Raw genomic sequence first — 55,911 nt, forward strand, 5'->3', positions numbered from 1 at the left:
GTGAGTAGCACCGCCATGGGGTCAGGTAGCCAAGCTCAAGGGACAAGGAGCACCGCCATTGGCAACAACAGTATTGCGACCCCCGATGACAGCATTGCCCTTGGGTCATCTGCCACCGTCGCTGCTGGAGCTGCAAACGGCATTGCCATTGGTCGGAACACGCAGGCGAATGGTGTGAATAGCACCGCCATGGGGTCAGGTAGCCAAGCCCAAGGGGCAAGGAGCACCGCCATTGGCAACAACAGTATTGCGACCCCCGATGACAGCATTGCCCTTGGGTCATCTGCCACCGTCACTGCTGGAGCTGCAAACGGCATTGCCATTGGTCGGAACACACAGGCGAATGGTGTGAGTAGCACCGCCATGGGATCAGGTAGCCAAGCCCAAGGGGCAAGGAGCACCGCCATTGGCAACAACAGTATTGCGACCCCCGATGACAGCATTGCCCTTGGGTCATCTGCCACCGTCGCTGCTGGAGCTGCAAACGGCATTGCCATTGGTCGGAACACGCAGGCGAATGGTGTGAATAGCACCGCCATGGGATCAGGTAGCCAAGCCCAAGGGGCAAGGAGCACCGCCATTGGCAACAACAGTATTGCGACCCCCGATGACAGCATTGCCCTTGGGTCATCTGCCACCGTCACTGCTGGAGCTGCAAACGGCATTGCCATTGGTCGGAACACACAGGCGAATGGTGTGAATAGCACCGCCATGGGATCAGGTAGCCAAGCCCAAGGGGCAAGGAGCACCGCCATTGGCAACAACAGTATTGCGACCCCCGATGACAGCATTGCCCTTGGGTCATCTGCCACCGTCGCTGCTGGAGCTGCAAACGGCATTGCTATTGGTCGGAACACACAGGCGAATGGTGTGAGTAGCACCGCCATGGGGTCAGGTAGCCAAGCTCAAGGGGCAAGGAGCACCGCCATTGGCAACAACAGTATTGCGACCCCCGATGACAGCATTGCCCTTGGGTCATCTGCCACCGTCGCTGCTGGAGCTGCAAACGGCATTGCCATTGGTCGGAACACGCAGGCGAATGGTGTGAATAGCACCGCCATGGGGTCAGGTAGCCAAGCCCAAGGGGCAAGGAGCACCGCCATTGGCAACAACAGTATTGCGACCCCCGATGACAGCATTGCCCTTGGGTCATCTGCCACCGTCGCTGCTGGAGCTGCAAACGGCATTGCTATTGGTCGGAACACACAGGCGAATGGTGTGAGTAGCACCGCCATGGGATCAGGTAGCCAAGCCCAAGGGGCAAGGAGCACCGCCATTGGCAACAACAGTATTGCGACCCCCGATGACAGCATTGCCCTTGGGTCATCTGCCACCGTCACTGCTGGAGCTGCAAACGGCATTGCTATTGGTCGGAACACGCAGGCGAATGGTGTGAATAGCACCGCCATGGGATCAGGTAGCCAAGCCCAAGGGGCAAGGAGCACCGCCATTGGCAACAACAGTATTGCGACCCCCGATGACAGCATTGCCCTTGGGTCATCTGCCACCGTCACTGCTGGAGCTGCAAACGGCATTGCCATTGGTCGGAACACGCAGGCGAATGGTGTGAATAGCACCGCCATGGGGTCAGGTAGCCAAGCCCAAGGGGCAAGGAGCACCGCCATTGGCAACAACAGTATTGCGACTCCCGATGACAGCATTGCCCTTGGGTCATCTGCCACCGTCGCTGCTGGAGCTGCAAACGGCATTGCCATTGGTCGGAACACGCAGGCGAATGGTGTGAATAGCACCGCCATGGGATCAGGTAGCCAAGCCCAAGGGGCAAGGAGCACCGCCATTGGCAACAACAGTATTGCGACCCCCGATGACAGCATTGCCCTTGGGTCATCTGCCGCCGTCACGGCTGGAGCTGCAAACGGCATTGCCATTGGTCGGAACACGCAGGCGAATGGTGTGAATAGCACCGCCATGGGGTCAGGTAGCCAAGCCCAAGGGGCAAGGAGCACCGCCATTGGCAACAACAGTATTGCGACCCCCGATGACAGCATTGCCCTTGGGTCATCTGCCACCGTCACTGCTGGAGCTGCAAACGGCATTGCCATTGGTCGGAACACGCAGGCGAATGGTGTGAGTAGCACCGCCATGGGGTCAGGTAGCCAAGCCCAAGGGGCAAGGAGCACCGCCATTGGCAACAACAGTATTGCGACCCCCGATGACAGCATTGCCCTTGGGTCATCTGCCACCGTCGCTGCTGGAGCTGCAAACGGCATTGCCATTGGTCGGAACACGCAGGCGAATGGTGTGAGTAGCACCGCCATGGGGTCAGGTAGCCAAGCCCAAGGGGCAAGGAGCACCGCCATTGGCAACAACAGTATTGCGACCCCCGATGACAGCATTGCCCTTGGGTCATCTGCCACCGTCGCTGCTGGAGCTGCAAACGGCATTGCTATTGGTCGGAACACACAGGCGAATGGTGTGAGTAGCACCGCCATGGGGTCAGGTAGCCAAGCTCAAGGGACAAGGAGCACCGCCATTGGCAACAACAGTATTGCGACCCCCGATGACAGCATTGCCCTTGGGTCATCTGCCACCGTCGCTGCTGGAGCTGCAAACGGCATTGCCATTGGTCGGAACACGCAGGCGAATGGTGTGAATAGCACCGCCATGGGGTCAGGTAGCCAAGCCCAAGGGGCAAGGAGCACCGCCATTGGCAACAACAGTATTGCGACCCCCGATGACAGCATTGCCCTTGGGTCATCTGCCACCGTCACTGCTGGAGCTGCAAACGGCATTGCCATTGGTCAAGGGGCTGGAGTGACTGCTAGCAATAGTGTTGCAATTGGTGCCAATTCACTAGCAAATCAGCCAAATACCGTATCTGTAGGAGCACCAGGACAAGAGCGCAAAGTTGTTAACGTTGCTGATGGAATTATTTCTCCAACGAGTACGGATGCAATCAATGGTAGTCAGCTTTCTGCACTTATTAATCAATTGTTTGCGACAGGAATTTGCTCTATTACGGGTTCGACTGTGACTTGCGGTAACATTGCCCTTGGTAATGCTGCAAACCCAGAAGTGTTGAATTCTGCAACAAAACTTAACATCCTAAGTGACAAGTAGCTCTGGCTGCCAATCAAAGCTCCAATGCACTATCGAGCAGCGGCGACTCAGTTCCAGTTGCAAATATCGCAATTTGTCTAATAGCTTCCTGCCAAAGTATTCAGGTATCTCCATTAGCTCTAAAATTAAGTACCCAATCAAAACCATATAAATCTGATTTATCACCCCATTCAAACTCTTCGTAATCAGCTTGTCTAATGATAAATGCATCTTTAGAAACTTCCATAAGTTCTCAATCCCCCACCGATGCCGATACAGCTCACTCACTTCCTCATCACTTAGATGCATTAGATTCGTCGCAATACGAAACTCTGTTCCATGCTCATCAAAAAATTGAACCACTCGGTATCTCTCATGATTGAGCTTCATTCTCATGTTATTCTTGATACGCACAACAAATAAACACTTCCTCTCACTCAGCCGCTCTAAAAATCTCCAACTCGCAAACCCTCTATCCATGATGGCAACGGCATTCTCAGGGATCATTTCTAAAATCTCGTCTTGAAAGCTTAGGTCATGTCTCTCCCCAAAAGAGACTACTGCCTTACCCAGGATGTTCTCTGTTAAATCAAATCCTGTAATTAACTTCACTTGATGGTATTTGTAGAACCAAAAGAGCTTACTCGTCAGGGTAATGACGGTTGAATCAATAGGAAACAGCATCAGACTTGAACAACGATGTCTCTTGCGAGCTTGAGACATGAGATGAGTGTAAATCCTCTCAAATAAGGTGGTTGTTCGAGTTTTGTTCGCCTTGGAAAACGTGGACATATCCACTGTAATCCCCGAATGATTCAAGCGATAAAATAAGGCTCTCATGCTGGTTAATCCTTGGTCGAGAATGTAGGTCAACCAGATTTTGAAGAACAATTGAGAGTTGAGGACGGGGTAGTCGCAAGGGCTGAGCTGCTTGAGAATAGACTTGACAAGAACTGAAAAAGATGCCATAGTAAGCTGATTAATTTTTCTTCTTTTGAGGGAAGAATACGACATTTCTTCCCTTTTTTCTAGCCTCTTAAACTATCTTTCAACACTTCTGGCTGCAAACCCTGTTGGTTCCAACGCGATCGCCCTTGGTAATAATTCTAGTACTAATGGTAATAATGCAATTGCCCTTGGTAATGCTGCAAGCGCCAGTAACGCCAATGCGATCGCCATCGGTTCAAGCGCAAGTGCAATACATCCCAACAGTGTGGCAATTGGCGCTGGCTCTGTAACAACTGCTCCCAACACTGTTTCTGTGGGCGCCCCCGGAGCAGAACGGCGGATTACAAATGTAGCTGCCCCAATCAATCCAACAGATGCAGTGAACAAAGCCTATGTTGATGGTATGGGAGCCATTGCTCTTGGAGCAGCAAATGCTTACACTGATGCTCAAATCAATCAACTACGGGGAGAAGCTTTTGCTGGAATTGCCTCAGCTGCTGCCTTAATGCCAATCGTGCCTGCTCGCTCTGGTCAAACAACTTTCAATGTTGGGTTTGCTACCTATGGCGGGTACAGTGCAGCAGGAGTTGCAATGGCGCATCAAGTTGGGCCTGTCATTATTGATGCAGGAGCTAGTTTTTCTAGCGCAGGTTACCCCCTAGCACGGATTGGTATCGGTGCTCGCTTCTAGGCGCCTAGGTTGCTAGTGACGTTAAAGGTCTTTAGCGGCTAGATTAGCAATTAATGCCATAGGAGTCCCCACGATGGATACAGCCCAGCTTAAAGCTCTAGTGGAAAAAGCCCTAGAAGATAAAATTCTCACTCTCGAGGAACATGGCCAAATTATTGACGCAGTGCTTTCCGATGGCCAAATTTCTGAAGAAGAAGAAAAAATTCTCCAAGAGATTCTAGAGCGAGTTGCCTCTGGAGAAATTGATTCTCAGTATTAGAGAATGTGTACCCGTCCTTGGCGTAGCACTTGCCAACTCCCTGCTTGCCATTGGACTACGGTTGAGGGTTGCGGTGGGCTAGGGGGTAACTGCCACGGGTGGAGCGTCAGCACTTGGGGAAACTCGCGGGCGATCGCCCCCAATTCAATTAGCGGCGGCTGACCCGAACGGTTAATACTGGTGGTGGCCAACGGTCCTGTTTGCTCGAGAAGAGCTTGCGCAGGCAGCCAGTCAGGAACCCGTAGGCCAATCGTGCCTGTGCCGAGGGGATTCAAGCCGGGGGGCAATTCGGCAGCAGGTAAAACAAAGGTGACAGCGCCCGGCCAATACTGAGCCGCCATTGCAGACCACTGCTCCCATTCAGCGGCACTACCGCGCACAAACGGCCAGAGTTGCTCAGGATGAGCACCCATGAGGATCAACGGTTTATCGGGTTGGCGCTCCTTGGCAGTGTAGATCAATTCCCCGCGATCGCAACGACTGGCCAAGGCGGGAACCGTATCGGTGGGAAAACTAATCAACCAATTGCCCGTGCGCACTGCAGCCACTAAAGCGGCCATACTCACCTGTGCCATACTCCCCCTCTACCAACCCATGGCTGCACCTTCCCCGCGAGGATCGGCGGCTCCTTCCAATTGTCCATGATCCAAAACGCGAATGAGGCTGGCATTTCCCCAAGGGCGGGTTTGTTCTACCCGATAGCCCCACTGCTGCCATGTGTTGATCCAAGAACTGGGAACCGTTGGTTCGACAAAGAGGATATCCGGTGCCCACTGCTGATGAATGCGGGGACGGGCAACGGCGGTGGCGGCATCCTGCCCTAAATCAACGACGTTCAAAAATAGTTGCAGTACGGTGGTAATAATTCGACTGCCGCCGGGGGAGCCTAAAACCATACTGAGGCGATTATCCTTTAGGACAATGGTCGGACTCATGCTGGAAAGGGGACGCTTGCCGGGTTCAATGCCATTGGCTAAGGGGGCGTTGTCCGCTGGAATACCGACGACACCAAAGAGGTTGGGTTGATTGGGGGCAATGGCAAAATCATCCATCTCATTGTTCAGGAGAATCCCTGTTTGCGGCACAACCACACCCGCACCAAAGGGGCCATTGATCGTAAATGTCAGGCTAACAGCATTTCCTTGGGCATCCACCACATTCAGGTGACTGGTATTGTCAGCCTCGGCAAGCTGGATCGGGGTTGCAGCACTCACAGCGCTTTGGGGACGCGCACGCCGGGGGAGAATTTCCCTTACCCGCTGTTGGGCATAACGACGACTGGTGAGTGCAGCCACAGGCACAGGTACAAAGTCACTATCCCCTAGGTAACGGGCGCGATCGGCATAGGCAATTTGCATCACGCTGGCTAGATAGTGACCGCGATCCATCGGCGTAGGCGCAGGGGGGAGCAGTTGCCAGAGATTGAGCATTTGCACAAGGGCCACGCCACCAGACGACGGAGGCGGCATTGAACAAACCTGAAACACACGGTAGGTGCCACAGATTGGCTCCCGCCAAAGGGGAGTATAGCTTTGTAAATCCTCTTGGGTGATTTTGCCCCCTTGCTGCGCCATAAAGTCGGCGATCGCTCTGGCAATCCAACCCTCATAAAAACTTCTGGGATCACGGGCGATCGCCCCTAGGGTTTTTGCCAACGCCGGCTGTTGAATCACCGTGCCTAAGGGGGGAACTTGACCATCCCTGAGGAAAATGCGTGCGGCGGTAGCATCCTGCTGAAGAACGGATTGGCGCATTGTTGCCCACTGCTGATAACGGCGGGTAACGGCAAATCCCTGCTGAGCCGCCTGAATCGCGCGTGTCACCACCTGAGACCAAGGGAGTTGACCATAGCGTTTGTGCAAAGCAGCTAAGCCAGCAACGGTGCCGGGGGTGCCTGCGGCCAAAACGCCATCCAAACTGGCGCGGGGAATCACCTCCCCCTTCTCATTGAGATACATCGTTGGTGTCGCTTGTAGGGGTGCCCGCTCCCGAAAATCAAGGGCACGCATGGTTTGGGATGGGGCGTGATACACAAGGGCAAAGCCCCCGCCCCCAATCCCAGCGGCATAGGGTTCGACCACCGAGATCATGAATGCGGTTGCCACGGCTGCATCCACAGCATTCCCCCCTCCCTTGAGGATGTCTCTTCCGACTTGTGCTGCTGCGGGTTGAGCTGCCGTTACCATCCCCCGCTGGCCAATGGTTTGTCCTTGGGTGGGTAGGGTGGGAAAAAGCGTCACCGTGAGGACAACGCCGAGGAGGCGCGATCTCCGCCGTTGATCAACTTTCCCTAGAGTAAACCCTTGCCCCATGATTGATTTGGCTCAAAACTGCTGCGGAACGCCAACCTGTAAAATACACCAAGAGAGCTTTATTGCAAATTTCTAAAACGCCAAGAGCCAGCTTTTACCATGCCAAATTCACTCTTAGAAACTAGTTGGTGGGTGCCCTGTTACGGCTTAGTGGGTGCAGCCCTAACGTTGCCTTGGGCCACCGGTTATGTGCGGCGCACGGGGCCTCGACCCGCAGCCTATTTCAACCTCTTGATGACAGTTGTTGCTTTTGTTCATGGCTTTTTTCTATTGCAACAAACTCGCAGTGGCGCCACCGCAACGATTGTTTGGCATTGGCTGCAAGCACCGGGACTTGATCTCTCGTTTTCACTGTTGATCAATAGTGTCACCACGGGTGCCATGGAGTTGGTGACTGGTCTGAGTATCTTGGCGCAGATTTTTGCCCTTGGTTATCTCGAAAAGGACTGGGGCATGGCGCGATTCTTTGCCTTGATGGGCTTTTTTGAGGCGGCTCTCAGTGGCATTGCCATTAGTAACTCCCTGCTCCTAAGCTATGGGCTATTGGAGATGCTCACCCTCTCCACCTATTTGCTGATTGGCTTTTGGTATGCTCAGCCCCTAGTGGTCAAAGCGGCACGGGATGCCTTTCTCACCAAACGGGTAGGTGACATTTTACTCCTGATGGGTGTGGTGGCGGTGGGTAGCCTTGCTGGCAGCTACGATTTTCCAGATCTGTATGCCTGGGCTGAGGAAGCCCACTTACCCCAAGGGTGGGGCTTTTTGCTAGGACTGGCCTTAATTGCAGGACCGACTGGGAAATGTGCCCAAGTGCCTTTGCACCTCTGGCTCGATGAAGCCATGGAAGGCCCCAACCCCGCTTCGATTATGCGCAACTCGGTGGTGGTGGCTGCGGGTGCCTATATCCTCATCAAGCTACAGCCGATTCTGGTGGCCTGCCCGGGAGCCAACATTGCCTTGATCCTGATTGGAGCAGTCACAGCCATCAGTGAATCCCTTGTATCTATTGCTCAAATTGACATTAAGCGGGCATTGTCCCACTCGACCAGTGTTTATCTAGGGCTGGTGTTTATTGGCGTCGGCACGAACTGGACGGATTTTGCCCTGTTTGTATTACTGACCCACGCGATCGCCAAGGCACTGCTGTTCATGAGTATTGGCAGTGTGATTATGACTACCAACTGTCAAGATTTGACGGAATTGGGGGGGTTAGGTGGACGGATGCCGGCCACAAGTTCAGCCTTTGTCATCGGTGGTCTATCCCTGATTGGCTGTCTTCCCCTAGGTGCCTTTTGGTCGTTTTATCGCGGCATTGACTACTACTGGCAAGCGATGCCTTGGCTGGTGGGTCTGATTTTGGTGGTCAATGTCCTGACAGCGGTTAACCTGACCCGTGTCTTTCGCTTGGTCTTCCTAGGCTCTGCCCAACCCAAGACCCGTCGTGCCCCTGAAGTGCCTTGGCCGCTAGCAGTACCGATGGTGACCTTGAGTATTTTGAATGTGCTGGTGCCCTTTATCTTGCAGCGGGTGCAGTTGTTACCAGAGACCATCGATTGGACAATTGTGGCGCTCCTTGTGGTGTCGGGAGTGGTGGGCATTCTCCTTGGTGGCTTTGTCACCCTCAAGCGCCAGTGGACTCGTCCGATCAAGGTGCCCTTGCGCTTTGTCCAAGATTTCTTAGCCTACGATCTCTACATTGAGGAACTGTATCGCTATACCGTAGTCTGGGCGGTGCGATCGCTCTCGCAGTTGAGCGCTTGGGTGGATCGCCACATTGTGGATCGGATTGTAAATACAACGGGTGTGGCGTCCCTTGTGGGGGGTGAATTGCTCAAGTATAGTGCCAGCGGTCAGTCCCAAGCCTATTTGCTGCTGGTGTTTATTGGTGTGGCGATTCTTGGGGGGGCGATCGCATGGCTACTACTGTAATGCCGCTGTTGAGTTTTCTCCTCTGGGTGCCCTTGCTGGGTGCCCTTGCCCTCAGCCTGTTGCCCGCTGAGAGTTTGGGGCGCACCTACCGCAGTTTAGCCGCTGTGGTGATGGCGATCGCCCTTGTGGTCAGTCTTGCGATCGCCCGTCTATTTGACCCCGGCAATGCAGCACCGCAATTAACCGAGGTGATTCCTTGGCTAGAGCCATTGGGCTTGAGCTATCGCCTGAGTGTGGATGGCCTATCGCTGCCGCTATTGGTCTTAAATAACTTCCTGACGCTGATTGCCCTGTTGGCCACTTCTGTCAATCTGCCCCGTCCTCGGTTGTATTACCCGCTGGTACTGCTGTTGAATGCGGGTGTCAGTGGCGCCTTTTTGGCCGATAATTTGCTGCTCTTTTTCCTCTTCTATGAGTTGGAGCTGATTCCCCTCTATCTTTTGATTGCTATTTGGGGTGGGGCACGGCGCAGTTATGCGGCCACCAAGTTTTTAATTTACACGGCCATTTCCGGTGTGCTGCTCCTCGCTGGCTTCCTAGGCCTAGTGTGGTTTGCCCATGCTCCCTCCTTTGACTTTGACCCCCAGTTATCCACCCTCTTGCCCCTGAGTTCACAACTTGTTTTGCTAGGGCTGATTTTGGTGGGGTTTGGCATCAAAATTCCCCTCGTGCCCTTCCATACTTGGCTACCCGATGCCCACGTCGAAGCCTCAACGCCGATTTCTGTGCTGCTAGCGGGGGTACTCCTGAAACTGGGTACCTATGGGCTAGTACGCTTTGGGGTGCAGTTATTCCCGCAGGCATGGCAAGTTTTGGCACCGGGGCTAGCCACTTGGGCGGTGGTCAGTGTGCTCTATGGTTCCCTGATGGCGATCGCCCAAACTGATATGAAAAAAATGGTGGCCTACAGTTCCATTGGGCACATGGGGTTTGTTCTCTTGGCCACCGCCACTGCTACCCCCTTGAGCATTCTGGCCGCCATTGCCCAAATGATGAGCCACGGGTTAATTTCCGCCCTCCTCTTTTTGCTAGTGGGGGTTGTCTATGAAAAAACCGGCAGTCGCAACATTGAGGTGCTAAGGGGCTTGCTGAACCCTGAGCGGGGGTTGCCCCTGATTGGCAGTCTGATGATTGTCGGTGTCATGGCCAGCGGTGGGATTCCCGGCATGGTCGGCTTTGTGGCGGAGTTCCTGATCTTTCGCAGTAGTTTCCTCACATTCCCAGTGCAAACACTTCTGTGTATGGTGGGGACGGGCTTAACGGCAGTGTATTTTCTCTTGCTGGTGAACCGCGTCTTTTTTGGTCGTCTGCCCAATGAATTGACGGATCTGCCGCCCGTTGCTTGGGGCGATCGCCTGCCGAGCCTGCTCTTGGCCACGCTAATCTTAATCTTAGGGATTGTTCCCAACTGGCTGATCCATTGGAGTGAAACCACTGTTAGCCTTCTTACCACTGCTGTTGCTACGCTGCCCGTACCATGACCCTGATTACTGCTGCTCCAACCTCCCTGCATCAAGAACTGCGTACCGCCATCCTAGAGCGGTTGCTCCACGGTCAAGCCCTGTTACCGGATACACCAACCCATGTGATGGAAGTGGTGGGCATCCTCAAAAGCTATGGGGTGGTGCTCAAGGCCTATGCGGAAAATCTCTGCGATATTAGTGAGCGGCAGTTTCTTGTTCTCTTTCCCTTTTTCAAATACTTCAACGGCGAGATTACCATTCCCAAGCTGCTGCGCCACTGGTGGCACGACCGCATTAACTACGAATATGCCGAATACTGTATGCGAGCCATGATGTGGCATGGGGGTGGTGGTCTTGATGCCTTCCTTGATTCGGCAGAATTTCGCCAACTGGCGGGCAAGGCGATCGCCGCCAAGCTACGGGGCAATCCCTTCATGCAACTTCTGAACTATCTGTTTCCAGAGTTCTTGCTCGAAACGGTGCGGATGCTCTGCTACTACAGTGGCTTGGGGCAGTTTTGGACGGTGATGTATCCCATCTTTCTCACCTTGAGCGATCGCTACGATGCGGGTGAAATTCATAGCATTCCCGATGTTGTGGATCACATTCGGGCGGGTTTGATTGCCGCTGCCGATCGCCCGATTACCTATAGCGTCACAATTGACGGCCAAACCTACGATATTCTCCCTCCTAGCGCGGGTCTCACCTTTTTAGCGGACACAGCCATTCCCTATGTTGAAGCTGTGTTTGTGCGGGGTACACCCTTCTTTGGCCTCATTTCCTTTAATGCCCAAGCCCAGCAAATTTCCCGCGATCAAGCGGAGTTTGGCTATGGTGCTCTCTTTGCCGATCCCATTCCCACGGGTGCTGCCGGCATTCCTCCCACGCTGCTCATGCAGGATATGCGCCACTATCTCCCTCCCTATCTTTTAGAGTTCTATCGTCGCCAAGGCCGAGGTGAAGACGATCTGCGCGTGAAAATTTGCCAAACCTTCCAAAAATCAATGTTTTGCGTCACCACAGCGGCAATCACCGCCCTTGCCCCCTATCCTTGGACGACCACTGCCCCCCAAGAGCAAGCCGCCAATCAGGCATTCTACGAAACGTGGCTGGATCGCCTCGAAACCTCCCGCCTCTGGAACGTGCAACTGAGCTAGGGCAAACCCATACCAGAGCAGATTGCCCAGCAGATGATTGAGCGGGATAGGACGATGCCTGCCTCGCTTGCCTCTTTGCTACTCCCTGAGTATGCGTTTGCCCTGTTTCCTCAGCGCGATCGTTTGGAAGGAATCGAAGAGACGGTGTACCCTAAAAAAAGACTCAAAAATACCGATCTTGTCCCCATTACACAGTGTGCGCAGGTATGGACATCCGCGATTTTTTTGCCCAAAGTGCTGGCCGCTGGTTTTCCCAACGTACCAGTCATCACTTGGCCTTTAAGCAAACTGAGTCAGGCAAGTCTCAGTTAACCATTGAATTACTGTCTGTGGATGATCCTGCGGTTATTGCCCTGTGTCAGCAATACGACGTAGATCCCGCTTGGGCAGTCTGCGGTGCCCGCGTTAGCTGGGACGGGACGATGGAATGGGACAGCGAGAAGCACGAAGGCTCAACGGTACTAGTGCCGATCATAGATCAGGGATCGCGGATGGAAGGCAAGCTCCTGCGGGAGATGGGCTATGCTGAAAAAGCACCGGTTGCCGGTCGCTTCAGTATGGGGAGTGATGGTGCCCTGACCTTGATTACCGAATACGAAACCATGTACTCCGAAGAGCGCCTTTGGTTTGCCAGCCCCAATCTACGCCTGCGCACCAGTATTCTCAAGCGCTTTGGTGGCTTTAGTATGGCCTCCTTCTGCTCAGAAATTCGCTTAGGAGTGACGCAACCCGCCAATTCCTGATGGTCTTTCTCCATGTTGCCATTAACGTCACGGATCTAGAGCGAGCTGCGGCCTTCTATGAAGGGTTGCTCGGCCTTACCCCTGTTGACCGTCCCCTGAAATTTCCCGGCCGCTGGTATCAAATCGGCACGGTGCAAATTCATCTTATCCCAGCGGAGCAGGTGGTCGATCCCTGTCAAGATCAGCGGTGGGGACGTAATCCCCACTTTGCCCTTGGCGTAACTGATTTAGCTAGTGTCGAGCAACGCCTAGCCGCAGCCCAAATTCCCTTGCAGCGCAGTGCCTCAGGACGAGCCGCAATCTTTGTCGCGGATCCCGATGGCAACCTGATTGAACTCAGTCAAGTGTCCTAGAGCACCAGCTTGGCCGTTCCCAAAAACTGAATGCCTGTTGGCTCAATGGCAAAACGATAGGGCAAAATTTCTACTCCTTGGTTGTAGGCGGCGCGTAAGAGCTGTCCATAGGTGGGATCGGCACTGTCCCCCGGCGCAAAGCGATCGCAATCGCCGCGATTGATGAAATAGAGCATACACACACGAGTGTCTGGCTGGGTTTGCCGCAGCCATTGCAGTTCCCGCAGATGCTTTTGGCCTCGCGTGGTCACCGTATCAGGAAACAGAGCTAAGCCCCCTTGCGCCCAAGTGGTATTTTTCACCTCAACATAGGCAGGGGGCTGTTGGGGATGATCTGTCAAGTAAAAGTCAATGCGGCTGCGCTCTTGACCATAGGCCACCTCTCGCTGCTGAGTGCCGTACCCAGTCAGTTCCGGTAGGATGCCTGCTGCCAATGCCGAAGCAATCACCCGATTCGGCAGACTCGTATTTACCCCTACCCACGTGCCATCAACAAAAATCATCTCCCACGTATAGGCCAGCTTGCGTTTAGGGTCAGCATGGTAGGAGACTTGGACAGGGGCACCCACTTGGCAAATTCCTGTCATGGGTCCCGTATTCGGGCAGTGAGCCGTGATGCGATCGCCAGAGACCAACTCAATATCTGCAAAAAATCGCTGATAGCGGCGACAGAGAATTCCCTGCTGCAGGGGTGGATAGCGCCAACAGAATGGTGCGGTCACAGGCAACGTATAGAAAGCGCAGTGCCCTATTCTACCTCTAAAAGTAAAATGCCAGCTCCCCTTAGTAGTAGAGAAAGGAAGCCAGCATTCTACAGAATATTAAAGGAGATTTAAGGTTAAGGTCTATATGGGCTGACCTCAATTGAATACCCCTATCATGGCATCACTTCTTGGCAGGGGCGGCTTCCCTAATCTTTTCTTTATATTTATGTTGCAAAGGTCTGATCTTTCGTTACATGTCTTAGAGTTTCGCAGTATTGTCCTGAAAACTCCCCCGTCTTCGTCACAAGAAACGCCCCTAAATCCCGTAGTATTAAGATGTATGTCGCAAATCTTAAAAATTTCTGAGGTATGACCGCCGAAACCCCTGATGTTGCGCCCTTAGATCGGTTTGAGTGCCGTGCCTGCGGCTACATCTACGAACCCGCAAAGGGAGACGAAAATCGCTCGATTCCGCCGGGAACTGCTTTTGCTGATCTTCCCCTGAACTGGCGGTGTCCGGTGTGCAGTGCCCCCAAAAAGCAATTTAGCAACATTGGACCGGTGGGATCTCCCTCCGGCTTTAAGGAAAATCTCAACTATGGTTTCGGTGTGAATCGCCTCACCCCCGGCCAAAAGAACATCCTCATTTTTGGTGGTCTTGCCCTTGCCGTTCTTTTTCTACTGAGTTTCTATAATGTTCGCTAAACAAATTGATAGTTTTCGGCAAAAAATGAAAGGATTCAAGTTCCTCCACTGGCTACTGGTTATGGCTATCCTCTGGGTGGGCATTAGCTTCTCTGCCCTCGCCATTCCAGCGCTAGATTACAACCCTTGGGAAGCCATCCAACTGCCAACAACCTCAACGATTCTCGACATCAGCTTTATTGATCGCAATCATGGTTGGTTGGTGGGTGCCAACGCTACGTTGATGGAAACTCGCGATGGTGGTCAAACGTGGGAGCCACGTACGCTGGTTTTAGATAATCCTGACTATCGCTTTAACAGCATTAGCTTCCAGGGCAATGAGGGTTGGATTGTTGGTGAGCCGCCAATTCTACTTCACACGACCGATGGTGGCCAATCTTGGAACCAAATTCCCCTCGATCCCAAACTACCGGGTGCGCCTCGCTTTGTGAAAGCACTTGGCAGCGGCTCTGCGGAAATGATGACCGATGTGGGAGCCATTTATCGTACCCAAGATGGTGGCAGAAACTGGCAGGCGTTAGTTCAAGAAGCCATTGGGGTCATGCGCAACCTTAACCGTTCCGCCTATGGGGAGTATGTGGCTGTCTCCTCGCGGGGAAGCTTTTATTCCACGTGGCAGCCGGGACAAACTGCTTGGCAACCCCACAACCGCACGACCTCGCGCCGTGTCCACAATATGGGGTTTACTCCTGATGGTCGCCTCTGGATGATTGTCAATGGCGGCAAAATCGCCTTCTCTGATCCAGAGAACTCTGAGAACTGGGGAGAACTGCGCAGTCCTTTACGCCGCAATAGTGTTGGCTTCCTCGATCTGGCCTATCGAACCCCCAATGAAGTGTGGCTGGCAGGAGGTGCTGGCGTACTGCTGTGTAGCCAAGATGGCGGGCAAACGTGGCAGCAGGATGTGGACGTGAAAAACGTTCCCTCGAACTTTTATAAAATTCTCTTCTTTAGCCCCGATCAAGGGTTCATCATTGGTCAGAAGGGAATCTTGCTGCGGTATGTTACTGATTTAACTGCCGCTACCTAAAGTCAAGAAAAGGTATATTGAAACCTGATTCGGGGGCGATCGCTAGATCCGGCGATAAATGTCCCCTTTGTTTCCTTTTCATTTTCTGCCCAGCATCTGGTAGGATTGCGCCATGACTTCCAGTAGCACGGTATTTTCGCTCCATGAGGGCAGTAACTTTCTGCGCAACATCTGGTACTACGGCCTACCATCCGCTGACCTCAAACCGGGTCAGTGTCAAGCGAAGGTTCTCCTAGGGGAACCCATCCTATTTTGTCGTACCACCGCGGGCAAGCCCTTTGCTCTGCGCAATCTCTGCCCCCACCGTGGCATTCCCCTGCATTACGGTCGTTTTGATGGGGAAGAGGTAGAGTGTCCCTACCATGGTTGGCGCTTCAATGCCCATGGCCACTGTACCCTGATTCCCTCCCTCACCAGTGATAGTGATGTGGATTTGAAGCACTTTGGCGTGTTCAGCTATCCTGTGCGCGAGGTGCAGGGCAATCTCTGGATTTTTTTCCCGGCCAACGAGCGTGACACGAGTGAACCGACCATAGAGGTGCCGCTAGTTCCCGGATTCAGTGCTGACACACAACCGCAAGCAGTGCAAAGGTTCATCTTTCCGGGACATCTAGATCAGGTGTTTATTAACTTTATGGATCCCTCCCATGCGCCCTTTGTCCATGGGGCGTGGTGGTGGCGCAAGCGGGGCAAGCTCTTTGAGAAGGCAAAAACCTTTGATCCGTCGCCCTATGGCTTTACAATGCGGCGGCATCCCCTACTGCGCAAGTCGTGGGCACACCATATTCTAGGCGGCCATCCAGAGGTGGAAATTATCTATCGGCTGCCGGGAATTCGCATCGAAACCAACTATAGCGATCGCCACACCTTTTGCTTTCTGATTACCCTCACCCCGATTAATGATCGGGAAACCGAACTCACCGCCACCTATTACTGGACGTTTCCGTGGCTAGCGCCCCTCAAGCCGTTTCTCGCTCCCCTCGCTCGCGAGTTTCTCAACCAAGATTTACGCATTATTGCCAAGCAAAGCGAAGGCCTAAAGTACAAGCCACCCTTGACGCTCATTAAAGAGGCAGATAACCAAGCCAAATGGTACTACCAGCTCAAGCGCGAGTATGAGAAAGCCACCCAAGAGGGACGAGCATTTGTCAACCCCCTGAAAACCCAAGTCCTGCGCTGGCGCTAAAGGCAGCAGCCCCTCTGGTACGATCAGAGGGTTAGATCTTTCACACCCTCTGTACCTATGCTCCTAGACCTATCGGGAAAACGCGCCCTTGTCACAGGTATTGCTAATAACCGCTCGATTGCTTGGGGGATTGCCCAACAGCTCCATGCAGCGGGTGCCGAACTAGCAGTGACGTACCTTCCCGACGAGCGGGGGAAGCTGAAGCAAAAGGTCGAGGAACTCACTGCACCCCTGACCCCCAAACTTCTCTTGCCCCTTGAGGTGCAGCAACCTCAACTAATTGACGAGGCCTTTGCGGCGATTCAATCCACATGGGGTGGCCTAGATATTTTGATTCACTGCTTGGCCTTTGCCCAAAAAGAAGATCTCAGTGGTGACTTTTCAGCCGTTTCCCTTGAAGGATTTAATCTCGCTCTCGACATCAGTGCCTACTCCCTCATTTCCCTTAGCCGTGCCGCTAAACCATTGATGACCAACGGCGGGTCAATCATTACCCTCACCTATTTGGGGGGTGTGCGGGTTGTGCCGAACTACAATGTCATGGGCATTGCCAAGGCAGCCCTAGAAATGAATGTGCGCTACCTAGCGGCAGAACTAGGGCCTCAGAATATTCGTGTCAATGGTATCTCCGCAGGTCCGATTCGTACGTTGGCCTCTTCGGCGGTGGGGGGGATTCTCGATATGATTCACCATGTGGAAGCCACAGCCCCCCTACGGCGTACTGTCACGCAAACGGAGGTGGGCACTGCAGCAGCCTTTCTGGCCAGTGATCTTGCCAGTGGGATTACGGGGCAAATTCTTTATGTTGACTCCGGCTACTGCATCATGGGGATGTAAAAGGCATGCGCTAGAGTAGAGTTAGCGAGTTATTGACGAGGCAAAGCATGGGTTTACTTGATCGTGTGGGCATGGTGATTCGCTCTAACCTCAATGCCCTAGTCAGTGCTGCCGAAGATCCAGAAAAAATTCTTGAGCAAACGATTATTGATATGAATGCCGACTTGGTGAAGTTACGCCAAGCGGTTGCTCAGGCCATTGCCGCCCAAAAACGACTCGAACAACAGTACACCCAAAATCTTAAGGATGCCCAGCAGTGGGAAGAGCGGGCACGGCTTGCCCTCAATAAGGGGGATGAAGCGCTTGCTCTCGAAGCCCTAAATCGCAAGAAAACAGCAGCAGATACCGCCGCTGCCCTTAAAGCCCAAGTGGATCAAATGGCGGTGCAGGTGAAAACCCTCAAGGACAACTTGACGGCTCTTGAAAGCAAAATTTCGGAGGCGAAAACGAAGAAGGAAATGCTCAAGGCACGTGCCCGGGCAGCCAAGGCCTCTGAGCAAATTCATCAGGCCGTCAGCAAGGTGGGCACCTCCAATGCGATGGCCGCATTTGAACGCATGGAAGATAAAGTTTTGCAAATGGAAGCCCGCTCACAAGCGATCGCTGAGCTGAGTGGCGATACGCTCGAAAGTAAATTCCAAGCGCTCCAAAGCAGTGCCAGCAAACAGGATGTGGAATTTGAACTGCTGGAAATGAAGCGGCAGATGGGTTTGTTGCCCGATGCCCCCTCTGCGGGGACGCTCCCCCAGAGTTCCCCTAGCACCAGTCAGTTGAATATCAACATCAACGTTTCTACGCCAGAAGTGCAGGACACGCCACGCACCAGTTCGTCGCCTCAGAGTAAATCTATTGATGACGATATGGCAGAACTCCGCCGCCTACTGGATAGTTAACCTGAATGGGTCGCCTGGGATTCGAACCCAAGACCAATCGGTTAAAAGCCGAGTGCTCTACCGCTGAGCTAGCGACCCGCGCTGTTTCGCAGCTTTTTCAGTATAGAGAAAACCCCCTGCAAAGACAAGGGGTTAGGGGGAAAGCCAGTGGGGAAATTCACAAAATTGTTTTAGGTTGAGGAGATGGATGCGTGGATCTGCCTCGGCTTGGGCGCGATCGCCCGCAGTGGTATAGCCCCATGTGGCCAAGAAGAGTTCTGTTGCCCCTAGCGCTGGTGTGGCTGCGACCTGTAAAAGCGCTCCAAGGCGATCTTCGACAAACCACAGAGGGGCGCCATAGGTGGACTGGAGGGCTTGAAGAATCACGGGCTTGGGCTGCTGCTGCTCTTTGCCATAAATGGCCTCAGGGGGAAAGGAAACGCCCGCTTGCTCCAGCAAATAGGTGACAAAACGCTGTTCCTTGGTGGTGACAATCGCTAGGGGTTGCCCCTGAGCCTGCCAGCGTTGCAGAGCAGCTATGACACCGTCATAAAAGTCATGGAGCGCTAACCAGCTTGGCCAATCGGTTTGAATCCAGCGATCGCGTAGGCTATCCACCCGCTGTCCCAAATCCGCAGCAGTGAGATGATATTTGGCAAGTAGGCGATCGCGCACCGTTGGCCAGTCTTGGAGAATCTCTGGAGTAGGGGTACCTTCAACAATTGCCCGCAGCAGCAGTGGCATCTCCCAACCCACCGTAATCACAGGCCGCAGTTGGCCAAATTGATGCTCGAGGGTTTCAAGGGAAAGCGCAATCGTCTGGTCAGGCCACACCTGCTGATAGACCCGCCAACTGGTTTGGAAATATTCCCGTAGGCCATTGCAGAGCACGCCATCAAAATCTAAGGCCAGAAGGCGAGGAAGAAGTTGTCCCATAATTCACAAAAAACGAACTGGGGCGGGAGGATTCGAACCCCCGAATGGCGGGACCAAAACCCGCTGCCTTACCGCTTGGCGACACCCCATTGCATCGCTTTGTTAGCATAGCAAGTTTGGCTTGCTTTGTTCAAGGGATAAGCGGATTTTTTTCCTGCCTAAATGCTGTAGTAGAGGGGAAAAGACTTTGCCTCCCTTGGCTTAATAAAGACCTGTTGTTGGGGTTCAAGGCGCAGTTCATCAAATCGCTCCCGCGATAGGTGAGCCATCAATTCCTGCCCATCATCGAGGCGCAGTTCCACCTGAATTTCCCAGCCGAGGTGAATAATACGGTGGATGCGAGCTGAGACCGTATTGCCATTAGGACTGGTTTCAATAATGATGTCGCGGGGGCGTAGAAAAATATCGCAGTGGGGGGCATTGTCTTCGGTTGGCTGAAAGACGCGGGAGCGCAAGACGTTCACAGGACCAATAAAGCTCATGACGAAGGGGCTGGCGGGATGGTCGTAAATTTCCGCGGGGGTACCCACCTGCTCCACTTGGCCTTTGTTCATGACGACAATTTGATCCGCCACTTCCATGGCTTCCTCTTGGTCGTGGGTCACGAAGACCGTTGTCACATGGACATCATCGTGGAGGTGGCGCAGCCATGCTCGCAGTTCCTTGCGCACCTTGGCATCGAGGGCACCAAAGGGTTCATCCAGTAACAGCACCTTCGGTTCGACGGCAAGGGCACGGGCAAGGGCTACTCGCTGACGTTGTCCCCCCGATAACTGGGAGGGATAGCGATCGCCCAAACCCGATAGCTGCACCAACTCTAGCAATTCCTCAACACGGGCTTTAATCTTGGCGCGGGGCACCTTGCGCAACTCTAGACCAAAGGCGATATTTTGGCGCACCGTCATGTGCTTAAAGAGGGCATAGTGCTGAAAGACAAAACCGATATTGCGCTCCTGCACACTTTGATACGTGGCATCCTTGCCCGTGAGCAGAATCCGGCCAGTATCGGGCATCTCTAGACCCGCAATCAGCCGCAGCAGTGTGGATTTACCAGACCCTGAAGGCCCCAACAGCGCCACCAAAGAGCCACTGGCAATATCCAAATCCACCTGCCTGACCGCTTGAAAGGAGCCAAAGGACTTAGAAACATTTTCAATGGTGATGCCCATAGCACTGCCAGCAATACTCTAGTTTCTCTATAAGATTACCGTAGTTTTGAGGGCTTGTGTTTTTGTCAATCCGGTCAATCCCCTCTCAACAATCCTTAGTCACAGTCAAACCCATGAATGACGCTACTCCTCGTCAAGATGATCGTCTAAGAGACTTGTCATAGCCCCTAGACGCTTGCTAGAATTATGAAGCACTTTCAGGCCGGGATAGCTCAGTTGGTAGAGCAGAGGACTGAAAATCCTCGTGTCGCCAGTTCAATTCTGGCTCCTGGCATCGGCCCCAAAGGGCGCCTTGTTTCGCTCCTACCGAGTGCCACAGAAATTATTGCTGCCCTAGGATTGACACCGTTTCTTGTGGGGCGCAGCCATGAATGCGACTATCCGCCAGAGGTCAAGGCATTACCTGTTTGTACACGGCCAAGGTTAGATGCACAGCAGTCGAGCTTAGCGATTGATCGGGCGGTTCAAGGCCTCCTGCGATCCGCATTGGGCATTTATGACTTGGAACTGGGCACTTTGCAAACACTAAAACCCACCCACATCATTACCCAAGATCAGTGCGATGTTTGTGCGGTAACCTTTGCAGAAGTCCAGCGGGCGATCGCCAGACTCTTTGAGCCACCACCGCAGTTAATTTCCCTCCAACCCCATTGCCTTGAGGATGTCTGGCAGGATATTCGGCGGGTGGGTCTTGCCCTCGGTGTCTCTCCCGACCCCCTACTGAATTCGCTACACACCAGAATTCATGCCTGTCAAGCATGGGTGAGCGATCGCCCGCGGCGGCAAGTCGTAACCATTGAATGGATTGACCCCCTCATGGCCAGTGGCAATTGGGTACCGGAATTGATTGCCCTCGCGGGGGGTGAAAATGTCCTCGGTACAGCAGGAAAACATTCCCCCTACATTGAGTGGTCAACACTGCTGGCGATCGACTCAGAGGTAATCATTGTCATGCCCTGCGGCTTTGACCAAAAACATTGGGATGCAAGCCCCGTCCTGCTACGCACGACCTAACGGTCTACAAGGACGGCTTTTTTTGATTTCTCATGTACTCAATCAGCACCTTGATAGGGGCACCGCCAACCGACACGGCAAAGTAACTGGGACTCCATAGGGCAGCTTTGCCGTGAGGCTTTTTGTATCCAGCCTGTCCATACCGTCTACTGGAAACCCCTTTTAGGGCATTCACGATTTTTGATATAGACAACTTTGGTGGATACTCAATCAAGGCGTGGATGTGATCAGACTCCCCGCTGATTTCCAAGATCTCGAAATTCATCTGCTTTGCAACGTGCCGGAAGACTTCTTCTATGAGCACAAGCTCTTCAGCAGAAAACACATGTTTTCCATCCTTGGTTACACAGACCAAGTGAGCCCTTAAGTCTGTAACGCTGTGCCTTTCCCGCCTAAAACTTATTGTCATAGATGCTAGGCCAAGTATAATATGAGCACAGACCAATTCTACCAACCCCAGTGAAAGTCCGATACCAGTACAGAATCTACCCAACTCTAGGGCAACAGGCCAAACTTGCCCGGCTGTTCGGTTGTTGTCGTGTCGTCTGGAATGATGCACTGGCGTTAATCAAATCAATCCCAAAGGGCGAGAAGTGGCCAAGCAATACTGAATTGCAGAAGCTCTGTATCACTCAGGCCAAGAAGCTGGAGGGGCGGAAATGGCTGTCAGAAGTTAGCAACATTCCCTTGCAGCAGTCGATCCGAGACCTAGCAGCCGCCTTGAAGAACTTCTTTGAGTCTCGGAAAGGGAGGCAGGTTGGATTCCCTCGCTTCAAGAAGAAAACCAACGAGCAGTCCGCGCGGTTCACGAGAGGCGGTTTTGCAATCAAGGGGAAGAAGGTTTACCTCGCCAAGATGGGTGAAGTCAAAATCAAGTGGTCTAGACCGCTGCCCGCTGAACCGAGTTCTGTGACAGTCATCAAAGACTGCGCTGGACGATATTTTCTCAGCTTTGTGGTTGAGGTTGAACCTGTTCACATCGAACCTAAGAACCAAGGGGTCGGCGTGGATTTGGGATTGGAAACGCTCGCCACATTGAGCACGGGTGAAAAGGTGAAAGCGCCCGACACCAGTGCGTTAGACCGCAAACTCCGTAAAGGGAAGCGCAAACTTGCCAGAGCAGTAAAAAGCTCAAAGCGGTACGAACGGTTGCGGATTGCGATTGCTCGTATTGAGTCCAAACAGCGTCATATACGCAAGGACTTCAACCAAAAGCTGGCAACTCGTTTAGTTCGAGACAACAGCGTGGTAGTGCTGGAAGACTTAAATGTCTCTGGCATGATGAAAAATCGGCGGCTGGCAAGAGCGATTCATCGAGCGGGCTGGCGGCAAATCAGAACGATGTGTGAGGCCAAGGGCAAGATGATTGCAGGGCGGGAAGTGAGAACCATCAACCGATGGGAGCCAACTTCTCAGGTCTGCTCTTGTTGTGGGTATCGATGGGGTAAGTTAGACCTCTCGATTCGGTCTGTAGTTTGCCTAAACTGTGGGGCTGAACACGATAGAGATGAGAATGCTAGCAAAAATATTGAGGCGGCAGGACTATGCCGACCTGAATGGGCGGACGCTAAGCAGTGTAAGACCTCCGTGGAGGCAGTTGCTTGTCCGCCTACCCGTCAGGAGTCAGCTTAATGCTGGCAGACTGGGAATCCTCGCGCCTTTAGGCCGAGGAGGATGTCAACTCGAACGCACCCGTCAAGAACTTAATCAAGCCGTGCAAACCTATCCCCAGTGGCAGCAACTGCGTGCCCTGCAAACAGGTCAACTGTATATTGTTGATGGCAATGCCTATTTCAACCGCCCCGGCCCGCGCTTAGTGGATTCCCTTGAAATTCTCGTCGAGATTCTCCACCCGCCCCAAGAACCGAAATTTCAAGGCGTGGGTTGGCAACCCTACCGCCCTTTTCACAAAGATCGCACACGCTCAAAGCCGTGAAAGCCAGTGCAGGAAAGGATTTGCTTTCCTCTACCTAATTTCAGAAAAGGGCCCGAAGCACTATCCCATCATCCAAACAATAAATCTGAAGAAAAGATAAAAATTACCCGTTGCAGATTTGGCTATTTCGCCTAAGATGGGGGAAACTCAAATGATCTCATTGATCCCCTGCCGTTGTCCCAAATACATCAATAGGCAAATTTCCTATGGCAATTGGTTATTTAGCGCTGGTTTTGCATGCTCACCTCCCCTTCGTCCGCCACCCTGAGAGCGACTACGTCCTAGAGGAAGAGTGGCTCTTTGAGGCCATTACTGAAACCTACGTGCCCCTGATCCGAATGTTTGAGGGGCTGAAGCGTGACGGCGTGGACTTCAAAATCACGATGAGTATGACGCCGCCGTTAATCTCAATGCTGCGAGATCCGCTACTTCAGGAACGCTACGATCAGCACTTGGCAAAACTGGAGGAACTGGCGGAGCTAGAGGTAGAGCGCAATACCTACAACGGCCACATCCGCTACCTTGCTGAGCACTATGCCCAAGAATTCAACAACGTGCGGCAAACGTGGGAAAACTACGATCGCGACCTCGTCAAGGCCTTCAAGCAGTTTCAAGACACCAATAACCTTGAAATCATTACCTGTGGTGCTACCCACGGCTACCTGCCCCTGATGAAAATGTATCCCCAAGCGGTGTGGGCACAACTGCAAGTGGCCTGTGAGCACTATGAGCAAACCTTTGGCCGGCCACCCAAGGGCATCTGGCTGCCAGAGTGCGCCTACTACGAAGGGCTGGAGCGAATGCTAGCCGATGCTGGGTTGCGCTATTTCATTACCGATGGCCACGGTATTCTCTATGCTCGTCCCCGGCCACGTTTTGGCACCTATGCGCCCATTTTTACCGAAACGGGGGTCGCTGCCTTTGGCCGTGATCACGAATCCTCGCAGCAGGTGTGGTCGTCGGAGGTGGGTTATCCGGGTGCCCCTGAATACCGCGAATTCTACAAAGACTTGGGTTGGGAAGCAGACTACGAATACATCAAGCCCTACATCATGCCCAATGGCCAACGCAAAAATACGGGGATTAAGTACCACAAAATTACCGGTCGTGGCCTTGGCTTAGGAGATAAGCAGCTCTATGACCCCTACTGGGCACGGGAAAAAGCCGCCGAACACGCGGCCAACTTCATGTTTAACCGCGAGAACCAAATTCGCTACCTCTACCACTTGATGCAGCGCCCGCCGATTGTGGTCTCTCCCTACGATGCCGAACTCTATGGTCACTGGTGGTACGAAGGGCCTTGGTTTTTGGACTTTCTTTTCCGCAAAGTTTGGTTTGACCAAGACACCTTTGCCATGACCCACTTGGCAGACTATCTACGTGCCCATCCCACCCAGCAGGTGTGCCGTCCCTCCCAGTCGAGTTGGGGCTACAAGGGCTTCCATGAATACTGGCTCAATGACACCAATGCTTGGATTTACCCCCACCTCCATAAGGCCGCTGAACGGATGATTGAACTGGCCAAGGGGGAGCCGTGGGATGAACTGAGTTGGCGTGCCCTCAACCAAGCGGCACGGGAATTGCTCTTGGCTCAATCCTCAGACTGGGCCTTTATCATGCGCACAGGAACCATGGTGCCCTATGCAGTTCGCCGCACCCGTAGCCACCTGATGCGCTTCCACAAGCTCTACGATGACATCAAGGCACAAAAAATTGATGCGGGTTGGTTAGAAAAGGTGGAAGCCATTGATAATATCTTTCCCCACATTAACTATCGGGTCTATCGCCCGTTGTAGTCAGGCCGGCGCCTAAAGCACGCCAAAGCCTTTGCGTTTCTTTTGTTTCTTGGGCTTTTTGGGAGCTTGAGCACGTCCCCCTCGACCCATTGGGTTCATGCTTGGCCTACCCATGCTCGGAAAGCCCCCTTGACCCATCTGCTGCATCAGCGATCGCATGCGCTGGAAATCACTCACGAGCTTTGTGACATCGGCCACCTGATAGCCCGAGCCTTTGGCGACCCGTTCACGCCGACTGGGGGAGCTAGCCAAAAGTTCAGGATTGTGGCGCTCTTCGCGGGTCATGGAGTTAATCATGGCCTCCGCCCGTTTGAGTTGCACTTCCCCCTGCTGGAGTTGCTCTGTTGAAATTTTATTCATGCCGGGGATGAGCTTCATAATTCCCGCAAGGGAACCCATATTTTTTAGTAGGCGCAGCTGCTTGAGGAAGTCATCAAAGTCAAACTGGGCTTCGAGGATTTTGCGGGACATTTTTTCGGCATCGGCTAGGTCCACTTCCTCTTGGGCTTTTTCCACTAGGGTAAGGACATCCCCCATCCCCAAGATGCGAGAGGCCAAGCGATCGGGATAAAAGGGCTGGAGAGCCTCAACTTTTTCACCCACACCAATAAACTTAATCGGCTGTCCTGAGACCTGACGCACCGAGAGAGCTGCACCGCCGCGTGTATCGCCATCCAGTTTGGTGAGAATGGCTCCCGTAATCCCCACCTGCTCATGGAAGGCACGGGTAAGATTGGCCGCCTCTTGCCCTGTCATTGCATCCACTACTAAGAGGGTTTCGTGGGGTTGTACCGCGTCCTTAATGGCCGCCAGTTCCGCCATCATGTCGGCATCAATTTGGAGGCGCCCCGCTGTGTCAATAATCACGGTATCGACACCGAGTTCCTTGGCCTTGGCCACCCCTTGGCGGGCAATTTCCACAGGGCTTACCTCGGTGCCCATTTCAAACACCGGCACGTCAATTTGTTTGCCAAGGGTTATTAACTGCTCAATGGCAGCGGGACGATAGACATCGGTGGCCACTAAGAGGCTGCTGCGGTGTTCTTTGCGCAGGTGCAAGGCAAGCTTTGCTGTGGCGGTGGTTTTCCCCGTTCCCTGTAAACCTGCCATGAGAATAATCGTGGGGGGTGGCTGCACGTGGGCAAGGGGGCTATGGGATTCCCCCATGACCTCCACAAGGGCATCGTAAACAATTTTGATAAATTGCTGGTCAGGACGAACCCCAGCAATCACCTCGGCACCGATCGCCCGCTGACGCACATTTTCAATAAAATCTTTGGCAACCTGTAGGTTGACGTCGGCCTCCAATAGGGCACGGCGCACTTCCCTGAGAGCCTCTTGGATATTGTTTTCCGTAATTTTGTCTTGACCCCGTAGGGTTTTCCACGCAGATTCAAGGCGTTCGGCAAGGGCGTCAAACATGGATACTACAGCTTAAGGGATGACAATGATTCTATGAACCTTAGAGTATCTATCCTAGCAAACTGTCTCCCTTCTACCGTCTTTGCTACCTCACTGCCGCGGTCTGAGGGAAAAGGGGGGAATGGGAAGATTGTTGTCGAGGAGTTCTAATTTGTAGCAAACTTAGCAGTGGTAGTCAACCGTATCCGCTAGGCTTTCACGATAAGATAGAAGCATTAGGGTTAGAGCCTTTTTTCTAAATTTTCTATAGGAAACTGAGGATTCAAGGCTCTGATCGGCGGGAGGTGTCCTATGCTTGTGATCCTCACCCAAAATCAGATTTTACCGTCACAATCTGTGTGTCAATCCTGCTTGTTTGCCGATCGCCAAGGTCAACCCCGCTGGCAAGAGGGTCAACTCCGTTGTGGAGCGCCGCTGTGGAGTAGTGCGGAAGCGGGATGCCAACACTTTCGCTGTCAAATGGGATTTCATTTAGTGGCGGTGTCCGATTTGCCCACTCCTTTGGAGCAAGATACCTAAGGGAGCGCAACTGATCGCCACAAGGAAATATCAATGCTGGAATTTGATAACTACGATCCAGGAGACTTTTACGACGAGTGGTTTTTGGCCAAGGGGCAGCCGCGACCCTTCATTCAACCGCTTTTACAGCGGGTGCGATCGCTTCCCCCCGGAGAGCTACAACAACGCCAAAAAACGGCTCAACAGGTGATGTTTAACATTGGTGCCACCTTTACGGTTTATGGCGCTGCGGAGGGCACCGAACGCATTATGCCCTTTGACATTTTACCGCGTGTTATTCCAGCCCAAGAGTGGCAAGGCCTTGAACGGGGTCTCAAACAACGGACGGCAGCGCTGAATACATTTATTGCCGATGTCTATGGCGATCAAAAAATCCTTAAAAATGGTGTCATTCCGCGAGAGTTGATTGAGTCGGCCAAGGGCTATCTGCGTCCCTGCCACGAGCTGAAACCACCGGGCGGTATCTGGTGCCACATCACGGGAACTGACCTCGTGCGCGATCGCGACGGCACATTCTATGTGCTAGAGGATAACCTGCGCTGTCCCTCAGGGGTCTCCTACGTGCTGGAAAACCGGCGTGTGATGAAAAGCACGTTTCCCCTAGTCTTCAAAGAACTGCAAATTCAACCCGTGGACGAGTACCCCAGCCATCTCCTCGAAACCCTGTTGAACCTTGCGCCCCTCGGCCTGCCAGATGCCACTGTGGTCGTGCTGACGCCGGGAATGTACAATTCGGCCTATTTTGAGCATTCCTTCTTGGCTCAACAAATGGGGGTGACGCTCGTGGAAGGGCGGGATCTCGTGGTTGCCGATGGTTACTTACAAATGCGCACCACCAAAGGCCTCAAGCGGGTGGATGTGGTCTATCGCCGCATTGATGATGACTTTATTGACCCCGCCGTATTTCGTCCTGATTCGCTGCTGGGGGTCAGAGGCTTGATGGAAGTGTATCGCCAAGGGCGGGTGGCGATCGCCAATGCCCTCGGCACGGGTGTGGCCGATGACAAGGTGATTTATGCCTATGTGCCGCAAATGATTCGCTACTATCTTGGCGAGGAACCCCTCCTTCCCAATGTGCCCACCTACCTCTGCTGGGAGCCGAAACAATTGGATCATGTGCTCAAGAACCTCGATTCCCTCGTGGTGAAATCCGCCAACGAGTCCGGCGGCTATGGCATGCTCATTGGCTGTCAAGCCACTGCTGAGCAGCGAGCAGAATTTGCAGAACGCATCAAAGCCAATCCCCGCAACTACATTGCCCAGCCCACCCTGTCCCTATCGCGGGTGCCCACCCTTCTCGGTGATGAAATTGTTGGCTGCCATGTGGACTTACGCCCCTATATTCTCTATGGCAAAGACATCTACGTGCACCCCGGTGGACTGACGCGAGTAGCGATGAAACGGGGTTCCTTGGTGGTCAATTCATCCCAAGGGGGCGGCAGTAAGGATACTTGGGTATTGAACGAATAGGGCTGCTTTTGCCTATCGTTAGCCTATGGCATTGCTCATAAACAGGGGAGTATCAACCCGTGCTCTAGTACACCATCAGGATGAAAAAGGCAGCACTGACGGTAGCGGTAAGGCACCACCTATGTTAAACAATTATTAGCCAACACTGATCGGTGAACCTAGCCTAAATTTGCTGAGGTACTGAAGGAACTTAAGCGCATGAATGAATTTGAGACATCCCCAACCACAGAAACCACCCATACAGAAAAGCCTATCTTTGAGCCGACCCCTGCGCCAGCGCCCCTTGCAGAATTAGAATCCCAGCCGGCATCCCCCAAGGTGGGTGGCCTCACAGATGAACAGTGGCAACAGGCTCGCGAAAAACTTTATTGGCTCCTCACGGTCTTCCCCGATCAGGTTAGTACGTTTCTTGGTGAGTATCAGCAGCCCCTCCGCACCCTTCTGATCATTCTGGCAACAGTTCCCTTTGTGGCACTTGCGGTGGCTATTTTAGAGGTCGTGAATGCCATTCCTCTCCTAGGCCCCACCTGCGAACTGGTCGGCTTTGGCTACACTTGTTGGTTTCTCTATCGCTATGTCCTCTTTGAATCCGGTCGCCGTGAATTTGGCCAGAAGGTGAACGAGTATAAATCCCGTATCCTTGGCAATGAAGGCGGCAGTTCTTCCTAAGGGAATTCATGCGGCTGCACTACCTCCAGCACGTGCCCTTTGAGACCCCCGCCCACATTGCGCAGTGGGCGATCGCCCGTGGTTTTGATTGGCAAGGCAGTCATCTTTATGCGGGCGAGTCGCTACCCGCATTGACGGAGGTGGATGCGCTGATCGTTATGGGCGGCCCCATGGGGGTACACGATGAGGCTGTTTATCCGTGGTTAGGGGCTGAAAAGGCCTTTTTGCGCCAAGCGATCGCCCGTGGCTTACCAGTTCTAGGCATTTGTCTGGGTGCTCAACTATTGGCGCAAGTCCTCGGGGCGGAGGTCACCACAGCACCCATGAAGGAAATTGGTTGGTTTCCCATTGAATTGACCGCTGCTGCCCAAGCCCATCCTTGGTTTCAAGATTGGCCACCTCAACTGACGGTACTCCATTGGCACGGCGAGATGTTTAGCTTACCCCCGCAGGCGCTCCATTTGGCCAAAAGTGCTGCCTGTCCACAGCAGGGTTTTCTGTGGCGCGATCGCGTTATGGGCCTTCAGTTTCACCTAGAAGTGACGCCGGCGAGCCTTGGGGAGTTGATTCAGCATTGCCAGCACGAACTGGTACTTGGCCCTTATATTCAATCGGCACCAGAGATTCAAGCTCAAGCGGCACAAACAGCACTCTTGACCCCCTATCTGGAACGTTTACTTGAGCGCTGGATTCAGTCGTGATCATTACCAGTCGACAGAATCCCTTGGTGCGCTCAATTCGCAAGCTGCACCACCGCAAATATCGCCAAGGGCACTTGCTATTAGAGGGAACTCATCTTCTCCAAGAGGCTGTGGCTGGGGGCTATCACCTCTCTGTGGTTTGCTATACCAGCGCTTGGCAAGCCAAGCAATCGCCAACCTTTTGGCAGCAGGTTGTTCACAGGAGCGATCGCACCGTTGAAGTCACTGAAGAGGTACTGACTGCCCTCTGTACAACAACCACTCCCGATGGTGTCGTTGCTGTTGCTGACTATACACCCCTTCCTACCTTGCCACTCCAGCGTTTAGGTCTGTGCTTAGTTACGCTTCAGGATCCGGGCAATTTGGGAACGATTATTCGCACCGCTGCTGCTGTGGGTGTTGAGGGGCTATTGCTGACCCCCGATTGCGTGGACATGACCCATCCCAAGGTATTGCGTGCCAGTGCGGGTCAGTGGTTTCGCCTACCGATGCAAACCATTACTAATGGCCTAGAAACCCTCAAAGCCTACCAAGCTCAAGGATGGCAAATTGTGGTGACACTACCGACTGCCCCCTGCGTTTATTGGCAGGCGGACTTTCGCCGACCCACCCTGTTGGTGATGGGCAATGAAGGCCAAGGACTCCCCCCGGCCTACCACGACAGCAGCTTTACTGCCCTCCGGATTCCTCAGGAGCCAAATGTCGAATCCCTGAATGTGGCGATCGCCACGGCAGTGCTCTTGTACGAAGTTTATCGCCAACGCTCGCTGGACTAAACCACAAAGAAGTTGAGAACGCCCACCACCAACACTAGGGCAATCCATACCCCGGAGCCAAGGAAAATTAACTGCTTTGAGCGATCCCAATCTTGGGGAGAGGCGTAGGCCACTGGCACACCCACCACCATCACAAAGGACAGAATGACAAGGGCAGCAAGAGCCAGTTGAAAGAGAATCGTCATTGTTGCTAACTCCCAAATTTTATCAGCGGCAATGGTAGCGAAGCAGCTACCTCTGAACTAGCATTATCGCCCATTTCTTGACCCTAAACTAGGCTCAGCAGCGAGTTCATATCGCAACTATTGCCAGCCCTGAGCCAGCCACGATCGCGGATCAACGCACTCGCCATTAACGTAGAGTCCCCAATGTAAATGCGGCCCTGTGGCAGCACCCGTATTGCCAACAGTACCAATGACTTGCCCCGCTTCAACCATTTGTCCCTCTTGAACGCGAATTTGATCGAGGTGAAGGTAAATCGTCAGCACCCCCTGCCCATGATCAATACCAATTGTGTTGCCATGGATCAGAAACCCTTGGGATTCTCGCCCCACTAAGGCCACTCGCCCCCGCTGCGCCGCTACTACGGGTGATCCCTTGGGGCCTGCATAGTCCAAACCGCGATGGAAGTAGTCCTTGGCAAAAACCCCGTTGTAATACCGCCGCACGCCGTAGGGTGTGGTCACAGGACCACTATTGGGGCGGCGAAAGGCACCTTGCCAGAGTCTTTCGGGGGTGACCAGTGCCTTAAAGGCATCCACGCGATCAAATTCTAAATCCGTTCCTGAGGAGTCTTTGCCCGGTGGGAGCCAAATACTTTGCACAGGAAAGGAGCGATCGCCCACCCACAGCAACATGTTGCGGGTTTCATTTCCTGCCCGAACCACCAATGAACGGCGGCCGGGTGTCTGTAGTGGTGTTGTTGCCACAAACGCACGCCATTGCTGGGGGCCAATGGAGAAAACCGGCAGGGCTTTGCCCGCAACCTCGACTGTGGGCTGTTCTGAAGCGTTGACCACAATGGCCAGCGTATCTCCCAAAACAGCGCGATCGGGACTGACGGTGACCATCAGCGGAATCGTCACTTGACTACTGGCGGGCAGAACGGTGGCAGTGATAATGGCGGGTACTAGCCACGGGAGAAGGCGATCGCGCATTGCTGCAAGAAATACTAAGCCTTTAGGTTGGACACGCAAAAATTCAATAGGGTTCCCAGCAGGAACGAACGAGAAAAAGCCGCCAGTAAGTTGACCGACGGCTAGATCATTAAAGCATCCTTGAGCGTGATTTAACGACGGCGGGGCACTTTGGCCAAGTAGTCAATATCAGCGGCACGCAGCTGCTGGGCATAGCGGGCTTTGGGCGCGATCGCTGCTGCCAAATCGCGGTATTTGCGGGGGTCGCCCTCCGGTAGCCGCCGCTCTTGGAACTTGCGATCGTAGAATTTGTCCAAAGTAAACCGCCAGTCAGTCTTGGTAGTACCGACTTTGTCGCGGTATTCAAAGCCATAGCGCGGGGTCACGAGGTTAAAGGGACGTCCCTCCATGCGTTTGCGCTGGTAGGGCACCGTAAAGTCACCAAAGGCATTGGTATATTCCTCGCTGTCGAGGAGGGCATCGACAAAGCCATAGCAGCCAAGGGTGCCGATTTTAATTGACCAAGCAATTTTTTCCTCTTCGTTGTAAGCACTGCGCCCCAAGAACCGCCGCAGGCAAACATCCACCAAGCGGTAGTTGTCGTTTACAGCCACCACCGTATTGTAGAAGCGCTCTGATTTGGCCAGACCACGAATGAAGTCCCGCACCGTAATCACTCGGTTCACTAATTGGGATTCCAAGGTGATTTGACGGTTAAAGGCCAAGGTGGCATGCTCACTAAACACCTGCCGATAGCAGGCCCAGATTACCTCGCGGATTTCGGAATAGGAGGCTGCATCCTCAAGGCGATAGATATAGGGGGTGTCTTCGTTTTGATCGGCAATGCCAAAACTAGCGACGCGGTGGTTTTGAGTCGTCGGCTTGTAGGCGAGTAGAGGTAAGTCCATGGATCTCTCCCAAGTCAAAGAGTGAAACAACAGCTAGCGCAGCGGAAAAGCCGCCGTCGGGTTGATCGACGCCGGTACATTCGGGCGATCGCGCCGCGTGGTATCGGGGATTTGCACATTGGCCGTGGAGACCGGCTTAAATTGCACAGGCGTCACCTTGACCGATCGTGCCATCTCCAAGAAATTGCGAATGTCGCCCCACTTGTAGCGACTGTTCTCTAACTTATCGCGCCAGTAGTCACCATAGCGAGGGGTAACCAGATTAAAGGGGCGATCTTTATAGCGACGACGCTGGTAGGGCACCGTATTATCACCAAAGTTTTGCGTATATTCGTCACTGTCCACAAGGGTATCCACAAATTTTTGCCAACCATCGGTGGCAATGCGAATGGACCACGCCAGTTCTTCATCCTTGTTGTAGGGGGCACGCCCAAGGAGCCGCTTCAGAGCAATTTCCACCAAGCGATAGTTGGAGTTCGTCTCCACCACCAAGCGACGGAATGTCTCGGATTTGGCCAAGCCACGAATAAAATCCCGTACCGAAATGGCACGATTGGCCAGTTGGGACTCTAGATGGGGCTGGCGGGTACTCTTGAGGACAACGTGCTCGCTAAACACTTGGCGATAGGCGACCCAAATCAGTTCATCAATATCCGACTGATCCACTGCATCCTCAAGGGAATAGCGCCAAGGGGTGTCTTCATTGGGCACTTCATAGCCCGGTACCCGCTGATTTTGGGAACTAGGGGCATAGCTCAGCAAGGGAATTGTCATGGCTTACACCTTTGGTTGAGAGGGCAAATAACGGTAGGGCAAGGCAACGGGCACCGGTTTGACTGGTGTTGGCGGTAGATCGCGCTCTTGGGCGGTGTCGGGAACCGTAACCAAACTGGAGGTAGCCCGTGCTACATGGCGTTGAGTATCGAGGGTGGGCACCACAATTGAACGCGCCATAGAGAGGAAGTTGGCTGGGATCGCACCGCGGACAATTTGTTTGTCCAGTGGCCCTGCGGTGTAGTAGCGCACTTGATAGTAAGAACGACCACTGAGGGACATTTCCTTGTTGCGCCAGTAGTCGCTGTAGCGGGGATTAACGAGGTTAAAAGGACGCGCCATGCGCCGCCGCCGTTGGTAGGGGACAATATCGGCACCAAAGTTTTGCTGGTACTCGTCGCTGTCCACTAAGGCATCAATAAATCCTTCTAGGCCACGGGTAGCTAGAATAATTGACCAAGCAATTTGCTCCTGCTGACCATAGGTGGGGCGACCAAGGAATCGCTTGAAGGAGACATCCACGAGGCGGTAATTGGAGTTAACGGCTGCCACTTGCTCGCGATAGACCTCGGACTTACCCAAGCCACGGATAAAATCCTGTACGGAAATGGCACGATTGCGCAGTTGGGATTCTAGGAAGGGCTGACGGTAGGAGGCCAAAATCAGGTGCTCACTGAAAATTTGGCGATAGGCTGCCCAAATCAGGGCATCCACGTCTGCAGCATCGGTGGCATCGGTGAGGCGGTAGATGACGGGATCATCCTCGGCGGGGACTTCATAACTGACCACCCGCTGGTTAAGGGTTCTGGGCTTCACAGCCAGCAAGGGTAACGACATAACTTTCCAATCCTTTTAGGTGTGCATGGACAGAGAGTCCCTCTGGAGGGTAAGTTGACAACGGGAACGCACAACAATGTCGGGGTCGTGATCGCTCAAATGATTGAGGAGTAAACGCACAGCGTCCCTAATGGAGCGGGCAGCCGCCTGCTGATGCAGATGATCAAGGGCAACGCCAACGGCATAGCGAACCGCCCAATCTGCTGCTTCACTATTGCGCTGGAGAACCGCCAGTGCTTCCCTGAGTTGAGCCTCTCTTTCAGTCTCCTGCGGGATTAACTGCCAACGGAGGGTTCCCAACGCTTTTGTGGCAGCCCGGCGGACACTGGGGGCAAAATCGGACTGGGCAGCAGCAAGGAGAACGTGCAGAGCTGCTGGATGACCAATGGTACCCAAGATGCGCACTTCATAGGCGCGGGCACCATAGTTGTACTCATCCAACTGTGCCAAAAGTGGCTCCACCACTGCATCCCCAAGGGCGATGAGACCGACTACGGCAGCCTGAGCAGCCGCAGGATTGTTGTACCCCAACACCGCAATCAGCGTCGGAATAGCAGCAGTATCTTTTTGCTGAGCTAGCTGAGTTACTGCCTCCTGCAATGCCGCAGCGGAGGTGGCCGTCTCAACAGCTTGGATATAGGGAAGGAGATCACTCACAGCAGTTGATCCAATCCTTGAAAGAGGGAGAGGGTCTGGTCTAGGGGAACTGCCTGACGCAGTTGCTTGCTTAGGATGCCGTGGAGGGCAATGAGCTTGAAGCTAGCCTCAACACCCGCCTGTAAAATCGCCTCTGCTGCTGGTAAATACCCCATTGCTCCTAAATCGAGCAGTGCGGTGCGCCGCAGCTGCACATCCTCACTGTTGAGGGCGGCTAGCAGGCGATCGCCATACACCGCCGCACCCGTGAGCTGAAAGAGTGCCCGCGCAGCGGCAAACTGTACCCGCGGCATTTCATGGGTCAAGAATGGCTCAATCAGGGCAATCGCCTCTGTGGCACCCAGTTGACCAAGGCTTTCAATGACGGCCTCCACTGGTTGCACAAGATGGGGACGACCGGGGACTAGCCGCGCCATCGCCACACCCCCTTCCAAGAGCGCTTGTAGGGGAGCGATCGCCTGAGGATCTCCCAATTGACCGAGGGCAATGGCAGCTGCCTCCCGCACATAAAAATCCTCGCAGCGCAAGCACTCGATGAGGGCAGGCACCGCTTGGCGATCGCCCAATTTCCCCAACGCCCGCGCCGCATTCCGCCGCAGGGGATAGCCCCCCAGTTCCGTGCGATCGGTCTCATCCGCCAAAGCAGCAATCAAAGCGACGACAATGGCCTGCCGCTCTGCCACCGTTGCTGTTTCTAGACCAAACTTGCCCAGCCACCACGCCGCATAGTAGCGGAGACTAGTATCCGTCCCCTGAAGCTGCGCCAGCATTTGGGGAACCGTAAGCTGTACCGGTTCAGAGACCGCCGTCATTCCCTCTCCTGACATCAGCCACTTAGGAGGCGACCACTGGGGTAATGGAAATGATTTTGCCCCCCATGCGGGTAATGCGCTGCATCTCTTCATTCATGCGGTTGTAGGGCACCATAATAAAGGTGCTACCGCTGCGCCGAATCGGAAACCCCATTTTGTCGGTTTCTTCGTTTTGACGCAGACCCACAACCTCGTAGCGGAAAACGCGAGCGCCGGAGGGGCTAAGGGCAGCACTTCCAGACGCAGTTTGACCAAACATGACACCTGACTCCCAATCTCAAAAGGACGCTAAACAAAGATTCCTAGGCAGGATTGACACTGACAATGCGAGCACCCGTGCGCTGAAGCTGCTGCATTTTGCTCGACAGTTGCTCATAGGGCACCAAAAAGGCGGTACTGCTGCGGCGTACTCCCGGATAGCCCGGTTGGCGAATGCCCGCCACTTCAATGCGATAGACACGGCCACTTTCACCAAAGGAACCGCCCAAGCAAGCCCGTGGGGGAACATCGGCACTGGGGGTGTAGTAGGCAAAGGCCGTATCGCTACTCGAAGGCGGCACCACCGTATTGGGACTGTTGGTGGCCAGATCCCGCGCTAAACGGGACATGCTGCCTTCTGCTTGGGCGCGATCGCTATTGGCATAACCGCGATAAAGGCGAAACATGCGGTTAAAGCCGACGGTTTTTTGACCCGGCTGCGTATTAAAGCCGCGATAGTAGGGCACCACCCAATCCCCAAAGCTGTCGGTGTATTCGGGGGAATCAATGTAGGAGTCAATGTCGGCATCAAAGCCCTCATTTTCGTAGAGATCCAAGTGGAAGATCACTTCCGACTCATCGTAGGGTGCTCGCCCTAGCAAATGCTTATAGTTCAGTTCAATGACACGGGTTTGAAAATTGCCGTAGAGAAACTTCTCTTTGTATAGTTCCGACTTGGCCACTGCGCGCACGAACTCCCGCACGGTAATTTTGCCGTTGCGCAACAGTGACTCCGCACTCACCAAACGCTCCGATGCCATGACGTAGTCATTGCCCAAGACTTGACGGTAAACGGCACGGATGACAGTCTCTAGATCTTCCTCGCTCCAGTTGGCACGCAGCTCCACCCGCGGAGCATCACTGAAGGCGGAGGTACCCAAGCGCGAAGCAGCAGCAGTAATAGCCACGGTACAAACTCCTAAATATCGAGGGTACAAACAAGCCCGGTGTTGTAAACAAAGGGTCAGCCCAACGCCGACAACATCTGCTTACCTCACCGGGCAACGAAGGGAAACGCCTATTAGCTGAGGGCGTTAATGGCGTAGTCGATGTAGGCGTTGGCTTCCACCGCAGCTTGGCCCGTCAAGCCATGGTTGGCTTTGATATATTTCAGAGCTTCGATGTACCAGCTTGGCGACAGGTCAAACGTGCTGTTGATTTCAGACAAGCCGGCAATGAGGTACTCATCCATTGGACCGGTGCCACCCGCAACGAGGCAGTAGGTCACCATCCGCAGGTAGTAGCCGATGTCACGGGCGCACTTGGCTTTCCCTTCGGGGGTTGAGGCATACTGAGAGCCTTGCATGGTGGTGGTGTAGGGGAATTTTTGATACACTGCTTGGGCTGCGCCGTCAATCAGGCTCTGAGCATTGTTGGTCAGGGCGCGAGCAGCTTCCATGCTGGCCACAGCGCGCTTGAAGCGACCGTCAACCGCTTGCAGTTCGGTGTTGCTGAGGAAACGACCTTGGGTATCGGCGGCGGCAATGGCTTCAGTAATCGGCGTTTTCATGGATAAAATATCTCCCTAAAAAATGTGTGTGTTCAGAACGGTCAAAGTTAGAGAACGTCAAAGGTACCTTAGGCAACAGCGGCAGCAGCACGATCAAAGTAGCCAGCGATTTCGGACATCAGGGCGCTGCAATCGCCAGGGGTGATGCCATTGGGATCATTGGCGATCGCGATCGCGGCATCTTTCATTTTTTGGATGGCCACAGCCACGGAGGAGCCGGGGGTACCAAGGGCTTGGTAGGTTTCCCGCAGACCGTTCAAGCAGCGATCATCGAGCACGCTGGAGTCACCAGCCAAAATGGCGTAGGTCACATAGCGCAAGATGATTTCCATGTCGCGCAGGCAAGCAGCCATACGACGGTTGGTGTAAGCATTCCCACCGGGTTGGATCAGTTGGGGTTGCTCTGCAAAGAGGGCACGAGCAGCGTTAGCAACGATCGTGGAGGCATTGCTGGTGATGCGGTTGACGGCATCCAGACGCTTGTTGCCTTCTTTCACCAAGTTGGACAGGGCATCGAACTGGGCGTTGGTGAGGAATTCACCCCGGGCATCGGCCTGAGCGACAACTTTGGCAAATGCATCTAGCATGGATCAATTCTCCTTAAAGGTTGTTAAAGAAGTGAGACCTTCTTGACATTCCTGCCCACAGAGATAACGCAGGATTCTTAGGGGGCTGATCAGCAACTCCCTAAAGGCTGTGCCAAGCAACCTTAGAGCGACCAAGCTGATCCTTGGTGTGTTTTTTAAGAAACGTGCAACGCTCTTGGGCGTGCCGGAAAGGTCTAACACTCACTGATGGCTTGTTCCGCAAAGGGGCTAGGGAAACAACAGCCGTGTTGTTAAACCCTTCAGGTATTTCTTATACAATGCGGTGGGAAACCTGTTTCGCCGTAGTTATTAATTTGTAAAATACTTTTGTGAGATAAATTAAGGTTCTAGCGATCGCCATAAAATAGGTGCCATTTGTCCTAAGTTTTTCCTAAGTTTCGTGAAGTTTCTTTAACATTGTTCTCAGGAAGTTACGATCTGCATGAGTGAGCCGCTGCAATTCAGCTTATTTGACGCCCCCACCGAGGCCGAACCTGCACCAGCGACGCCCCTTGATGCTGCCACCTATGATCAAATTCCGCTGCGGGCTGAGGTGCCCATTCCTGCCGGCACTTACCGTGACTTGGAAGCCTTAGCGCAGCATTGTCAGCAGTGTCAACGCTGTGGCTTAGCGGCCACGCGTACCCATGTGGTGGTCAGCCGTGGTAATCCCGCTGCCAAGCTGATGATTATTGGTGAAGGACCGGGTCAAGCAGAGGATGAAAGTGGCCGTCCCTTTGTTGGTAAGGCGGGGCAACTCCTCGATAAAATTCTTGCTTCGGTCAATCTCGACAGTGAGCGGGATGCCTATATTTGCAACATTGTGAAGTGTCGCCCCCCTGGCAACCGTGTGCCAACACCAGTGGAAGCAGCGGCCTGTTTGCCCTACCTTTTAGAGCAGATTCGCTTGGTCAATCCCCGCATTATTCTGCTGGCGGGGGCAACGGCTGTATCCGGATTGCTGAAAGATAATCGCGGGATTACTAAAATTCGTGGCCAGTGGATTGAATGGCAGGGACGCTGGTGTATGCCGATTTTTCATCCTGCCTATCTGTTGCGGAATAGCTCGCGGGCGCCCGGCAGTCCCAAGTGGTTAACGTGGCAGGACATGCAAGCCGTGCGCGATCGCCTGCGCCAACTGGATTCTTAGATTATTCCTGACGGTGGGGATGTTCCTGCAAATAGCGTAGCCAAAGCTCCGAAAGTTCCCGCGCCTGTTGCTCCTTTTCGCCAACAATGTGGTACATCCGCCGCGGCCGACCGCGACCTTCCACCTTCTTCCAATAACCATCAATAATCCCCTCATCCTCGAGGAATTTGAGGGCGCTGTAAAGAACCGTATCGGAAAGACGGTAAAGGGGATATTCATTTTCAATGGCTTGAATCAGCGCCGTGCCATAGGAGTCCCCCTTTTCCACAAGGGTATAGAGCACATAGCACACCGCAACTTCCTTGCTCAGGTAAACGGGCGGTGGCTGGCGGAAAAAGGTGTAGATATCTTCCAGTTTCATAACCTTATCCTCAGCAATGGGCTACTGCTGATACATTGACTCCCCAAAATTCCTCAAATCGTGGAAGGGTCTGGATTCAACTCTGTTGCTCCAAAAGATAGGAAACACAAATACTCCCCCCTTAATGTCAGCACTTTCCTCTGGCCTCATATAGCGCATGAAAGTCACTAAGTATTTATCGCTACCAAGACTACAATATTGTCTTGCAGCCCTTTTCTGAAATATGGGATAGATAAAGAAGAAACAATCCTCTCCCGTATCGGCTTTCACGATTTTAAGCGTGTGCCATCCTTGTGAAAAGGGCTTTACTTCTGATTTTAGGAAGTTTGAGAGAAAAGTGTTCCTTGCATCATAATTCCGCAGTCAGCAAAAATCAAGTCATTGACTTGTTGCAAATTGATTTCAAGGGTCATCAGGGGCAAGATTTCTTAACAAAAATTCACGATAGATCTGCCAGCGTCGGCCATTGTGCACCAACAGTGTTAGGTGGGATATCCAACAGCGAGCCGCAAAGGATTGTTCTTGAAAGTCTCCCCAAGCGTGGCGAAAGTTTTCCTTGGTTAAATCGCGAAAGGCGATCGTCATGTGGGGAGTAAAGGGATGGCGTTGCGTAGGGGGGAGGTTCAGGGGCTTCGCTACGTCTTTGACAAGCTGTGCTTGTAGTGTCTTTAGGGCTGGAGTGGGTGCTACGTGAATATAAATGACTCGCGGCACAAAGGCGGCAAAACCATCGAGGATCAACTCCACTGGAGCAGCTTGGTGGCAAAAGGTGTCTAGGGCTTGCTCCAGATCTGCGACCGCTGCATCTGGCCACCAAAAGGGAGGATAGAGGGTGACGTGGGGGGGAGAGCGCAACGCCGCTTGGCTCTGATAGCAATCGCAACAATACTGCTTAAGGCGGGTGACTTCAGCCTGAATGTCAGCATTGGGCAACAAAGCCATAAAATAATGCCGCCGGTTCATTAGCGCTGCGCCACAATAGTCCAATGGCGATCGGAGGTGAGGGTAGCTTGCCAATGCTGCGGCGGCTGCGGCAATGTTCTTAAGAGATCGCTCATTTCCATCAAGGTCAGTGCCGCATGGAGGGAGTCAGCAAAAAGTTGCCGCTGTTCCGGTGTGTCTTGGCCAGCATATTGGTCAACCAAAGCTTGCAGTTCTGCCCGCGTTTGCGGACGACAGAGATCACGGATAAACAAGATTCCTTGGGGACGGAGCACCCGCAGCATTTCCCCTAGGGCAGGCTGAGGATCGGCTAAGTGATGGACAAGGCTGTTGCTGATGACCACATCAAAGCTCGCTGTGGCAAAGGGCAAAGCTTTGGCATCCCCGTGCACAAAGTTTAGGTGCGGACTGTGGCGGCGGGCGATCGCCAGCATGGCAGGACTCAGATCAATCCCCGTCAGCTGCCAGTGGGGATAGCGTTGATGCAGGATTTGGAGAATACGCCCTGTCCCGCTGCCCACATCTAGAACCTCTAACGCTGCCTCGACCCTAGGTAAAACTGCTGCCAAGTCCTCACAAAAGCTGGTGTTGACTGCCGTAAAATCCATGGCATCGTAGGCGGCAGCTGTTTCCGCTGTCTCCATCACCTCCGGTTCAAGAATGCGTTGCAGCGGCATAGGTTATAACCCCGTGGCCGATCGCCCCTGCTTGGGGAGGCGCACAAAGACAAAGTAGCTCAGGTAGACCATATAGATGACGAGGGCAACGGCAGCAAAAAAGCCGAGGGTACCTGCGCGGGCTTGGGCATGGAAAATGTCTTTGAACATCAGGGGCGGCTCTAGCCAGACTTGGCAACTGGGGGTTTGAACGGCGCCAGCGACAAAGGCACAGCGCAGATAAAAGGCCTGCCCAAGGGCAGCCAGACCACAGTAGAGGGTTACTGCCCACCGCCAGCTACTAAAGACTTGACCAATCAGGTCCTGGCGATCGCTAATTTCTTCATTGAGATCCACCCAAAACCAGAGGCTAATGGGAATCAGCACCAAGGCCATAAATCCGGTGACGTAGGCCACTGGCCACTGCGGCATCATCAGGTACACCGTAATCGCCAATAGACTGGCCACCCGCCAATAGATAATCAGCAGTTGGGTAATCGCTGGCACGTTTTTAACTGTTGACCACAGCAACAGGATCAAGGGGATAACCACAGTAAAGAGCACCGCAAGGCGGTAGTCCATCCACACGAGCGATCGCAGAAGTTCCAAGGACATGGCAGGCCACAGACCCAAGTGCAACGGTTCTATTATTAGGGATCGCCTTCCTAGGGCACAAGGCTAGAGCGATCGCACCCGCTCATACCAACGCATCAAAATTGCCGCTAGCTTTTGTGAATCATGGCGCACGGTTGGTGTGGATTCGTCCATCACATCCGCGAGGATCAGCCGACAGTTTTGGCGGGCAAGTTCTTCGCGATCAATGGCCACAGCGGTACTGCCCTGCTGGGCATAGCGTTCAAGGTGAGCGGCACTGGGGGGATATTTTTGCACCAGCACTGCGTCAAACAGGCGATCGCCCGTCACCTCATCAAGGGCACGCACATGATCACTCACAGCATAGCCATCGGTTTCCCCCGGTTGCGTCATAATGTTGCAGACATAAACACAGGGGCACTGCCGCTCTGCTAGGGCTTGGGCAATCTCAGGCACCAAGAGATTCGGAATAATACTTGTATAGAGACTGCCGGGGCCAAGAATAATGTAATCGGCCTCATGGAGGGCTTGAATGGCGCGGGGCAGGGCTTTGGGGGCTGGGGGCGAGCAGCCGATTTCGACAATTTTGCCGCGGGCGGCTGTAATGTTGGACTCCCCATGAATGAGGCGACCATCGGCAAGGCGTGCCCAAAGGGTCATATCTGTTAGGGTGGCTGGCAACACTTGACCGCGAATGGCCAAGACCGCTGAACTGGTGGCGATCGCCCGCTCCAGATCCCCCGTGATATTTGTCATCGCCGTCAGAAACAAATTGCCAAAACTGTGCCCCGCCAAGCCATCGCCCGCTTCAAAGCGGTATTGAAAGAGTTCGGTGACGATTTTCTCCTCATCCGCTAGAGCCGCCAAGCAGTTGCGAATATCCCCCGGTGGCAGCACCCCAATTTCTCGCCGCAGTCGTCCGGATGAGCCGCCATCATCGGCCATCGTCACAATGGCAGTGATATTGGAACTATAGAGCTTGAGTCCGCGCAAGAGCGTTGACAGCCCTGTACCGCCCCCAATGGCCACAATTTTCGGGCCTCGCCCCAAGCGCCGATGGGTGAGGAGTCGCTCTACGAGTGCCTTATCGTCCTCTGGCAGTAGGACTTCCGTAATGGAACCAAGGGTACGGGCATAGCCCCAAGCAATCAGTGCCAACCCCCCAAGCAGCAGTAAAGGGCCACTGATGTAACTGGGTACAAAACGGGCAATACTTTGAACAAACTGCTCTAGGAATTGCAGGAAGTAAAAAATGGGGGTGAGGTTGATGCTAATGGCAAAGCCCAGACTAGCAAGCAAAACGCCAACCGCACTAATCAGGAGCCATCGCTTCACCAGTAGCCCAGGGAGCAGCCACTGAGACCACAGACGGATTTTACGACGTGCTGGACGCAGTCTTGCTGAGAGTTGTTGAGCCTTATTCGCTCTCCTCATCCGCACCAATACCCAAATAGGTTTTACCAAGGTAGCGGGCGAGGCGCTGGAGCGGATTGGTCACTTGGGTTTTGTGTTCAGCGTGGTCACTGTTCACAGGAACGCCTAAAATGCCTGAAAATTCGTCATCACTGATTTCCCCAGCCTGATGTTGGGCAAAGGAATCCACCACCTGCACCAGTTCATCGATGGAAAACTCAAAACCATGCTGACTGGCAAAATCCACCACTTTCGGCGCCATTTCTCCCCGCAGCGCAGCCAGTTCCTCGGCATCGAGTTCGGCAGCCACACTAATGTTGCCATCACCTACCCCCAGAAGGTTTTCCAATTCATCCCGCAGTTTGGCATCCTCAGCGGTCTTTTGCATGAACGCTAATACCTGTGCCGTGGCCATAGGCTTCCTTCCTTCGGTCAGTAAACGTCTGCACGAACCGATTGGATTATAACATTCTCTAATGAGAGTATTTTCAGGCAACAGTTCTTAAGAATGGCACCTCAACCGTTTGAGTAGTGGGTGTACAGCATTCCTTGCTGCATCAAGGCACTAGGAGTCTTGCTGATTGTTGGCCATGAAAGAGTACCATAAGTTGACAAATTGCGTGAGAGTCTATGGCTTGCATGCCTGTACCTGTAAAGAATGATTGTTTTAATAAAGACTATCATCTTCCCTATGATTTAGCGGCGGATCATGTGCATCAAGCTATGGAAGACTTTGTAAATTTCCTAGGACTTATCAATCAGCAACTTCAGTCAAAAGGAATTCCGAGACTTGAATGCTTGTTGATGCCTGCTACTTTCAGCAGTATTGTTGGCGAGTTTATCAGTACTAGAATTCCCGAACACTGCTTCTCCTTGGCAAAGAATCAATACACCAACGGACATCCTGATCTCATTCCACAAGGCAAGTTTCCTGAAGACCCAGTACAGTATGCACCAGAGGGAATTGAAGTAAAAGGCTCAAGACATGCCAGTGGTTGGCAAGGACACAACCCAGAGTCTATATGGCTCATGGTATTTTATTTTGATAGTCATACTCCTAACGACAGGAAAAAAGGGGTAGAACTTAAACCCTTCTGTTTTAGGGGGGTGTATGCAGCCAAACTGGATAAAGATGACTGGGCTTTTTCTGGTCGTTCACCGACAAGTCGCCGAACAATTACCGCTAGTGTTAAGAGTAGCGGTTTGAAAAAAATGAAGAAAAATTGGATATACAGTGATTTAAGCTAGCTTGAAAGATAATTGTGTTGTTGGGACATTGACTGAAGATAGCGCAGGAATGGCTTGTAAGCTCATTGCATAATACTCTTGATATTTCTCAATACCGATGGCACAATATCCAAGCGCTTCAGCCGCAGCAATAGTAGAGCCAGAACCCATAAAAGGATCAAGCACAATCCCTTCACCAAGAGGCAAAGAAGCATACACAACTTGGCGAAGAAAGGACTGTGGTTTTAAACTAGGATGATTCCCGATATCACGTTCCTTTTGAGGAGTCCGTTCACTTTCAATAACATCCTCGAAAGGATTACCATTCGGTTTGCGGCGCAAGCCACCCGTTTGGAAAGACCTGAGACATTCACTGACTGTCATTCCTTCAGGAATGGGTTTTCGGAAGATACCCCATGGTTCATAACAACCACGTGGCATTGAGCAAACACCGGGAAATTCATCCTCGGCATTCTTTGGTCTGTCACCACCGCGAAGGGTTCTAACTAACCGCACAACCTGACCCCGAAATTCCAAGCCAGCATCAGCGATTGCAGAAAATACGATTTGAGATAAGAGAACATTTGATGCCACAAAAACATGGGCGCCTGGGCGCAGAACTCGTAAGGCTAGCTTGCTCCACTCGTAAAAGTACTCGTGAATCCGTTCTCTTTCTTTTACGGTCAGAGCTGTAAATCTTGGCAAAGGCGATCTAAGATGGCCGTCAAAAGATGGTGGGATCCGCCAAACGCCTCCATTACCATTTAATCGTTTTTCCAGTTGTTCAGGCTCGTATTCCTTCACACCATAGGGGGGATCTGTGACAATGGCGTGAATACTGTCGCTTGAGACCTTGCTCATCCATCCAAAACAATCAGCATGTATCACTATAGACTTAGTAAAGGAGTGAAACTCATAGTTAAGCGCATAGGACTGTTCAATTTGTTGAGTTGACATAGTTGCCACCTAATCAGGTTATTCTCTGGACGGCTGAGCTACCTAAATTCATCGGCTAACACTCCGCTAGCCTACCGTACTTAAAAATGGCACCTCAACCACTTGAGCAATGATGCCCTCTGGGGTGTGCAACGTTAACCCAGTACCGCCAACTTTTGTGCGCACATAGCCGAGGCCAAAGGCCCCCCTATTTAGGGGAGTACAACTGGTGAGCAGACCCACTTTTTCACCGTCTAGGAATAAGGGGGTGGGGGGTGTCACTGCGGCACTTAATTCCAGCCCCCAGAGATGTTGTTTGACCCCTTGGTAGGTGTTGAGGCGAGCGATCGTCTCTTGGCCAATATAACAACCTTTATTAAAAGAAATGGTATGCCCTAGCCGTGCTTCGAGGGGGTTGTAGTCTTCGGTGAGTTCCGCATCGGCAGCGGGTCGGCCTTGGCGGATGCGTAGGTGTTCCCAGTCGGCATCACTCAGTTGGGGATAGGGATGAAGTAAATCGCTGAGGGGGCGATCGCTCCAAAGGGTTAAACCTAGAATCGCTAGGCCACTGGTGGCAGCAATGGTTAAGGGAGTATTTTCGTAAGTAACAGTCACATGAGCGTAGGGCTGAGCAAACGGTTCAAGATCAAATTGGGCACTCATCTGATCTGCAACGGCACCGAAAACTCGGTAGCAGTAACTGTCAGGGGTGCGATCGCTCACCTGCACATCATCGCCAAAGAAGATGTACTTATCGAGCCATTTCAAGAGAAACTCGCGGCGCTGAGGCGAGATCAGTAGCTCCACCCAGTCAGAATGGACAAACAGGGTAGCTAAATCAAGGGTGCGGGCGGTTGAGGTTAGAAAAACGGTATCGGCGCCTTGACCCGGCTGGAGAAGGAGGCAATTATTCGAGCTTTGATTGTGCAAAAACTTCAGGCGATCGCCCCCCGTGAGCCGCAGCCGCCCCCAATGACTACAATCATAGACTGCACCACTGGTAGAGACTGTTTCCAGTAGATCCGTCATTCTTTTACTCCCAAAAGAAGTAAGTCCCGCTCAAGGAGCGATCGCACCCCCACAAGATTGAAGTCCGGTTGCTCAGCTAATAACTCAGCCACGGTTTTTTGACCCGTCGCAGCCGTCAGGAATTGCTGCTCAGCCTGATTGAGCTGAATCACGTCATAGTGGCAGTTAAAGACACAGGCACCGGGCCAACCGTCTAAGCAGGGGTGTCGCCACGGAATCGCTGCCAAGAGAGCCGCATCCTCTGACCAATCGTGACGCAGCAAGGGTGGCTTGGCCAAGAAGAACTCAAAGTGGGTCATCGCCTCAGGGTCGAGGCATTCAATGAGTTGATATTGCTGGATGGGATCTAATTGCTGTGCCCGCTGCAAAAGTGCTGGCTGGGTGCCCAATAGCCGCTCCAACTGCCAAACTTGGGGATTGGAAAAGCCAACGAATTCTAGACCAGAGGCAGCAATGAGGTCAAAGAGGCTGGCGATTGTGTAGTCAATTTCTTGGGGATGCACATACATATCGGCAAAGCATTCATCCCGCTGATTTTCAAGGCTCCAGCGTTCTTGCTCCCGCTTTTTCAGACGATTATTCGCCGGTAATGCGGCAAAGAGTTCCCGGCCAATAGCCACCCCTTCCCGATAATTGTGGCGATCGCTCCCTAGAAGGAGGGCAATGGCCTGCTGCATCAGCTTAATTTCCCAGCGACCGCGTTCGCCATAGACGAAAATGTGAAAAATGCCGCCGGGGGCAAGAACATTGGCAAGGGCTTGGATCCCCCGCTGCGGATCCGGCAGATGGTGCAGCACGCCGACACAATTAATCATCTGGAACGTTTGCCCTAGTTGAGCCACGTCCTCCAGACTCAGGTGGTGAAATTGCACATTAGTAGCGCCCGATCGGCGGCAACGTTCCCGCGCAATCTCTAAAGCTCCCTCACTGAGATCCAAAGCTGTAATCTGCGCCTGCGGATTTAAATGGGCTAAGTATTCGGTACCCACACCCGTACCACAGCCCGCATCGAGAATGGCAATGTCCAGTTGCGAGGGATAACGCCCTGTGCAAAAGCTATAGGCCGCCGGCCACGACCAGCGCCAGTTGTAGCCCGGTGGGGGTTCATCAAGGAGCGGTTCCGGGGGAAAAGGGTAGGTGTTGTACAGTTGCCGCACAGCAGCGGTAATCTCAGCCGCCGAGGTCATGGTGACTCCCTTGAGATAAGCGCCGTAATAATTCTCGGGTGGTTGCCTCTGGGTCAGCTGCCTCCATAATGGCGCGAACAACGGCCACTTGGGTTGCCCCTGCCTGAACCACTGCATCAATGTTGGTCAGATCAATCCCACCAATGGCAAACTGTGGCATGGGAGCGTGCTTGCGCGCGTACTGGAGATAGTCAAAACCCACCGCCGCCTTACCGGGTTTGGTCGGGGTGGCAAAAATCGGCCCCACACCCACGTAATCAGCACCTTCAGCAATGGCGCGCTCCAGTTCTTGGGGATTGGTGGTCGAGCGTCCCACCAGGCGATCGCGCCCTAAAATTTGCCGAGCCAGTTCCATGGGAATATCCGTCTGCCCAAGGTGCACCCCATCGGCATTGGCACCCACAGCAATATCCACGCGATCGTTGACCAAAAATAGAGCACCGTAGCGGTGGCAAAGCGCTTGCAACTGGCGAGCCGTCGTCAGGCGGGTGTGATCATCGCTGGTTTTATCGCGATATTGGACAAGGGGCAGTCCCCCCTTAAGTGCTGCTTCGACAATGTCTAGCAGGCGATCGCTAGGGGAAGTAACGAGATAGAGCTTAGCCGCTTGCAGGCGTCGCAGTCGAGGGTGGCGCGGGTTGAGGATCAGGACTTGCTCCAGAATATACACACGGTAGCGCAGGCTTTTGGCAGTGTCACTCAGCTCAGCATCCGTCAATTTCGCATACTCTTCAATCACCCGTAGCGCTTCTTGGACACGGGCAAAGTTGGCAGTGAGCACCTCACTGAGGGTCTGGCGATCGCGTTCCTGCGGATGACTCAAGCCCGTCCCCGGATCCTGATCTGTCTGCCGTGCCGCCCGCAACTCCGCTGTGTGGTAGCGACCCAAGGTTTGGCGCAAATCTTTACATTCTGCACTGAGGGCAGCATCTTCACAGCCAAAGCGGCACCATTCCTCAATCACCCGCAGGCCTTCACGGGCACGATCAAGGTTGGCATCGAGAATCCGCCGGATGCGTTGCCCCTCCGATCCGGGAGCTAAATTCTGCATAGCGCGTCCGCTCCCCACAGAAAAGAATCAACACAGTTCTGATCGCTGTTCATCGGTATTGTGGGCAGAGCCATGAAGTCGTTGATAAAACGTTTGAGCATTCACTCCCAGCCGTGCTTGAGTCACTTATTTCTGATCCTAATGGGTTGGGGGACTCCTGTATGGGCCGCAGAACCAATTCCCATCCCCGTGCCTCCGCCAGAAGTCAATACGGTCATCCCGATTCCCGTGCCTGCCCCGGAGGTGAGTACCGCGCCAATTCCCCAACGGCTGGACAATACCCTAGAGCGACTGCCAGTGCCCAGTGCCCCCATTCCCATGGGCTTTGTTGGCAGTGATCGAGCCATGAACCAACTACCACCGCCCCCCGATGTCTCTGATACAGAGCTGGCAACACTGGCTCCCTTGGCCCCAAGAACGCGGTTTCGGGTGATTGTTTTAGACTTGCGGGAGGATGATCTGGCCGACCAAGAGCGCCTGCGATCGCTCGTCCCTGAAGTCCTACCCATTACCTTGGGTCAGCGCCGTGCCCTCCAAGTGGGCAGTTTCCAGAACGAGGCCAATGCTATCGAAATGCGTACCTTTATGGAGGTCAATGGCTTCCGTGCTGAAATTCAACGCCTCCCGTAAACTTCCCTACCCACAAGGAGATGCGATTTCCTCAAGTATTTTATAAACAATGTCACCGCTTAGGCGGATAAGGGATTCTCCGAAAACATTTAAAGACTCTAATTTTTCTGGGGGTCTGCTCGTCAACCCTCTCAAAGAGCTAGATTTTCTATAGACTTGAGGATTTAGGGCAGCAGAGTCGCAGGAGCTGGGTTGCTGAAAAACGGCAAGGATAAAAAAGAACCTAGAGAGAATGGCAATGTCAACAAGATCGACCTACGAGATCGTGCCTTTCATGACTGGTATCGGTTTGTGCTGTCTTATCCGCCGCACCTCGTGAGGCACTACATAGAGGACTTTAGCCTTAATGAACAAGCTGTCCTCCTCGACCCCTTTTGTGGTACAGGCACAACGCTCGTTGAGTCGAAGCTCCAAGGAATCCGCTCATTGGGTACCGAAGCCAATCCATTCGCCCATTTTGCAACATCAGTCAAGACGGATTGGAATGTTGATCCGGATTTGCTCTACCGTCACTCCTGTGACATAGCAGAACTTGCTCTCGGTATTCTGCGGCAGCAAGGAATAGAGGACTCCGCTCCTTTTGAGGGGGAGATTGCTGACCTACCGTTACGCCAACTCTCTTTAGAGCAACATCAACTCATTCTGTCGGGGTCTATTAGTCCGATTCCCTTACACAAGGTATTGGTGCTGCTTGAGTGCTTAGAGAAATACAAAATAGAACAGGTCTATCGGCATCAATTACTAGCGATCGCCCACATTCTTGTTTTTGCCGTGAGTAATTTGCGCTTTGGTCCCGAAGTGGGTGTCGGTAAACCCAAAGTTGATACACCAGTGATTAGTGCTTGGCTCGCCAAGATGGGTGAAATGGTGGCGGATTTGCAGCAGGTAAGAAATCAAGATGATGCCCCTGCCCACGTCCATCTGGCAGATGCAAGATGCCTTGACACAATATTACCCCCACAGTCTGTGGATGCGGTGATCACGTCACCCCCCTATCCCAATGAAAAGGACTACACCAGAACGACCCGCCTCGAATCCGTGGTACTAGGCTTCATCAAAACCAAGGCGGATTTACAAGCCCTCAAGAGGGGACTGATACGGTCTAATAGCCGCAATGTGTATAAGGCAGATAATGATGACCAGTGGATTCAAGATTACCCAGCAATTCAAAGCATCGCTGATGAAATTGAGCGACGCAGAATTGAACTCGGCAAGACCTCTGGATTTGAGAAGCTCTATGGCAGAGTCACCAAGCTCTATTTTGGCGGCATGGCACGTCACTTGGCTGCCCTGCGCTCTGTCTTGCGTCCTAATGCCCAACTGGCTTATGTGGTCGGTGACCAGGCGTCCTATCTGCGAGTGATGATTCGCACGGGGCAGTTATTGGTTGACATTGCCGAAGCCCTTGGCTATGAGTTTGTACGCACCGATCTCTTCCGAACACGCTTTGCCAGTGCTACCAAAGAACAACTGCGAGAAGAGGTGATTATTTTGCGATGGAAAGGATAATGGAGCAGCTCAAAGGCTGTACCGTAGAATTACTGTAGAATAAAGCATCAATTGGCAGTACGCACCCCACCTATGGTTAGCTCTTGGGCGAAATGGTCATTGCCGCGACCTCAACGGCGCTCAGCTTCGTTGCACCAAAGGCGATTGCCCAAAGGGCAGGCTACGCGATCGCAACGGTTGCACTGGAAATCTTTTGTTTTTAATTTGCTGTCTGAGCGTCTCTTGCTAGTTATCAGCGGACTGGGGGCAGGCCTTCTGCTGTGGCAAACCGATGGCCCCTTGATGGTAGCAACCTTGAGTGGTGTGGGTACGATTTTTCTCCTCAGTCGCTGGCAACGCCGACTTTTGACGCTATGGCAAGACCTTCGCCAACAAGTTCATCAGTGGCTCCACCATCCCTTTGCTTTTACAGTGGTGGGCGGTGTCATTGCCTGTTTGGGTACCTACACCCTTCTGCATATCGGTCAACACACAACGGATCCGTGGTTGGTGGTGGCTCTTGTCATCCTTGGCATTCTGTTAGTGGGCATCATTGCTCTCCTTGCCACAATCATTGGCCAACTGCAACAGCAGCAACACATCCAACAGGTGTCCCAGTGGTTTGCTGACCTCACCCATCCTCAACCCCTGCATCGGTTAGTGGCCATTCGCCAATTAGCTCGCGTCCCTAAGGGTGCCGATCGCCGCCAAGTGCAGGAGGCTCTGTATCTGCTACTGGGACAGGAAACGGATGCAATTGTTCGCCGTGCTGCCCTTGAGGTGCTCGATCACCTTGACGATGCCGCCTGAGTCCCTCAACTGGCTGGAGCGATGGTGCTTGGCTCGGCTGATTCGAGCGATCGCCAATGTCATTGGGGTTGAGCCACAGCGGTTGGACTATGGTGGCTTTATTGAAATCACACGGCAAGTAAAGCAGGGGCGATCGCCCGCGCAGCAGCAGGCCATTGTGGCCACCGTCTTTGATCGGTTAGTCCCCCCAGTCATCAGCACCTTGGTACGTACACTCTTTCGCCCGACCCGTTGGGTCTGTGAGTGGAATGCGTGGTTTGCCACCCGCCTCACGGGTTGGTTAGTGGGGGCGAGCGATCGCTACTGGGTTGAGGTCACTCCTCCCGGTCAGCCCCGCCAATGGCAACAGAGTGGCGTGCACATCCAAGAATGCCGCTACCTAGCTGAATCTCAATGCGTTGCCCTGTGCATGAACCTGTGCAAAAAGCCCACAGAACAATTCTTTCGGCAGCGATTGGGCATTCCTCTGACAATGACCCCCAACTTTAATGACTACAGTTGCGAAATGATCTTTGGTACCCCCGCCCAGCCCATTCCCGAGCCAACTATTCCCCAGTGTTGGGACGATCCGAGTCAGACCCCCTGCCCCTACGTTTAGCAGTACTCCCTGAGAAGGCTCTTTTGCTGATTGACAATTCAAGATTATTTGAAATAACGTAGGGATGTCCCGCTGGAGCAGCAACGATGGGCGTTGGTATCGGCATCAATGGCTTTGGCCGCATTGGTCGCTTGGTTTTGCGTGCTGCTTGGAGTTGGCCCGAACTGGATTTTCGCCACATTAACGAGATTAAGGGAGGCACGACCGCTGCCGCCCATTTGCTAGAGTTTGACTCGGTTCATGGTCGTTGGCCCCAAGCCATCCAAGCCAAGGAGGGGGCGATCGCCATCAACGATCGGATGGTCACTTTTTCGGAAGCAAAAACCCCGGCAGAGGTGCCTTGGCAAGAGCGCGGCGTCGAGATTGTTCTGGAATGCTCCGGTAAATTCCGTACCGCTGAGCAACTGGCGGCCTACTTTGAAGCTGGGGTAAAAAAAGTGATTGTTGCTGCCCCCGTCAAAGAACAAGCCTTGAACATTGTTATGGGGGTGAATGATCACCTCTACAACCCCCAAGAACACCACCTGCTCACAGCTGCCTCCTGTACCACAAACTGCCTTGCCCCAGTGGTCAAAGTGATTCACGAAACCCTAGGGATTCGCCACGGCTTGATCACCACGATCCACGATGTCACGAATACGCAAACAGTGGTGGATGCCCCCCACAAGGACTTGCGCCGTGCCCGCTCTAGTCTCATGTCTCTCGTGCCGACAACCACCGGTTCAGCCACTGCTATTGGGCTGATTTATCCCGAACTCCAAGGCAAACTCAATGGCTTGGCGGTACGGGTGCCCCTGTTGAATGCGTCGCTCACCGACTGCGTTTTTGAAGTTAGCCGCCCCACCAGTGTGGCTGAAGTGAATGTAGCTCTTAAAGCGGCCGCAGCCGCGGAACTTAAGGGAATTCTCGGTTATGAGGAGCGTCCTCTTGTTTCCATTGACTATTGCAACGACCCCCGTTCAAGTATTGTCGATGCCCTCTCCACAATGGTCGTGGATGAAACGCAGGTGAAAATTCTCGCCTGGTACGACAACGAATGGGGCTACAGCAATCGCATGGCCGAATTAGCTCGCCGCGTCGCCACTACTTTGCCCTAGGGAGTCTGTTATGGCTGTGTCCACCAGTGTCCGCAACTATATGATTGTTACCCTCGCCTACTGGGGGTTCACAATAACCGATGGCGCACTGCGGATGTTAGTGCTGCTCTACTTTGACCAGATTGGCTACACACCGCTGCAAATTGCTTTCCTCTTTCTCTTCTATGAAATTTTTGGCATTGTCACCAACTTTCTCGGTGGCTGGATTGGTTCCCGTTTAGGGCTGAATGTCACCCTCTACGCGGGCATTGGTTTACAGGTGATCTCGCTCCTCATGCTCACGCCCTTAACGCAGGACTGGCCGCTGTGGTTTGCGGTGCCCTATGTGATGGCGGCACAAGCAATGTCGGGGGTGGCCAAGGATCTCACCAAAATGAGTTCCAAGAGTGCCATTCGCCTAGTGGTGCCCCAAGAAGCAGAGTCACGGCTCTTTAAGTGGGTGGCGATTCTCACAGGTTCTAAAAATGCCCTCAAGGGGGTGGGGTTCTTTGTTGGTAGTGTGCTGCTGACGTTGGCAGGCTTTAGGGCGTCCCTGTGGATCATGGCGATCGCCCTCATCTTGATCCTATTCACCGGTTTACTATTGCCACGGGGCATGGGGCAGATCAAGAAGAAAATCCAGTTCCGTCAATTGTTTTCCAAGAGCAAGGAGATCAATATCCTCTCAGCCGCCCGCTTTTTCCTCTTTGGGGCCCGGGATGTCTGGTTTGTGGTGGGGTTGCCTGTCTATTTGCAAAGTGTCCTCAACTGGTCATTTTATGAAGTGGGGGGCTTTCTCGCCCTGTGGGTGATTGGCTATGGCGGTGTCCAGTCCTCAGCGCCCTTTCTGCTGAAATACCTCAATCGCGGTCGGCCTCCCCAAGCAGCCACTATTCAGTTTTGGACGTTTACGCTGACGATTGTGCCGGCCGTCATTGCCTTGGGCTTGATGAGCCACTGGAATCCCAATGCCGTGATTATCGGCGGTTTGCTCCTCTTTGGCTTGATTTTTGCCATGAACTCGGCAGTGCACTCTTACCTTGTGCTGGCCTACACCGATGATGAAAAAGTGGCCTTGAATGTGGGCTTCTACTACATGGCCAATTCCGGCGGGCGTCTAGCGGGAACCGTGCTATCGGGTCTGATCTATCAAATTTGGGGGATTGTCGGCTGTCTGTGGGTCTCGATGGTGTTTGTCCTCTGTGCGGGCCTCATTTCCCTAAAGCTAGAGGATCCCAAGCGATCGCACCCCTACCCACCCTTGGCTGTGGGAGAGAGTGAATAAGTGCAACATTTTCCCCTGTGGGTTAGAACTGAATAAAATTGAGATATGGTGAGGTTCCCCGAGGAATTGCCCTTATGATGCTCCCCCAAGAAATCATCGGCCAAAAAGTGTGGTTGGAAGTGGAACCCGAAGATGCCTACTATCCGGGTGAGAAAATTCGAGTACAGGCGGAAATTAGCCAGCCCACTGCTCCCCCGTGGTACTATGCTCGCTACATTAACCCGCCCCGCTGGTTCCGTACCCAAGGACAGTGGCTCACCCACCATGAGGCTGAGATGGCGGTGCTCTTGAATCCAGTCCTGGAGGATCTAGAACGGGAGGAGGAGGACTTCGACGGGGATGAGCTGACCAACGGCGATGTGGGCGATCGCTAGGGGTATCCATAAGGAAGGTTGCGGGGGTGGCGATCGCTCAGTGTGAGCTGCTATACTAAACTTAATGAAGAGGGGTGTATTGGCAACACCCATGAGCCTTCCACGGTGAACGGTTCAGAAATTTCCTTCCCCTAGGGAAGTGGGAATGTCATCTTTCGAGACTATTTGGGTGTGGTGGGCAATGTCCCGCCTTTTTTATTTCCTATGCAGATACAGACGCTTTTGCCTGTGGTGCAAACCTTGGCCCAACAGGTTGCCGACCAAGAACACCTTGATCTAGTGAGTGTGCAGTGGCTCACCCATCAATCGCCACCCATTTTGCGGGTGGAGGTGCGCCATCCTGAGGATGACACCAGTTTGGAGGATTGTGAACGGCTGAGTCGGGCACTGGAGGTAGCCTTGGATGCCCTGCCAGAGTTGGAGTTTGCTTACGTTTTAGAGGTGTCCAGTCCGGGTCTATCGGATTACCTAAGTAGCGATCGCGACTTTGATGCCTTTCGCGGCTTTCCAGTGCAGGTCACAACCACAGCGCCCCATCGCGGCAAAACTCTCTGGGAAGGAACCCTGATTCGTCGCGACGAGGTAAATGTCTATCTCAATCAACGGGGGCGATCCCTGGCAATTCCCCGCTCCCTCATTGCCAGTGTCCAACTATACACCCCCAGCAGTGAACCTTAGCACCGATGTATTTCATTCAGTTAATGAGGTTGTAACGGACGATGACCATCTATCGCTTACCTGGCCTACGGGCCATGATTAATGAAATCAGCCAAGAGCGGAATTTGCCCAAGCACGCAGTGCACCAAGCCCTCAAGGAAGCGTTACTCAAGGGGTACGAACGCTATCGCCGCAGTCTGCGCCCCGATCATGGCCACTTTGAGGAGGATCACTTTGCCAACTTTGAAGTGGAACTAGACACTGAACAGGAAGGCTTCCGCATTTTAGCCACCAAAGCCATTACAGAAACT

The 55,911-nt window shown here is 53.2% G+C and carries 62 protein-coding genes and 3 tRNA genes (2 of these 65 cut by a window edge); 34 read left to right on the plus strand and 31 right to left on the minus strand.

The genetic code is table 11. The features are described 5' to 3' along the window. Positions 1-3,081: the 3' portion of an S-layer family protein gene (locus NBE99_RS05810; protein ID WP_250683533.1), read on the plus strand. 1,197 nt of this gene lie to the left of the window's left edge; only the last 3,081 of its 4,278 coding nucleotides appear in the window; its start codon lies beyond the left edge, outside the window; it ends in the stop codon at positions 3,079-3,081. Here NBE99_RS05810 and NBE99_RS05815 read toward each other — a convergent pair. Further along, positions 3,067-4,029 carry a transposase gene (locus tag NBE99_RS05815; RefSeq protein ID WP_399371026.1) on the minus strand — a complete coding sequence of 321 codons (963 nt, stop codon included), beginning with the start codon at positions 4,027-4,029 and terminating at the stop codon, positions 3,067-3,069. The two genes, NBE99_RS05810 and NBE99_RS05815, sit on opposite strands and share 15 nt — an antisense overlap. A 25-nt stretch (positions 4,030-4,054) precedes the next feature. Here NBE99_RS05815 and NBE99_RS05820 point away from each other — a divergent pair, with 25 nt between their 5' ends. Both NBE99_RS05820 and NBE99_RS05825 read left to right on the plus strand, forming a co-directional pair. Continuing rightward, positions 4,055-4,699, plus strand: a complete 645-nt coding sequence (locus NBE99_RS05820) for a YadA C-terminal domain-containing protein (protein WP_250683534.1) — start codon at positions 4,055-4,057, stop codon at positions 4,697-4,699. A 73-nt stretch (positions 4,700-4,772) separates the two neighbouring features. After that, positions 4,773-4,958 carry a hypothetical protein gene (locus NBE99_RS05825; RefSeq protein WP_250683535.1) on the plus strand — a complete coding sequence of 62 codons (186 nt, stop codon included), beginning with the start codon at positions 4,773-4,775 and terminating at the stop codon, positions 4,956-4,958. Here NBE99_RS05825 and NBE99_RS05830 read toward each other — a convergent pair. After that, on the minus strand, positions 4,955-5,533 hold the full coding sequence (locus NBE99_RS05830; protein WP_250683536.1) for an L-threonylcarbamoyladenylate synthase: 579 nt from the start codon (positions 5,531-5,533) through the stop codon (positions 4,955-4,957). The two genes, NBE99_RS05825 and NBE99_RS05830, sit on opposite strands and share 4 nt — an antisense overlap. Positions 5,534-5,542: 9 nt before the next feature. Then, entirely contained in the window at positions 5,543-7,270 is a 1,728-nt protein-coding gene (gene ggt / locus NBE99_RS05835; protein WP_250683537.1) for a gamma-glutamyltransferase, read from the minus strand. 99 nt (positions 7,271-7,369) lie between these two features. On the opposite strand from ggt, the gene NBE99_RS05840 reads away from it, so the two are divergent. The 5 genes from NBE99_RS05840 (at position 7,370) to NBE99_RS05860 (ending at position 12,915) form a co-directional block, all read left to right on the plus strand. Continuing rightward, positions 7,370-9,199, plus strand: a complete 1,830-nt coding sequence (locus NBE99_RS05840; protein ID WP_250683538.1) for an NAD(P)H-quinone oxidoreductase subunit F — start codon at positions 7,370-7,372, stop codon at positions 9,197-9,199. Beyond that, positions 9,184-10,680 carry an NADH-quinone oxidoreductase subunit M gene (locus tag NBE99_RS05845; protein WP_250683539.1) on the plus strand — a complete coding sequence of 499 codons (1,497 nt, stop codon included), beginning with the start codon at positions 9,184-9,186 and terminating at the stop codon, positions 10,678-10,680. The genes NBE99_RS05840 and NBE99_RS05845 overlap by 16 nt, the downstream gene beginning before the upstream one ends. Beyond that, positions 10,677-11,819 carry a CO2 hydration protein gene (locus NBE99_RS05850; RefSeq protein ID WP_250683540.1) on the plus strand — a complete coding sequence of 381 codons (1,143 nt, stop codon included), beginning with the start codon at positions 10,677-10,679 and terminating at the stop codon, positions 11,817-11,819. Before NBE99_RS05845 ends, NBE99_RS05850 begins: the two co-directional genes overlap by 4 nt. 206 nt (positions 11,820-12,025) lie before the next feature. After that, a complete protein-coding gene (locus tag NBE99_RS05855; RefSeq protein WP_250683541.1) occupies positions 12,026-12,562 on the plus strand; it encodes a phycobiliprotein lyase in 537 nt (178 codons plus the stop codon). Then, entirely contained in the window at positions 12,562-12,915 is a 354-nt protein-coding gene (locus NBE99_RS05860) for a VOC family protein (protein ID WP_250683542.1), read from the plus strand. Before NBE99_RS05855 ends, NBE99_RS05860 begins: the two co-directional genes overlap by 1 nt. On the opposite strand, the gene sfsA is transcribed toward NBE99_RS05860, so the two are convergent. Continuing rightward, the gene (gene sfsA, locus NBE99_RS05865; protein ID WP_250683543.1) at positions 12,912-13,637 is read right to left on the minus strand and encodes a DNA/RNA nuclease SfsA; all 726 of its coding nucleotides are present in this window, start codon (positions 13,635-13,637) and stop codon (positions 12,912-12,914) included. The two genes, NBE99_RS05860 and sfsA, sit on opposite strands and share 4 nt — an antisense overlap. Positions 13,638-13,988: 351 nt before the next feature. Between sfsA and NBE99_RS05870 the strand changes: the two genes are divergently transcribed. The 5 genes from NBE99_RS05870 (at position 13,989) to NBE99_RS05890 (ending at position 18,270) form a co-directional block, all read left to right on the plus strand. Next, positions 13,989-14,324, plus strand: a complete 336-nt coding sequence (locus NBE99_RS05870) for a rubredoxin (RefSeq protein ID WP_011057533.1) — start codon at positions 13,989-13,991, stop codon at positions 14,322-14,324. Between the two features lie 61 nt (positions 14,325-14,385). Then, on the plus strand, positions 14,386-15,354 hold the full coding sequence (locus tag NBE99_RS05875; protein ID WP_250683544.1) for a photosynthesis system II assembly factor Ycf48: 969 nt from the start codon (positions 14,386-14,388) through the stop codon (positions 15,352-15,354). A gap of 112 nt (positions 15,355-15,466) precedes the next feature. Then, positions 15,467-16,540: an aromatic ring-hydroxylating dioxygenase subunit alpha gene (locus tag NBE99_RS05880; RefSeq protein WP_250683545.1), complete on the plus strand. Its 1,074-nt coding sequence runs from the start codon at positions 15,467-15,469 to the stop codon at positions 16,538-16,540. 57 nt (positions 16,541-16,597) lie between these two features. Then, the gene (gene fabI / locus NBE99_RS05885; protein ID WP_250683546.1) at positions 16,598-17,377 is read left to right on the plus strand and encodes an enoyl-ACP reductase FabI; all 780 of its coding nucleotides are present in this window, start codon (positions 16,598-16,600) and stop codon (positions 17,375-17,377) included. A 47-nt stretch (positions 17,378-17,424) separates the two neighbouring features. Further along, entirely contained in the window at positions 17,425-18,270 is an 846-nt protein-coding gene (locus NBE99_RS05890) for a PspA/IM30 family protein (protein ID WP_250683547.1), read from the plus strand. 6 nt (positions 18,271-18,276) lie between these two features. Here NBE99_RS05890 and NBE99_RS05895 read toward each other — a convergent pair. The 4 genes from NBE99_RS05895 to NBE99_RS05910 all read right to left on the minus strand — a co-directional run bounded on the left by NBE99_RS05895 (position 18,277) and on the right by NBE99_RS05910 (position 20,354). After that, a tRNA-Lys gene (locus NBE99_RS05895) sits at positions 18,277-18,348 on the minus strand. 54 nt (positions 18,349-18,402) lie between these two features. Further along, positions 18,403-19,185, minus strand: a complete 783-nt coding sequence (locus NBE99_RS05900) for an HAD family hydrolase (protein WP_250683548.1) — start codon at positions 19,183-19,185, stop codon at positions 18,403-18,405. 17 nt (positions 19,186-19,202) lie between these two features. Further along, positions 19,203-19,274: transfer RNA gene (locus NBE99_RS05905), tRNA-Gln, on the minus strand. 69 nt (positions 19,275-19,343) lie between these two features. Beyond that, positions 19,344-20,354, minus strand: a complete 1,011-nt coding sequence (locus tag NBE99_RS05910) for a sulfate/molybdate ABC transporter ATP-binding protein (RefSeq protein ID WP_250683549.1) — start codon at positions 20,352-20,354, stop codon at positions 19,344-19,346. 201 nt (positions 20,355-20,555) lie between these two features. Here NBE99_RS05910 and NBE99_RS05915 point away from each other — a divergent pair. Together NBE99_RS05915 and NBE99_RS05920 are read left to right on the plus strand one after the other, a co-directional pair. Next, positions 20,556-20,628, plus strand: a tRNA-Phe gene (locus NBE99_RS05915). Positions 20,629-20,693: 65 nt separating this feature from the next. Beyond that, positions 20,694-21,368 (plus strand): hypothetical protein, encoded by a 675-nt coding sequence (locus NBE99_RS05920; protein WP_250683550.1) that lies wholly within the window; start codon positions 20,694-20,696, stop codon positions 21,366-21,368. Positions 21,369-21,372: 4 nt separating this feature from the next. On the opposite strand, the gene tnpA is transcribed toward NBE99_RS05920, so the two are convergent. After that, positions 21,373-21,777, minus strand: a complete 405-nt coding sequence (gene tnpA / locus NBE99_RS05925) for an IS200/IS605 family transposase (protein WP_250683551.1) — start codon at positions 21,775-21,777, stop codon at positions 21,373-21,375. Between the two features lie 50 nt (positions 21,778-21,827). Between tnpA and NBE99_RS05930 the strand changes: the two genes are divergently transcribed. The 3 genes from NBE99_RS05930 (at position 21,828) to NBE99_RS05940 (ending at position 25,100) form a co-directional block, all read left to right on the plus strand. Further along, entirely contained in the window at positions 21,828-23,000 is a 1,173-nt protein-coding gene (locus tag NBE99_RS05930; RefSeq protein ID WP_250683552.1) for a transposase, read from the plus strand. 82 nt (positions 23,001-23,082) lie between these two features. Then, on the plus strand, positions 23,083-23,304 hold the full coding sequence (locus tag NBE99_RS05935) for a hypothetical protein (protein ID WP_250683553.1): 222 nt from the start codon (positions 23,083-23,085) through the stop codon (positions 23,302-23,304). A gap of 206 nt (positions 23,305-23,510) precedes the next feature. After that, positions 23,511-25,100 (plus strand): glycoside hydrolase family 57 protein, encoded by a 1,590-nt coding sequence (locus NBE99_RS05940; protein WP_250683554.1) that lies wholly within the window; start codon positions 23,511-23,513, stop codon positions 25,098-25,100. A gap of 12 nt (positions 25,101-25,112) precedes the next feature. On the opposite strand, the gene ffh is transcribed toward NBE99_RS05940, so the two are convergent. Further along, on the minus strand, positions 25,113-26,522 hold the full coding sequence (gene ffh / locus NBE99_RS05945; protein WP_250683555.1) for a signal recognition particle protein: 1,410 nt from the start codon (positions 26,520-26,522) through the stop codon (positions 25,113-25,115). Positions 26,523-26,813: 291 nt separating this feature from the next. On the opposite strand from ffh, the gene NBE99_RS05950 reads away from it, so the two are divergent. From NBE99_RS05950 to NBE99_RS05970, 5 genes are all read left to right on the plus strand, one after another. Further along, on the plus strand, positions 26,814-27,041 hold the full coding sequence (locus tag NBE99_RS05950) for a hypothetical protein (RefSeq protein WP_250683556.1): 228 nt from the start codon (positions 26,814-26,816) through the stop codon (positions 27,039-27,041). Positions 27,042-27,077: 36 nt separating this feature from the next. Next, positions 27,078-28,511 (plus strand): circularly permuted type 2 ATP-grasp protein, encoded by a 1,434-nt coding sequence (locus NBE99_RS05955; RefSeq protein WP_250683697.1) that lies wholly within the window; start codon positions 27,078-27,080, stop codon positions 28,509-28,511. A 198-nt stretch (positions 28,512-28,709) separates the two neighbouring features. After that, the gene (locus NBE99_RS05960; RefSeq protein WP_250683557.1) at positions 28,710-29,180 is read left to right on the plus strand and encodes a CAAD domain-containing protein; all 471 of its coding nucleotides are present in this window, start codon (positions 28,710-28,712) and stop codon (positions 29,178-29,180) included. Positions 29,181-29,188: 8 nt separating this feature from the next. Continuing rightward, on the plus strand, positions 29,189-29,881 hold the full coding sequence (locus NBE99_RS05965; RefSeq protein WP_250683558.1) for a type 1 glutamine amidotransferase: 693 nt from the start codon (positions 29,189-29,191) through the stop codon (positions 29,879-29,881). Further along, positions 29,878-30,657: an RNA methyltransferase gene (locus NBE99_RS05970; RefSeq protein ID WP_250683559.1), complete on the plus strand. Its 780-nt coding sequence runs from the start codon at positions 29,878-29,880 to the stop codon at positions 30,655-30,657. Before NBE99_RS05965 ends, NBE99_RS05970 begins: the two co-directional genes overlap by 4 nt. On the opposite strand, the gene psbZ is transcribed toward NBE99_RS05970, so the two are convergent. From psbZ to NBE99_RS06025, 11 genes are all read right to left on the minus strand, one after another. After that, positions 30,654-30,842, minus strand: coding sequence for a photosystem II reaction center protein PsbZ (gene psbZ, locus NBE99_RS05975; protein WP_250683560.1), 189 nt, complete (start codon positions 30,840-30,842; stop codon positions 30,654-30,656). The genes NBE99_RS05970 and psbZ overlap by 4 nt on opposite strands. A 117-nt stretch (positions 30,843-30,959) precedes the next feature. Then, positions 30,960-31,814, minus strand: coding sequence for a M23 family metallopeptidase (locus NBE99_RS05980; RefSeq protein WP_315897316.1), 855 nt, complete (start codon positions 31,812-31,814; stop codon positions 30,960-30,962). A 131-nt stretch (positions 31,815-31,945) separates the two neighbouring features. After that, a complete protein-coding gene (locus NBE99_RS05985; protein ID WP_250683562.1) occupies positions 31,946-32,701 on the minus strand; it encodes a phycobilisome rod-core linker polypeptide in 756 nt (251 codons plus the stop codon). A gap of 33 nt (positions 32,702-32,734) precedes the next feature. Beyond that, positions 32,735-33,475, minus strand: a complete 741-nt coding sequence (locus NBE99_RS05990; RefSeq protein WP_250683563.1) for a phycobilisome rod-core linker polypeptide — start codon at positions 33,473-33,475, stop codon at positions 32,735-32,737. 3 nt (positions 33,476-33,478) lie between these two features. Further along, a complete protein-coding gene (locus NBE99_RS05995; protein ID WP_250683564.1) occupies positions 33,479-34,312 on the minus strand; it encodes a phycobilisome rod-core linker polypeptide in 834 nt (277 codons plus the stop codon). Between the two features lie 15 nt (positions 34,313-34,327). Beyond that, positions 34,328-34,969, minus strand: a complete 642-nt coding sequence (locus tag NBE99_RS06000; protein ID WP_250683565.1) for a HEAT repeat domain-containing protein — start codon at positions 34,967-34,969, stop codon at positions 34,328-34,330. Continuing rightward, positions 34,966-35,796, minus strand: coding sequence for a HEAT repeat domain-containing protein (locus tag NBE99_RS06005; RefSeq protein WP_250683566.1), 831 nt, complete (start codon positions 35,794-35,796; stop codon positions 34,966-34,968). The genes NBE99_RS06000 and NBE99_RS06005 overlap by 4 nt, the downstream gene beginning before the upstream one ends. A gap of 7 nt (positions 35,797-35,803) precedes the next feature. Further along, positions 35,804-36,040: a phycobilisome linker polypeptide gene (locus NBE99_RS06010; RefSeq protein WP_250683567.1), complete on the minus strand. Its 237-nt coding sequence runs from the start codon at positions 36,038-36,040 to the stop codon at positions 35,804-35,806. Between the two features lie 43 nt (positions 36,041-36,083). Further along, entirely contained in the window at positions 36,084-36,947 is an 864-nt protein-coding gene (locus NBE99_RS06015; RefSeq protein WP_250683568.1) for a phycobilisome linker polypeptide, read from the minus strand. A gap of 113 nt (positions 36,948-37,060) precedes the next feature. Beyond that, positions 37,061-37,549: a phycocyanin subunit alpha gene (gene cpcA / locus NBE99_RS06020; RefSeq protein ID WP_011057793.1), complete on the minus strand. Its 489-nt coding sequence runs from the start codon at positions 37,547-37,549 to the stop codon at positions 37,061-37,063. Positions 37,550-37,617: 68 nt separating this feature from the next. Beyond that, positions 37,618-38,136, minus strand: a complete 519-nt coding sequence (locus NBE99_RS06025) for a phycocyanin subunit beta (protein ID WP_011057792.1) — start codon at positions 38,134-38,136, stop codon at positions 37,618-37,620. 442 nt (positions 38,137-38,578) lie between these two features. On the opposite strand from NBE99_RS06025, the gene NBE99_RS06030 reads away from it, so the two are divergent. Next, positions 38,579-39,286 carry a uracil-DNA glycosylase family protein gene (locus tag NBE99_RS06030; RefSeq protein ID WP_250683569.1) on the plus strand — a complete coding sequence of 236 codons (708 nt, stop codon included), beginning with the start codon at positions 38,579-38,581 and terminating at the stop codon, positions 39,284-39,286. 1 nt (position 39,287) lies between these two features. Here the strand turns inward: NBE99_RS06030 and NBE99_RS06035 are convergent, their stop codons facing one another. The 6 genes from NBE99_RS06035 to NBE99_RS06060 form a co-directional block, all read right to left on the minus strand. Further along, positions 39,288-39,647, minus strand: a complete 360-nt coding sequence (locus NBE99_RS06035) for a PadR family transcriptional regulator (protein WP_149818207.1) — start codon at positions 39,645-39,647, stop codon at positions 39,288-39,290. 402 nt (positions 39,648-40,049) lie between these two features. Then, positions 40,050-40,610, minus strand: a complete 561-nt coding sequence (locus NBE99_RS06040) for a 2'-5' RNA ligase family protein (RefSeq protein WP_250683570.1) — start codon at positions 40,608-40,610, stop codon at positions 40,050-40,052. Beyond that, complete coding sequence (locus tag NBE99_RS06045) at positions 40,610-41,266, minus strand: class I SAM-dependent methyltransferase (RefSeq protein WP_250683571.1); 657 nt, start codon at positions 41,264-41,266, stop codon at positions 40,610-40,612. Before NBE99_RS06045 ends, NBE99_RS06040 begins: the two co-directional genes overlap by 1 nt. Before the next feature lie 3 nt (positions 41,267-41,269). Continuing rightward, on the minus strand, positions 41,270-41,860 hold the full coding sequence (locus tag NBE99_RS06050) for a DUF3177 family protein (protein ID WP_250683572.1): 591 nt from the start codon (positions 41,858-41,860) through the stop codon (positions 41,270-41,272). Between the two features lie 63 nt (positions 41,861-41,923). Further along, positions 41,924-43,273 carry a YvcK family protein gene (locus NBE99_RS06055; RefSeq protein WP_315897296.1) on the minus strand — a complete coding sequence of 450 codons (1,350 nt, stop codon included), beginning with the start codon at positions 43,271-43,273 and terminating at the stop codon, positions 41,924-41,926. Further along, complete coding sequence (locus tag NBE99_RS06060) at positions 43,257-43,667, minus strand: Nif11 family protein (RefSeq protein ID WP_250683573.1); 411 nt, start codon at positions 43,665-43,667, stop codon at positions 43,257-43,259. The genes NBE99_RS06055 and NBE99_RS06060 overlap by 17 nt, the downstream gene beginning before the upstream one ends. Positions 43,668-43,891: 224 nt before the next feature. On the opposite strand from NBE99_RS06060, the gene NBE99_RS06065 reads away from it, so the two are divergent. Continuing rightward, positions 43,892-44,500: a hypothetical protein gene (locus tag NBE99_RS06065; RefSeq protein WP_250683574.1), complete on the plus strand. Its 609-nt coding sequence runs from the start codon at positions 43,892-43,894 to the stop codon at positions 44,498-44,500. On the opposite strand, the gene NBE99_RS06070 is transcribed toward NBE99_RS06065, so the two are convergent. The 4 genes from NBE99_RS06070 to NBE99_RS06085 form a co-directional block, all read right to left on the minus strand. Continuing rightward, positions 44,492-45,436: a site-specific DNA-methyltransferase gene (locus NBE99_RS06070; protein WP_250683575.1), complete on the minus strand. Its 945-nt coding sequence runs from the start codon at positions 45,434-45,436 to the stop codon at positions 44,492-44,494. The two genes, NBE99_RS06065 and NBE99_RS06070, sit on opposite strands and share 9 nt — an antisense overlap. A gap of 66 nt (positions 45,437-45,502) precedes the next feature. Continuing rightward, positions 45,503-46,444 carry a folate-binding protein YgfZ gene (locus tag NBE99_RS06075; protein WP_250683576.1) on the minus strand — a complete coding sequence of 314 codons (942 nt, stop codon included), beginning with the start codon at positions 46,442-46,444 and terminating at the stop codon, positions 45,503-45,505. After that, complete coding sequence (locus NBE99_RS06080) at positions 46,441-47,631, minus strand: bifunctional 2-polyprenyl-6-hydroxyphenol methylase/3-demethylubiquinol 3-O-methyltransferase UbiG (protein WP_250683577.1); 1,191 nt, start codon at positions 47,629-47,631, stop codon at positions 46,441-46,443. Before NBE99_RS06080 ends, NBE99_RS06075 begins: the two co-directional genes overlap by 4 nt. Next, positions 47,615-48,682: a thiamine phosphate synthase gene (locus NBE99_RS06085; protein WP_250683578.1), complete on the minus strand. Its 1,068-nt coding sequence runs from the start codon at positions 48,680-48,682 to the stop codon at positions 47,615-47,617. The genes NBE99_RS06080 and NBE99_RS06085 overlap by 17 nt, the downstream gene beginning before the upstream one ends. 141 nt (positions 48,683-48,823) lie before the next feature. On the opposite strand from NBE99_RS06085, the gene NBE99_RS06090 reads away from it, so the two are divergent. The 9 genes from NBE99_RS06090 to nusA all read left to right on the plus strand — a co-directional run. Beyond that, entirely contained in the window at positions 48,824-49,312 is a 489-nt protein-coding gene (locus tag NBE99_RS06090) for a hypothetical protein (protein ID WP_250683579.1), read from the plus strand. Positions 49,313-49,603: 291 nt separating this feature from the next. Further along, entirely contained in the window at positions 49,604-50,821 is a 1,218-nt protein-coding gene (locus tag NBE99_RS06095; protein ID WP_250683580.1) for a DNA methyltransferase, read from the plus strand. A gap of 72 nt (positions 50,822-50,893) precedes the next feature. Continuing rightward, positions 50,894-51,610, plus strand: a complete 717-nt coding sequence (locus NBE99_RS06100; RefSeq protein WP_250683581.1) for a hypothetical protein — start codon at positions 50,894-50,896, stop codon at positions 51,608-51,610. A gap of 28 nt (positions 51,611-51,638) precedes the next feature. Then, on the plus strand, positions 51,639-52,208 hold the full coding sequence (locus tag NBE99_RS06105; protein ID WP_250683582.1) for a DUF4033 domain-containing protein: 570 nt from the start codon (positions 51,639-51,641) through the stop codon (positions 52,206-52,208). Positions 52,209-52,294: 86 nt separating this feature from the next. Further along, positions 52,295-53,305 carry an ArsJ-associated glyceraldehyde-3-phosphate dehydrogenase gene (locus NBE99_RS06110; RefSeq protein WP_250683583.1) on the plus strand — a complete coding sequence of 337 codons (1,011 nt, stop codon included), beginning with the start codon at positions 52,295-52,297 and terminating at the stop codon, positions 53,303-53,305. A 10-nt stretch (positions 53,306-53,315) separates the two neighbouring features. Beyond that, positions 53,316-54,569, plus strand: a complete 1,254-nt coding sequence (arsJ, locus tag NBE99_RS06115; protein ID WP_250683584.1) for an organoarsenical effux MFS transporter ArsJ — start codon at positions 53,316-53,318, stop codon at positions 54,567-54,569. Positions 54,570-54,643: 74 nt separating this feature from the next. Then, positions 54,644-54,943, plus strand: coding sequence for a hypothetical protein (locus tag NBE99_RS06120; protein ID WP_250683585.1), 300 nt, complete (start codon positions 54,644-54,646; stop codon positions 54,941-54,943). A 204-nt stretch (positions 54,944-55,147) separates the two neighbouring features. Then, entirely contained in the window at positions 55,148-55,621 is a 474-nt protein-coding gene (gene rimP, locus NBE99_RS06125; protein WP_315897317.1) for a ribosome maturation factor RimP, read from the plus strand. Between the two features lie 41 nt (positions 55,622-55,662). Then, positions 55,663-55,911: the 5' end (the start) of a transcription termination factor NusA gene (gene nusA / locus NBE99_RS06130; RefSeq protein ID WP_250683587.1), read on the plus strand. It continues 939 nt past the right edge of the window; 249 of the gene's 1,188 nt are visible here — the first part of the coding sequence; it begins with the start codon at positions 55,663-55,665; its stop codon lies off the right edge, out of view.

It is taken from the genome of Thermosynechococcus sp. HN-54 (genome assembly GCF_023650955.1).
Lineage (GTDB): Bacteria > Cyanobacteriota > Cyanobacteriia > Thermosynechococcales > Thermosynechococcaceae > Thermosynechococcus.

Coding starts and splice junctions, on each gene's coding strand:
- NBE99_RS05845 (WP_250683539.1), top strand. CDS start 9,184: ATGGCTACTACTGTAATGCCGCTGTTGAGTTTTCTCCTCTGGGTGCCC.
- NBE99_RS05855 (WP_250683541.1), top strand. CDS start 12,026: ATGGACATCCGCGATTTTTTTGCCCAAAGTGCTGGCCGCTGGTTTTCC.
- NBE99_RS06100 (WP_250683581.1), top strand. CDS start 50,894: ATGGTTAGCTCTTGGGCGAAATGGTCATTGCCGCGACCTCAACGGCGC.
- NBE99_RS06025 (WP_011057792.1), bottom strand. CDS start 38,136: ATGCTAGATGCATTTGCCAAAGTTGTCGCTCAGGCCGATGCCCGGGGT.
- NBE99_RS06075 (WP_250683576.1), bottom strand. CDS start 46,444: ATGACGGATCTACTGGAAACAGTCTCTACCAGTGGTGCAGTCTATGAT.
- NBE99_RS05880 (WP_250683545.1), top strand. CDS start 15,467: ATGACTTCCAGTAGCACGGTATTTTCGCTCCATGAGGGCAGTAACTTT.
- NBE99_RS06045 (WP_250683571.1), bottom strand. CDS start 41,266: ATGCCGCTGCAACGCATTCTTGAACCGGAGGTGATGGAGACAGCGGAA.
- NBE99_RS05990 (WP_250683563.1), bottom strand. CDS start 33,475: ATGACAATTCCCTTGCTGAGCTATGCCCCTAGTTCCCAAAATCAGCGG.
- NBE99_RS05860 (WP_250683542.1), top strand. CDS start 12,562: ATGGTCTTTCTCCATGTTGCCATTAACGTCACGGATCTAGAGCGAGCT.
- NBE99_RS06040 (WP_250683570.1), bottom strand. CDS start 40,610: ATGAACCGGCGGCATTATTTTATGGCTTTGTTGCCCAATGCTGACATT.
- NBE99_RS06055 (WP_315897296.1), bottom strand. CDS start 43,273: ATGAGGAGAGCGAATAAGGCTCAACAACTCTCAGCAAGACTGCGTCCA.
- tnpA (WP_250683551.1), bottom strand. CDS start 21,777: ATGACAATAAGTTTTAGGCGGGAAAGGCACAGCGTTACAGACTTAAGG.
- ffh (WP_250683555.1), bottom strand. CDS start 26,522: ATGTTTGACGCCCTTGCCGAACGCCTTGAATCTGCGTGGAAAACCCTA.
- NBE99_RS06090 (WP_250683579.1), top strand. CDS start 48,824: ATGGGTTGGGGGACTCCTGTATGGGCCGCAGAACCAATTCCCATCCCC.
- NBE99_RS05825 (WP_250683535.1), top strand. CDS start 4,773: ATGGATACAGCCCAGCTTAAAGCTCTAGTGGAAAAAGCCCTAGAAGAT.
- NBE99_RS06070 (WP_250683575.1), bottom strand. CDS start 45,436: ATGTCAACTCAACAAATTGAACAGTCCTATGCGCTTAACTATGAGTTT.
- NBE99_RS06010 (WP_250683567.1), bottom strand. CDS start 36,040: ATGTTTGGTCAAACTGCGTCTGGAAGTGCTGCCCTTAGCCCCTCCGGC.
- NBE99_RS05980 (WP_315897316.1), bottom strand. CDS start 31,814: ATGCGCGATCGCCTTCTCCCGTGGCTAGTACCCGCCATTATCACTGCC.
- NBE99_RS06005 (WP_250683566.1), bottom strand. CDS start 35,796: ATGTCAGGAGAGGGAATGACGGCGGTCTCTGAACCGGTACAGCTTACG.
- fabI (WP_250683546.1), top strand. CDS start 16,598: ATGCTCCTAGACCTATCGGGAAAACGCGCCCTTGTCACAGGTATTGCT.
- NBE99_RS05815 (WP_399371026.1), bottom strand. CDS start 4,029: ATGGCATCTTTTTCAGTTCTTGTCAAGTCTATTCTCAAGCAGCTCAGC.
- cpcA (WP_011057793.1), bottom strand. CDS start 37,549: ATGAAAACGCCGATTACTGAAGCCATTGCCGCCGCCGATACCCAAGGT.
- NBE99_RS06120 (WP_250683585.1), top strand. CDS start 54,644: ATGATGCTCCCCCAAGAAATCATCGGCCAAAAAGTGTGGTTGGAAGTG.
- ggt (WP_250683537.1), bottom strand. CDS start 7,270: ATGGGGCAAGGGTTTACTCTAGGGAAAGTTGATCAACGGCGGAGATCG.
- NBE99_RS06030 (WP_250683569.1), top strand. CDS start 38,579: ATGAGTGAGCCGCTGCAATTCAGCTTATTTGACGCCCCCACCGAGGCC.
- NBE99_RS06050 (WP_250683572.1), bottom strand. CDS start 41,860: ATGTCCTTGGAACTTCTGCGATCGCTCGTGTGGATGGACTACCGCCTT.
- NBE99_RS05985 (WP_250683562.1), bottom strand. CDS start 32,701: ATGGACTTACCTCTACTCGCCTACAAGCCGACGACTCAAAACCACCGC.
- NBE99_RS05950 (WP_250683556.1), top strand. CDS start 26,814: ATGCTTGTGATCCTCACCCAAAATCAGATTTTACCGTCACAATCTGTG.
- NBE99_RS05900 (WP_250683548.1), bottom strand. CDS start 19,185: ATGGGACAACTTCTTCCTCGCCTTCTGGCCTTAGATTTTGATGGCGTG.
- rimP (WP_315897317.1), top strand. CDS start 55,148: ATGCAGATACAGACGCTTTTGCCTGTGGTGCAAACCTTGGCCCAACAG.
- NBE99_RS05875 (WP_250683544.1), top strand. CDS start 14,386: ATGGCTATCCTCTGGGTGGGCATTAGCTTCTCTGCCCTCGCCATTCCA.
- arsJ (WP_250683584.1), top strand. CDS start 53,316: ATGGCTGTGTCCACCAGTGTCCGCAACTATATGATTGTTACCCTCGCC.
- NBE99_RS06080 (WP_250683577.1), bottom strand. CDS start 47,631: ATGACCTCGGCGGCTGAGATTACCGCTGCTGTGCGGCAACTGTACAAC.
- NBE99_RS05995 (WP_250683564.1), bottom strand. CDS start 34,312: ATGTCGTTACCCTTGCTGGCTGTGAAGCCCAGAACCCTTAACCAGCGG.
- NBE99_RS05870 (WP_011057533.1), top strand. CDS start 13,989: ATGACCGCCGAAACCCCTGATGTTGCGCCCTTAGATCGGTTTGAGTGC.
- NBE99_RS05830 (WP_250683536.1), bottom strand. CDS start 5,533: ATGGCACAGGTGAGTATGGCCGCTTTAGTGGCTGCAGTGCGCACGGGC.
- NBE99_RS06110 (WP_250683583.1), top strand. CDS start 52,295: ATGGGCGTTGGTATCGGCATCAATGGCTTTGGCCGCATTGGTCGCTTG.
- NBE99_RS05960 (WP_250683557.1), top strand. CDS start 28,710: ATGAATGAATTTGAGACATCCCCAACCACAGAAACCACCCATACAGAA.
- NBE99_RS05840 (WP_250683538.1), top strand. CDS start 7,370: ATGCCAAATTCACTCTTAGAAACTAGTTGGTGGGTGCCCTGTTACGGC.
- NBE99_RS05910 (WP_250683549.1), bottom strand. CDS start 20,354: ATGGGCATCACCATTGAAAATGTTTCTAAGTCCTTTGGCTCCTTTCAA.
- NBE99_RS05850 (WP_250683540.1), top strand. CDS start 10,677: ATGACCCTGATTACTGCTGCTCCAACCTCCCTGCATCAAGAACTGCGT.
- NBE99_RS05940 (WP_250683554.1), top strand. CDS start 23,511: ATGGCAATTGGTTATTTAGCGCTGGTTTTGCATGCTCACCTCCCCTTC.
- NBE99_RS05965 (WP_250683558.1), top strand. CDS start 29,189: ATGCGGCTGCACTACCTCCAGCACGTGCCCTTTGAGACCCCCGCCCAC.
- NBE99_RS06065 (WP_250683574.1), top strand. CDS start 43,892: ATGCCTGTACCTGTAAAGAATGATTGTTTTAATAAAGACTATCATCTT.
- NBE99_RS06060 (WP_250683573.1), bottom strand. CDS start 43,667: ATGGCCACGGCACAGGTATTAGCGTTCATGCAAAAGACCGCTGAGGAT.
- psbZ (WP_250683560.1), bottom strand. CDS start 30,842: ATGACGATTCTCTTTCAACTGGCTCTTGCTGCCCTTGTCATTCTGTCC.
- NBE99_RS06035 (WP_149818207.1), bottom strand. CDS start 39,647: ATGAAACTGGAAGATATCTACACCTTTTTCCGCCAGCCACCGCCCGTT.
- NBE99_RS06085 (WP_250683578.1), bottom strand. CDS start 48,682: ATGCAGAATTTAGCTCCCGGATCGGAGGGGCAACGCATCCGGCGGATT.
- NBE99_RS05890 (WP_250683547.1), top strand. CDS start 17,425: ATGGGTTTACTTGATCGTGTGGGCATGGTGATTCGCTCTAACCTCAAT.